Below are 56489 nucleotides of genomic sequence, written 5' to 3'. Positions count from 1 at the left end.
GCGGCGGCGTCGGTGGCGCCGAGCGTGGAGTCGGCCGTCATGGAGCCGTTGGTGACGAGGACGAGGTCGCCCTCGCCCACGGGGACCTCCTCGTTCGCGCCGCCGCGTGTCCACGTCAGGCTCTCCACGCGGAAGGAGTCCCCGGATTCGGTGATGCCCAAGTCCGTTACCTGGGTGCCGAGTTGGACGGTGACGCCCTGGTCGGTGAGCCACTTCATGAGCGGTCGCACGATCGAGTCGTACTGGTTGAAGCGGGTCCGGTAGATGCCCGACATGGAGTCGAAGGTCTTGAACAGGTGGATGAACCGGTTCAGGTAGCGCCGGAACTCGATCGCGCTGTGCCACGGCTCGAAGGCGAAGGTGGTGCACCACATCCACCAGAAGTTGGTGTGGAAGAACTCCTGGCTGAAGCAGTCCACGATGCGCTTGCCGTCCAGCATCCGCTCCGGGGTGCCCACGCACTTGACCAGCTCCAGGCGGTCCCGCTCGGAGAAGCCCATCGAGTGGGCGTCGACGACGTGCCCGTCGGCGTCGACGAGGCGGGCGTGGTCGTCCCAGGCGAAGTCCTCGTGGAAGGCGAAGGTGTCCTCGGTGACCGACTTGGCGGGGTCGTCCAGGGAGGGGATCGAGCCGAGCAGGTCGTAGGTGCACTCGAAGTGGATCTCGAACATGCGGCCGCCGCGCATGGTGTAGCCCGTCTCCGGTGAGCCCGCGGCGTCCAGGCTGCCGCCCTCGCGGTCCTGCTCCTCCAGGACGACGATGTCCGAGCCCGCGAACTTGCCCTCGCGGATCAGGAACGCCGCCGCCGACAGGGACGCGATGCCGCTGCCCACCAGATACGCCTTCGCCATGCCTGTGCTCCCTCGGTCATTTCCTGCTGGGGCTGCTGTGGTTCCTTGTGGTCGCTGTGTCTCCGATCGTTCCCCAGCCGTGCCCGTATCGCAGGGGTACGTAGCTGAATGGGTGGCTATGGCGCGCCATGGCGCTCCGCGCCGGAGGGCTCAGTCCTCCCGCGTCCAGGAGCCGAGCACCATCAGCGTGCGGGTGCCGATGACCTTGCCCGATCCGCGGAGGCGGTCGATGACCTCCTGCAGGTGCTCGATGTCGCGCACCCGCACGCGCACCAGGGCGTCCAGGTCGCCGGCGATGGTGAACACGGCCTGCACCTCGGGGGTGCCGGTGGTGCTGTGCAGGATGTCCTGGATGCTGGTGGTGCCCGCGTAACGCAGTTCGGTGAACGCCTCGACGCCCCAGCCGAGTTTGGCGTGGTCGACCTGGACCGTGAAGCCGGTGATGACACCGGACTCCCGCATGCGGTCGACCCGGCGCTTGACCGCGGCCACGGAGAGCCCGACTTCGGGGGCCATGTCCGAGAACGTGCGGCGGCCGTCCGCCTGGAGCAGGCGCAGCAGTTGGTGATCTATCTCGTCCAGTTCGGCACTCGCCATGGCCGCTCCTTCGCCTTGACACATACGTGACACAACTACGCAATGAAATCACGCCAGTTGGGCCTTCGGCTTGCATTCTTTGCGTCTTGGAGGCAATCAGTCAGACAGGTCTTGCGTGGCGGAGTGGCCGGTTGTGTGCTGTGTCCCTTGCCTCTGTCCGCTCTCCCGCCGTGTGGAGGACCTCGTGAGTGCCCCCGTCCGCATCCCGTCGCTCGACGACAAGTACACGGCCGCCAAGGGGCCTGCCCTGATGTCGGGGGTGCAGGCGCTGGTGCGGCTGGCTCTGGAGCAGGGGCGTCTTGACCGGGCGCGGGGGCTGGACACCCGGGTCTTCGTCTCCGGCTACCAGGGCTCGCCGCTGGGCGGCCTGGATCTGGAGATGGGCCGTGCCGCCGGGTTCCTGGACGAGGCCGGTGTGGTGTTCAAGGCCGGGCTCAACGAGGAGCTGGCCGCGACCGCGGTCGGTGGCACGCAGTTGCTGGGCCGGCTGCCGGGGCGCCGCCACGAGGGGGTCACCGGGTTCTGGTACGGCAAGAATCCGGGCCTGGACCGGGCGGCGGACGCGATCCGGCACGCGACGATGGCCGGCACGGCGCCGCTGGGCGGGGCGGTGGCCTGGATCGGGGACGACCCGGACTGCAAGTCGTCCACGGTGCCCAGTTCGTGCGAGGTGATGTGCCAGAGCCTGTGCCTGCCGCTGTTCGCGCCGGGTTCGGTGCGCGAGCTCATCGAGTACGGGCTGCACGCGGTCGCGCTCTCCCGGGCCGCGGGGCTGTGGACGGCACTGAAGGTCGTCTCCGATGTCGCGGACTCCTCGGCCACCGTGGATCTCACCGGCGTCGGCGAGGACGTTCCCGCGCCGGAGCGCCGGGCGGAGCAAGCGGCGCCGGTGCTGGTCGGGCCGAGCGCGCTGGACGCCGAGCAGGACCTGGTGACCCGCCGCCTGGACATCGCCCGCGCCTACGCACGCCGGCACGGCCTCAACCGTGTGGTCGCCTCGGCGCGGCAGGCGCGGCTGGGGGTGGTGGCCTCGGGGACATCCTTCGCGGTGGTGCGCCGGGCGTTGAGCGACCTGGGCATCGACGAGGAGGAGGTGGAGCGGCTCGGTATCCGGCTCATCGCGCTGGGCATGCCCTTCCCGCTGGACGGCGCGCACATGGCCGAGCTGACCGAGGGCCTGGACCGTGTGCTTGTGGTGGAGGACAAGGGCGACTTCCTCGAAGGCCACCTGAAGCAGGCCCTGTACCGGCGGCCGGACGCACCGGTGCTGCTGGGCCGCCGGGACGAGTCGGGCCGCCCGCTGCTGCCGGTGCGCGGCGCCCTCAAGGCCGAGGACGTCGCGCGGGCGCTGGCCGGGCTCGTCGGCGCGGAGCGGCTGCCCGCTCAGGCGTCGGCCCTCACCGGGAAGCCGCGGCCGTCGGGGCCGCGCCTGCTGCCGCTGGTCGCCGCCCGCACCCCGTTCTTCTGCTCGGGCTGCCCGCACAACCTCTCCACGCGCACCGCCCCGGACACCCTCGTCGGTGTGGGCATCGGGTGTCACGCGATGGTCGCTCTCGACGACAGCGACCTGCGCGGCAACCAGATCGGCATCACGCAGATGGGCGGCGAGGGCGCGCAGTGGTTCGGTCTGGCTCCCTTCACCGACGACCGGCACTTCGTGCAGAACCTCGGCGACGGCACCTTCCACCACTCCGGCTCGCTCGCCGTCCGCGCCGCCGTCGCGGCCGGGGTGACCATGACGTACAAGCTCCTCTACAACGAGGCCGTCGCCATGACCGGCGGGCAGCGTGTGGAGGGCGGCCTGGACGTCGCCGCGCTGACGCGGCTGCTGGCCCTTGAAGGCGTGCGCCGCATCGTCGTCACCACGGCCGAGCCACGCTCGTACCGGCGCGTCCGCCTGGACGCGCGGGCCAGTGTGCGCCACCGCGACGATCTCGCCGACGTGGAACGCGAGTTGGCGGCGGTCGAGGGCGTCACCGTACTGATCCACGACGACCGCTGCGCGGCCGAGGAGCGCCGGATGCGCAAGCGCGGTCTGCTGCCCGCTCCTGCCGCGAAGGTCGTCGTCAACGAACGGGTCTGCGAGGGCTGCGGTGACTGCGCGGTGCAGTCCACGTGTCTGTCGGTGCAGCCCGTCGAGACCGAGTTCGGCAGCAAGACCCGCATCCACCAGCCGTCCTGCAACTCCGATCTCAGCTGCCTCAAGGGCGACTGCCCCTCCTTCCTCCTGGTCGAGCCGGGCCCCTCCCCCGCGCCCTCCCCCGCCACCGTCCCCAGCCGCCTGCCCGAACCGCCGGGCCCCCTGCCCGAACCGGAGGCCCGCTTCACCGGCCGCGAAGTCGTGCTGCGCATGCCCGGCATCGGCGGCACCGGCGTCGTCACCGTCTCGCAGATCCTGCAGATGGCCGCTCACCTGGACGGGCTGCACGCCGCGGGCCTTGACCAGACCGGTCTGGCCCAGAAGGGCGGACCCGTCGTCAGCGACGTCCGTATCGGCAAGGACCCCGTCAGCGGAGCGGTGCGCGCCTCCGCGGCCGGCGTCGACGCGCTCATCGGCTTCGATGTGCTCGGCGCCGCCGCCGACTCCACGCTGGCCGCCTGCGCCCCCGGACGGACCGTCGCGGTCGTCAACACCGCCGTCGTGCCCACCGCCGCGATGATCACCCGTCAGGTCGCGGTGCCCGGCGGCCCCGAGGACGCCCTGGCGAAAATCGCCTCCGCCACCCGCGACACGGCTCTGCTCCCGCTGGACGCCCAGGGGTTGGCCGAGCAGCTCTTCGGCGACCACATGCCGGCCAACATGCTGCTGCTCGGGGCCGCCTACCAGCACGGCTGTCTGCCGGTCAGCGCCCAGGCGGTGGAGAGCGCCGTCGAACTCAACGGCGCGGCCGTGGCCAAGAACCTGGCCGCGTTCCGCTGGGGGCGGGCCGCGGCGCATGACGCCGAGGCGGTACGGAGGGCTGTGGCCCCGCCGCGGCAGACGGCCCCCAGCAGCTCCGGCATCCCCCGCAGCTCCGACGAGGCCCCCAACACCGCCGGCACTCCCAGCACGCCCGGCACTCCCAGCACGCCCGGCACTCCCAGCGCGACGCTGAAGGAAGCGGTCGACCTCCGCGTCGCCGACCTGACCGAGTACCAGAGCAGCGACTATGCCGCGCGTTATCAGCGGGCGGTGCAGGCGGTCGCCGCGATCGCCGGCGAGCGCGCGGGAGAGGCGGACGGACGGCGCGTCACCCGTGCCTTCGCCACGTCCCTGCACCAGCTGATGGCGTACAAGGACGAGTACGAGGTGGCCCGACTGCACCTGGACCCGGCCGAACAGGCGCGGATCCGCGCGGAGTTCGGCGCGGACGCCACCGTGTCGGTCCTGCTGCACCCGCCGGTCCTGCGGGCCCTCGGCATGAACCGCAAGCTGCGCCTGCAGCGCACCAGCGGGCCCGCCTTCCGTGCCCTTCGGGCCGCGCGCCGCCTGCGCGGCACCCCGCTGGACCCCTTCGCCCACTCGGCCGTGCGCCGCACGGAGCGCGCCCTGGTGCAGGAGTACCAGCAGCTGATGCGGCAGGCCCTGGACCGCCTCACCCCGGACAACGCCGAGGCGGTGGTGCGGATCGCTGAGCTGCCGCAGACGATCCGCGGCTACGAGCACATCAAGATGGCGCGCGTCGAGGAGTACCGCGTGCGGGCTCAAACGGCGTTGGACGCCTTGGCACGGTGATCCGGGCGGCCGAGGAACGTCAGGAGCCGCACATGAGCCGGTGCGTCGGCCGGGGCCGGGAGCCGCGGACCGAACAGGCCGGGGCCGCGGTAGGCGTCCATGTCGACCGTCGCCAGGTGCGCGAGCAGGAGCTCGCACAGGTGCTGGTCGACGAGGTCCGCGCGCCCTGCGGCGAGGGCCAGGTCCACGCCGTGGACGAGCACCTCGGTGAGGTGGATCAGCGCTGCCCGCGGCCCCGGGAGCGGGCCGAAGGAGAGGCGTACCGTCACCTCGTCCAGGGCGGCGTCGGTGGGGGCGGCGTGGTGCCAGGCCGCCCGGTCGGCGTCGGCGGCGGCCGTACAGGCGCCGTGCGGATCGGTGCCGAGCCAGTCGTCGTGGTGCTCGCCGCCGGGATCCGTGCCGGTCAGCTCGGCGGCGTAGATCCGCATGCCGCCGACGACGTGGTTGAGGGTCGTGCGCGCGTCCCACTCCTCGCAGGGGGTGGGGGCCGACCACCCGTCGTCGGGTATCGCCTGCACCACGGTGCCCGTCATGGCCAGCGCCCGGCCGATGGCGCCCACGAGCGCGGGGCGGCGGGCCAGCACCCGGTCCAGCCAGTCGAAGATCCGCCCGCACGCCAGCCGCTGCGCCCCGGACTGGCAGTGCGCGTCGGCGCCCTCGCCCTCGGTGAACGTCATGAGGGTCTTCTCGCACGTCAGGTGGTCGTACAGCTTCTCCGGCTGGCCCTTGAAGAAGCCGTCGTCCTCGCCTGAGCAGACCAGGACCGGGCAGGCGATCCGCTCGGCGATGCCGTCGCGCAGGTGATAGTCGAGGTAGGCGGCGCAGAACGCGCGCGGGGTGTCGACGCCCATCGCGAACATGCCGTGCTCGACCGCCCACTTGAGGGTGGGCAGGGCGGCCATCCCGGCCGCAAGGTCCGCGTCCAGCTCCGGGTCGTGGGCGGCCCGCAGCCGGCGCTCGGCCTCGTCGCGGGGCAGCCCGAGCGAGGCGGTGCTGATGTCGCCGAGGTCGTAGACGCCGTCGAGCGCGACGACGGCGGCCACCCGGCGGTCGAAGGCGGCCGCGCGGGGCGCCAGGACGCCGCCCATGCTCAGACCGAGCAGGGCGATGCGCTCCGGGTCGACTCCCGGGAGCGTGACGGCGTGGTCGAGCACCGGCGTGACGACGTTCTCCCAGTCCGGCCGGAAGGTCAGCCCTTGGCGGTGGCGGGTGCCCGGCTGGCCGGGGCCGTCGAAGACCAGGACGGTGTAGCCGCGCTCGACGGCGGCGGCCGCGCCGAAGAAGTGCATCTCCTCGGCGGTGCCGTCGAAGCCGTTGAACATCACCACGGTCGGGCGGGGCGCGCCGGAGTCGTCGGGGCGGTAGAGGTAGCCGGGCAGCGTCGTGTCCTCGTAGGGGATCTCGACCGGTTCCACGGCGGGGGTGAACAGCGCGGCGGCCTGACGGAAGCAGCGCACGGAGGCGTCGTAGGCGTGGCGGATCCGCGGGTCGGCGGCGTTGCCGTGCAGGAAGAACTCCGCGGAGCGGTAGTAGTTCGAGGCGCGCAGGAAGCCGTCGCGGGCGCTGACGCGGTGACCGCCGTCCAGCGCCGCCCGGGCCTCGCCGGAGATCCGGTCGGCCGTGGCCAGCCACTGGTCGTGCCAGCTGTCGTAGTCGCCGACGGTGATGCGCTGGGCGGTCATGGCGACCTCACCGAAGTCGGCGCCGCCGTAAGGGATGTGACCGAGCGTCCGCAGGGTCTCGTACCAGAAGGAGGGGTGGTCGGGGAAGAAGATCGGCTTCATCACGGGACTCCTAACGCAGTTTCTAACTGCTTTAGTGCGACCCTAGGGCGAGCGCGCCACAAACGCAAGCCGCCACTGCGTTAATGTGGCCACGTGAATGAGCACCCGCCGTCAACGCCCTCGCCGACCGCCCGGCCGACACCGCCCCCCACCCAGCCCGCCAAGGCCCCCAAAGCCCCCAAGCCGGCCAAGTCGGCCAAGCCGACCAAGCCCGTCGAGCGCCGCCCGGGCGGCCGCAGCGCCCGGGTCCGCAGCGCCGTCCACCAGGCCGTCACCGACCTGATCGCCGAACGCGGTTACGGCACCTTCGCGGTGGGCGAGGTCGCGGCGCGCGCGGGCGTGGCCGACAGCAGCATCTACCGCCGCTGGGGAACCCTGGAGGCGCTGCTGATGGACGTGGTCGTCAGCCGCCTCACCGAGCACTCCCCCATGCCCGACACCGGCAGCCTCTCCGGGGACCTGCGCGCCTTCGCCGCCAAGGCCGCCGAGGACGTCTCCGGACCGGACGGCCTGGCCCTGCTGCGCACCGTCGTCACGGCGCTGGCCGCCGGCCCCGACGGCGAGGCGGCTCGCGACCACTACCTCACCGCCCGGTCCGAACAGCTCCAGGCCATGCTCGACCGGGCCCGCACCCGCGGCGAGGCGGCCCCCGACGTCCTGGACGTCCTGGACGCCGTCCTGGCGCCGATCTACATCCGGGTGCTGTTCGGCGTCGTACCGCTGACCCCCGATTACGTCGACGACCTGGTCAGCCATCTCCTCGCACGCCGCCCGGGATAGCCCGCCCGCCGCCTCCCCCGAAACCACCACCTCCGCCCCCGGCCCCGCACAGGGCCGGGGGCGGAGGCGTTGCCGGACTCCTGGGCCTGCGGCCCCCGTGTGGCCCCACTGTCGAGCGCGCCCCCGCCGACACCACACCCCCTCGGAGAACGACATGGCCGCGGCGATCCTGCTGCGCCTCGGCCAGGACGACGCCTTCGGCAAGGACGGCCTGCACTGGGGCAAGGTCGCCGAGGTCTTCGCGACCGCGGGCAACGGCGTCTTCGCGAACCTGCCTCTGCTGTTCTGCGTGGGCGTGGCGATCGGATACGCGAAGAAGGCCGACAGCTCCACCGCGCTGGCCGCCCTGGTCGGATTCCTGGTCTACAAGAACGTGCTGACCGCGTTCCCCGTCGACGGCTCGGTCACCGAGGCGCCGCCCAAGGGCACCCCGCAGGACCCGGGCGTGCTCGGCGGCATCATCATCGGCCTGGTCAGCGCGATCGTGTGGCAGCGCTTCCATCGGACCAAGCTGGTGGACTGGCTCGGCTTCTTCAACGGCCGCCGTCTCGTCCCGATCCTGATGGCCTTCATCGGCACCGCCTTCGGCGTCTTCTCCGGACTGGCCCGGGGGCCGGTCGGCGCAGCGCTCGGCTCGTTCAGCGAGTGGCTGATCGGCCTGGGTTCCGTGGGCTCCGGCGTCTACGGCGTGTTCAACCGCGGGCTGATCCCCGTCGGCATGCACCAGTTCCTCAATACGTTCTTCCAGCAGCAGGTCGGCTCGTTCGGCAAGCTCGACGGCTCGGTCGTGCACCGGGAGATCCCCCGCTTCTTCGCCGGCGACCCGACGGCCGATCAGTTCATGTCCGGGTTCTTCCCCATCATGATGTTCGGCCTGCCCGCCGCCGCGCTCGCCATCGCGCACTGCGCCAACCCACACCGCCGCAAGGCCGTCCTCGGCATGATGATCTCGCTCGCCCTGACCTCGTTCATCACCGGCGTCACGGAGCCCATCGAGTTCACCTTCATGTTCCTGGCCCCCGCCCTGTACGCGGTGCACACGGTGCTCACGGGTCTGTCCATGGCCGTCACCCGGGGCCTGGGCGTGCACGACGGATTCGGCTTCACCGCGGGCCTGATCGACTACTTGCTGAACTGGAAGCTCGCCACCAAGCCATGGCTGATCATCCCGATCGGCCTGCGCTTCGCCGCCGTCTACTACGTGGTCTTCCGCTTCGTCATCGTCAAGTTCGACCTGCCCACGCCGGGCCGCGAGCCGGAGGACGACGAGGAGTCGGCGGAGAAAGTCACCGCCGACTGAGGAGTCGGCTCCCGACCGGGCACGAAGGGCCTTTGGTCCCCCGAGGGCGGAACCAACGGCTCCATAACGCAGCAGTTGATGAGGTTAGCCTCACCTCATGATTACGCGTTCCTTCTCGTCCCCCCGCTTCCTTGCGACCCCGGCCCGCCGCCGTATCGCCACCGGCGCTTCCGCCGCGGCCGTGATGCTGGTGGCCGCGGGCTGCTCGTCCGGAGGGAGCGACGGCACCGGTGACGCTCCGGGCGGGGCGGTGACCAAGGGAAGCTTCCCCGCGAAGGTCTCCACCAAGTTCGGTGACATCACCGTCAAGAAGCAGCCCCGGCGCGTGGTCGCGCTGGGCTGGGGTGACGCGGAGACGGCGCTGGCGCTGGGTGTGCAGCCCGTGGGGGCCAGTGACTGGCTGGACTTCGGCGGCAACGGCGTGGGCCCGTGGGCCAAGGGCCTGTACGACAAGAGCCCGAAGAAGATCGGCACGCTGGAGCCCGAGTACGAGAAGATCGCGGCGCTGCAGCCGGACCTCATCCTCGACACCAAGTCGAGCGGCGACCAGAAGCGCTACGACACCCTGAGCAAGATCGCCCCGACCGTCGGTGTGCCCAAGGGCGGCGACCAGTACCTGACCGACTGGCAGGACCAGACCGCGATGGTGGCGGACGCCCTGGGGCTGCGCGGCAAGGGCCAGGAGCTCATCAAGAAGACCCGGGCGAAGTTCGCGGACGTGGCCGAGAAGCACCCCGAGTTCAAGGGCAGGTCGGTCACGTCGGGCTCGCGGACCTCCACGGGTTACGGGGCCTACGTGCGCGGCAGCGGCCGGGTGGACTTCCTGGAGCGGCTCGGCTTCAAGAACAACCCCTGGGTGGAGAAGCAGGGCGGCACGAGCTTCTTCGTCAACGTGTCCCGCGAGAACGTGGGCGAGATGAACGCCGACCTGCTGGTCGTCGAGCCCATCGGGATGTCCGCCGCCGACATCACGGGCGACCCGCTGTTCAAGAAGATCCCCGCCGCGCAGGCCGGGCACGACGTGGTCTTCGCGCCCAAGTCACCCTCCGCCAACGCCTTCGCCACCGACTCCGTCCTGTCGGTGAACTACGCCCTGGACGAGGTTGTGCCCCAGTTCGCCGAGGCCCTCAAGAAGTGAGGGAACCTCGGCACTGAACCGCCGCGCGACGCGGCGCGACGCCACGTCGCGTCGCGGCGCGGCGCGTCGCGGCACATCACGTGGCGGCGCCGAAGGCGGCCGCCCCTTCCCTTCCCGTCTGCTGGTTGGCCGCGATGTAGGGCCGCAGTTCGGCCTCATAGGCGGTGAATGCCGCGGCGTGGTCGCCGCCCGAGGCGGCCAGGTGGCGGGCGAGGGAGCGGGCTCCGATCAGCGCCTGGGAGGTACCCATGCCCGCGGTCGGCGCGGCACAGTACCCGGCGTCGCCGACCAGCACCACGCGCCCGTCGGACCAGGAGTCCAGATGGACCTGGGCGCAGGAGGAGAAGTAGAGGTCGTCCGCGGCCGCCATGGCGTCCAGCAGCTGCGGCACCACCCAGCCGCGGCCCGCGAACGCCTCGCGCACCGCCTTCTCCTGCTCCTCGCGCGGGCGCCGGTCCAGGGTCGGGGCGTCGGTGGCGAAGGACAGGCTCACCGCCATCCGTTCGGCGTCGGCGGCGCTGAAGGCGTAGACGGCCGTGTTGCCGCCCTGCTGGAGCACTCCGCTGTGGGTGAGGCCCAGGATGTTGTCCGCGGTGAAGCCCACGCCTGACATGCCCAGGTGGCGCAGGCACGCTTCGTGCGGGCCGAAGGCGAGCCGCCGCACCTTGGAGAACAGCCCGTCCGCCCCGACCACCAGGTCGACGTCGCGCGGAGCGCCGCGCTCGAACTCGACGGACACGCGGTCCGGGTGCTGGATGAGCGCGGTGATCGAGTCGTCGAAGACGTAGGTGATGTCCGGCTCGGTGAGGCGGTGCAGGATCCGCGTCAACTCCGGCTTGGGGACCTCCAGTTCACCGGCGAACACCTCGGCCGGGAGCTGCCCCGCCTCGGCTCCGTCGGCGTCGAGAAGAGCGGTGCCGGTCATCTTCGTGTCGTACGCGCGTATCTCGTCGAGGATGCCCATCTCGGCCAGGACGTCGAAGGCGGCGCCGCGGAAATCCACCGCGTAGCCGCTGTCGCGCAGGCCGGGGGCGCGTTCGACCACCGTCACGTCGAAGCCCTCGCGGTGCAGGAAGTGGGCCAGGGCCGCACCGGCGACGCCGGCGCCCGAGATCAGAACCTTGGTCTGGGTCATGGGCAGGACCGTAGCCAGCTTTTGCCCATATGGTCAATCCATTTGGATGAACCACTCGGTCAAGAAAGGGTTATGCTGCCCGCATGGGAAACAAGGAGGACCTCCTCGCCGGCGCCAAGCAGTGCCTGATCGAACGCGGTTGGGCCCATACGACGGTGCGCGACATCGCCGCCGCCGCCCGCGTCAGCCACGCCGCCATCGGCTACCACTTCGGCTCACGCGAGGCGCTGCTGACCCAGGCGCTGGTGGAGGCGGTCGACGAACTCGACGACGCGCTGGCCGCGGACGGGCCGCTGGACGGGCCGGGCCGCTGGCAGGCCCTGATCGACAGTTTCACCACCCACCGCGCGCTGTGGGTGGCCCAACTCGAGGCCGTCGTCCAGGCCCAGCGCTCGGACGTCGTACGCGAACACCTGGCCAAGGGTCAGCAGCAGGCCCGCGAGGGGCTGGGCGGCTCCGTCCCGCTCGCCCTGCTCGGCGGACTGATGCTCCAGTGGCTCGTGGACCCCGAACACGCGCCCGCGGCGGCCGAGGTGACCGAGGGCCTGCGCACCCTCACCGACACGCCCTGACACATCCAGCGGCCCGTCAACTCGCCTTCTAGCAGGGGCCTTTGCGTACCGAGCTGACGAAGCTGTGCAGTTCGCCGAGGCTGTCGGCGGTACGGGGTTCCTGCGCGGCGTGCAGTTGCGCCTTGCTGTAGTCGTAGTCGCCGTAGGTGCACCACAGGCTGTCGGTGTGGTTGGCGTACGACATGGCGCGGTCGTCGAATCCCTGGGCGGCGAGGTTCGGGCTGCCGAATCGGAACGTGGCGATGTCGCCGTTGCCGTCGTACTCGCTGAAGAGGCAGAAGTGCCCTTCGGGGCAGCGCTCGTAACCCGGCGGGGACGCGCTCGCGGGCCCGGGGGCGAGGAGCAGCGCGGCGAGAGCACCGGCGGCCAGGAGGCCGTGCGTGAGAGTTCGCTTCATGAGGACAGGCATGCCCCTCGGCATGCTCGGCATGGCCACTCATCCGGGCGAGTTCGGGTCCCGACCAGCGGAAACGAGGGGCGCCCTGCGACGGCGCCGATGCGCCGTCGGCTCAGCCGAGGGGGGGCGGCTACGCCCTCGCGCGCAGTGCCGCCGCCGACCAGGCGAGCGCGGGCGCCGGACTCTCCGGCGCTTTCCAGCCGTTGATGACGGCCAGCAGCGACAGGTACTGGTCCCTGCGTGGGTCGTTCATGCGATCCAGCCGGGCGGCGAGAGCCAGGTAGTGGTCACGGGGGCCGGGTGGGGGCGGGCAGCCGGGCGTGGGCGCGGTGTGGGTCACGAGCGCGGTGACGATGGGCTCCGCGTGCGGTGAGTCCGGTTCGATTCCGGCCTCGACTGCCGGTGCCGCGTGGGCGCGGACGACGGCAGCGAGCACCGGCGGCACGGCCACGGCGCCGCCCTCCGCCCGATACCGGTCCCGTTCGGTCGCCAGCTCCCGGGCCATGCCGTGCAGGGCGGCCCGGAAGTCGTCGTCCTGGCACAGCACCGCCAACTCCACCCACGCCTCGATCTGTTCGGGCGCGGGGTCCTCGGGCAGCTCGGGGGTCAGCGTGCGGATGACCGCCGCGAGCGCGGGGTGGTCGTGCAGGCCGTCGAAGACAGCGCCGAGGAACTCGGCCGTCAGGTGCTGCCGTTCGGCCTCGGACAGTCGCGCCAGCTTGTGCATGAGATCCATCTCCTGAGGGGTCGAGCCGCGCCGGGACACCGCCGCGAGCACGGCGCGACGCTGCCGCAGTACCCGGATCTGGACGTCCAGGGCGTCGGCCTGTGCCGTCACGACCTGTGCCAGCGAGACCTCGTGCGCCATGACCCGGCGGATCGTGTCCAGGTCGATTCCCAGCTCGCGCAGGGTGCGTACGAGGTCGATGCGGGCGGCGGCGTCGGAGTCGTAGCGGCGGTAGCCGGCCGGGGTGCGGTCGGTGGGCGGCACGATGCCGGTGTCCGCGTAGAACCGGATGGTCTTCACCGTGAGCCCCGTCCGCCGGGACAGTTCGCCGATCGAGTAGAGCGTCTCGCCGTTCATGCCCCTACTCTCGCGTCTCCCCCGGCGGGAGACTCAAGCGCCGGCTCACGCCTCTCCCCGTACGGCCGCGGCCGGCGCCGTTCCGACGGCCCGGGAACCCTCGGCGTCGGGGTGCAGCGGGAACGCGTCGCGGGTGGAGACGGCGCCCTCGATGTAGCGGTCCTCGGGGGGCGGCGCAGGAGTCATGGCCGGTGCCGAGGGAGTACGTGTCCAGGAATGCGGCGCCGTGCCGGGCCGCGGTGCGCCGCAGGACGTCGCCGAGGCGGTTGACCTTGCTCTGGATGTAGTCGGCGTCCCGGGGCCAGAACGGCTGGGTGGGGTGGCAGCCGCCCGGGCGCGGGTAGTTGCCGTAGCCGACGACGAACACCCGGGCGTGGGGCGCGTGTTGGTGGATCTGCTGCAGCACGGTGTCGAAGGCGGGGGCCCAGGCGTAGACGGCCGACGCGCAGGTGTCGGTGCCGCCTTGGGTGTGCCTCTTCGCGCAGCCGGCGCCGAGGGGTTCGGGCAGCGGGTTCACGCAGCCGGTGGCCGTTCCGCACAGGGCAGTTGTCGTCAGAAGCGCGCGCAGGCGGGTCTTCATGCGGTGTGGTCCCTTTCGCGTGGGTGGGGGTCACTCGGCTTCGTCAGCGTGAGCGGGCGCGCCGGGAAAGTCCGCGTCACCTGTGGCGACGTCCCGGACGTTGCCGCGAAGGTCTGCACCTTCCGCCCTCAGCCGCCAACAGCCGCCCCACACGGCCCTCTTGACGTGAACACCACCGCCAGTATGGTCTAGTCCAACGAAGCGGAACCGACGGACACCCCTCCGTCCGCGCGCACCCCCCTGCGCGCTTCCGCCGCACCACGAGTGGGCGCTCCACCCGTGAGCGCTCCGGCGGTCAGCGGCCCCGTGCACAGGGCCGCTCCCCGCCACCCGCATGCCTTCCGCCACCACCCCCACCATCACGCCGCCGGTCTCCGGCCTCCCCCCAGGAGTGAGCCATGCGTTCCCGCATACTCGGATTGGCCACCGCCACCGTCTCCGCAGCCGCGCTGCTGACGTTCGTCTCGCCCGCGTCGGCCGACCCCACGACCCCCGCCGCGGCCACCTCGACCCGGAGCGCCTCCGTGGCGGCGGACTTCGTCGTCAGCGAGGCCCAGTTCAACCAGATGTTCCCGAACCGGAATCCCTTCTACACGTACAGCGGCCTGACGGCGGCGCTCAGCGCGTACCCCGGTTTCGCGCAGACGGGCAGCGACACCGTGCGCAAGCAGGAGGCCGCCGCCTTCCTCGCCAACGTGAGCCACGAGACGGGCGGATTGGTCTACATCGTCGAGCAGAACACGTCGAACTATCCGCACTACTGCGACGACACCCAGCCCTACGGCTGTCCGGCGGGCCGCGACAAGTACTACGGGCGCGGGCCGATCCAGCTCAGCTGGAACTTCAACTACAAGGCGGCGGGGGACGCGTTGGGCATCGATCTGCTCAACAACCCCGACCTGGTGCAGAACGACGCGGCCGTCGCCTGGAAGACCGGGCTCTGGTACTGGAACACCCAGTCCGGGCCGGGCACCATGACCCCGCACGACGCCATGGTCAACGGCGCCGGATTCGGCGAGACCATCCGCGCCATCAACGGCAGCCTGGAGTGCAACGGCGGCAACCCCGGCCAGGTGCAGAGCCGCATCGACAGCTACAAGCGCTTCACGCAGATCCTCGGCGTGGACCCCGGCGGCAACCTGAGCTGCTGAACGCCGGCCGAATCCCATCGAAATGGGCCCCGCCGCGACGGGGGAACGCGGCGGGGCCCGTTGCACAGGTACCCGCGTTCGGGCCGCCTACGCATCCGTTCCGGCCGCCTTCGGCCCCGGCGGCGATTAATGCGCTCCGATCGCGGCCTGAAGGCAGCCTTAAGCATCAGGCCCACCACCCTGATCAGGCTTTTTGTCCGTTTCTTGATCGCTAGCGTTCCTGTCGTCCTCAAGTCCCCCCAACCCAAGGACGCGAACGTGAGCATCTCCCGCAGCACCCACCGACGCAGCAAGCACCGCCCGCTGAAGATCGCCCTGGCCGGCACCGCCGCCACCGCGATGGTCGGCGGCGGCTTCCTCTTCGTGTCCGGCGCGATGGCGAACGGAACCGGCTCCGGCTCGTCCGACGCCACCGGCACCAAGGCGGCCTCGGGCTTCGCCCCCTACGTGGACACCTCGCTCTCCCCCTCGTACGACGTCGTGGGCGCCGCCAAGAAGCTCGGGGTGAAGGAGTTCAACCTGGCCTTCGTCACCGGAGGCGACGGCTGCACCCCGAAGTGGGGCGGCGTCACCGACCTCGGCAAGGACGCGGTGGCCGCGAAGATAGGCGACGTACGTGCCGCGGGCGGCGACGTACGGATCTCCTTCGGCGGCGCCAACGGCAGCGAGCTCGGGGTGGCGTGCACGTCCGCCGACCAGCTCGCCGACGCCTACGGCAAGGTCATCGACCAGTTCAAGCTGACCAAGGTCGACTTCGACATCGAAGGCGGCGCACTCCCCGACACCGCGGCGAACGACCGCCGCGCCGAGGCGATCGCGAAGCTGCAGAAGAAGCACAAGGGCCTCGACGTCTCCTTCACGCTGCCGACGATGCCCGAGGGGCTGACGCAGGACGGCGTCGGCCTGCTCAAGTCGGCCAAGGCGAAGGGCGTGAAGGTCGACGAGGTCAACATCATGGCGATGGACTACGGCCCCTCGTACTCCGGTGACATGGGCACGTACGCGACCCAGGCGGCCACCGCCACGCAGAAGCAGGTCAAGGGCGCGCTCGGCCTGTCGGACGCGGCGGCGTGGCAGGCGGTCGCCGTGACGCCGATGATCGGCGTGAACGACGTGGCGGTGGAGAAGTTCACCCTCGCCGACGCGAAGGAGCTGGTGGCCTTCGCCAAGGAGAAGAAGCTCGGCGGACTCCACATGTGGTCGGCCAACCGCGACAAGGCGTGCGCGGGCGGCGGCGCCGACGCGGCCCAGCCGACGTGCAGCTCGATCGAGCAGGGCGCGGACGACTTCACCAAGGCGTTCGCGGCGTTCGGCGGCTGACCGGCTGCGCCGGCTGACCGACGAGGTGTGGGGCGGCGCGTTCATGGGCGCGCCGCCCCCGCCTGTCCGTGCTGGTGGTTGCTGGAGCAGCCCTGCTCCTTCCGCAGGTTCCGTGATCATCTTTCACGGGCCTCGGGCGCCGCGCCTTCCACGGCGCCCCAAAGGCGGCAACCTCTGGTTGAGGACCGCCGCCTCTGTTGAGGCCCCGTCCGGCTACTTCGCCCCGGCGGCGCGATCGACCTCCCGCGTGAAGTCCTCCGGGCTCATGACCCGGCCGTCCGCGCCGATGACGTTGAGCTGCTTGTCCTTGACCTTCACGGTGGGGGTGCCACTGACGTCGCTCTTGTAGAAGGCGTCGGCCACCTTCGTGGCCCAGGGCAGGTACGTGCCCTCCTTGACTGCCTTGTTGAAGGCGGGGGTGCGCAACCCCGGGACCTTGGCGGCGAGTTCGAGGAGCGTGGCGGTGCTGCCGAAGGCGTCGTCGGTCTCCTTCTTGGGGTGGTTGGCGTACAGCACGTCGTGGAACGCCTTGAACTTGTCGGGGCTCTCGTTGAGCGCGGCGCCCAGGGCCGCGAGCGACGTCTTGGAGCCCTTGCCGCCGAGGCTCTTGTCGAGGAACGCGGCCATGTGGAACTCGACCTTGGCCTTGCCCGAGTCAGCCATCTTCTTCAGCGTCGGGCCGAGCTGCTGCTCGAAATCGGCGCAGTACGGGCACCGCATGTCCTCGTAGATCTTCACGGTCGCCTTGGCGTCGCGCTTGCCGTACGTGATGACGGTCCCGTCGGTCCCGGTGGCGCCCGCCGGGATCACCAGGGGCTTGTCCGAATCGTCGGCGGCGCTCGTGCCATGGGTGACGCCGATGCCGATCCCGGCCGCGAACGCCAGGACCGTCGCGGCGCAGCCCGCGATGACGAACCGCTTCCGGATCGTCGCGCGCCGGGCCGTGGCGGCGCGCTCGGCCTGCAGCCGTTCACGGGCCGTCCGCTTCTTCTCCAGGTTCCTGTCCAGGTTCCTGCTCTTCTTGGTGCTCATCTTCCCGATGTCCCGATTCCGTCGTGGTGGTGGCATGGCGTGGCTGGGGCGACCGGCCCCTCCGCCCGCCTCCGGTCGGGAGGCGTTCAGAGTGCCGGGCACGTCCCGGGCGGTCCGCGCCGCACCACCTGGTGGCGGGGGATGAACGATCTGGGGCGGTCACGGTCCGCCGCGACCGGGCGTACGGGGGCGGGGCGCGGTCCGTCGTACGGGCCGGTGGCCGGCAGGAGACGGAGCAGGGCGCGCAGGGTCCGCAGGCCGGGCGGGGCGAGGTCATGGGCGACGCGCACGAGGGCCTGTTCGCCCCGGTGCAGCCACCAGGCCGCGAGGACACCGATCAGCAGGTGCACGGTGAGGAGCAGGCACGGGCCGCCGAGGGACTCGGGGCCGTGCACGGCCAACACCCCGCCCACGGACTCCCCGCCGCACGGCATGCCCCCCGGACTGCCGCCGGACGGCGCGGTGGCACACCTCGCCTGGCCCGCCGTGAAGACCGCCCCCAGCCCGAGCTGCGCGGGCACGAGCACCGCGGCGACCTGCCGGAAGGGGCGCGGGCGGCGGGCCAGGACAAGCGCCGCGGCGAACACACCGAGCGCCGCGACGGCGAGCGTCGACGGGGGCAGCGGAGCGTGCGACATCCACACCTGGGACGTCGTGGACAGCGTCACGCACAAGACGGTGAACACCGCTGCGCGTACGACGCTGAACCACCCCGGACCGGACATGCCCTCAACGTAGGCGGCGGGCCGGGCGGACCACCGCGCCGCCGCCCTGGTTTGCCGTGATTTCGGACCCTTGCCCCCCATAGAAGGGGCCGAGGGTCCCTTGCCTTCAGGGCCTTTGCCACGGGCCCGGCGGGCCGACGGACTGGCACCTTCCTAGAGCGCCCTTGATCCAAAGGCGCCGTCGACGCCGTCGACGCCGGACCTCTGTGGGGCCCGGACGCGAGTCCCGAGCGAGAGAGTCAGAGCCACCGTGAGCGCCCCCGAAGCCCCTGTCGAACAGGAAGAGCAGCCAGCGCCGTCACCCGAGGCCGTGGCACGGCACCGGGTGCTGTTCCGTGCGATCAAGCGCCGGAGGAACCCGCGCCTTCGCCAGTCGGACATCACCGTCACCGAGGAAGCTCAGGTCAGGCGCGCCGTGAAGGCGACCGCCCTGGGCAACGCGATGGAGTGGTACGACTTCGGCGTCTACGCCTACCTCGCGGTCATCATCGGCAAGGAGTTCTTCCCGTCGGGGAACCCCACCGCGCAGACGCTGTCCTCCCTGGCGACGTTCGCCGCCGCCTTCCTGGTGCGGCCCATCGGCGGCATGGTCTTCGGTCCGCTCGGCGACCGCGTGGGCCGCAAGAAGGTCCTCGCCCTCACCATGATCATGATGTCGAGTGCGACCCTCGCCATCGGTCTGGTCCCGAACTACCACACGATCGGCGTGTGGGCGCCGATCCTGCTGGTGCTGCTCCGCATGGTGCAGGGCTTCTCCACGGGCGGCGAGTACGGGGGCGCGGCGACGTTCATCGCCGAGTACGCGCCGGACAAGCGCCGCGGCTTCTGGGGCTCGTTCCTGGAGTTCGGCACCCTCATCGGCTACACGGTCGCGGCGGTCCTGGTGACCTCGCTCACCGCGCTGCTCAGCACCGACGCGATGCAGTCGTGGGGCTGGCGCATCCCGTTCCTAGTGGCGGCGCCGCTCGGCCTGATCGGGCTGTACCTGCGGGTGAGGCTCGACGAGTCGCCCGCGTTCCAGAAGCTGGAGGAGGGCGGCGGCCCGGCCGAGGTGCGGGAGAAGAAGTCCTTCAAGGACGCCTTCGTCGGACAGTGGCGCGCGATGCTGCTGTGCATCGCGCTGGTCGCCGCGTTCAACATCACCGACTACATGCTGCTCTCCTACATGCCGACGTATCTGACGCAGCTCGGCTTCGGCGAGGCCGGCGGTCTGATGTCCATCGTCGTCGTGATGCTCATCCTGATGGCGCTGATCAACTCGGTGGGCCGTCTCTCCGACCGCGTCGGCCGCAAGCCGGTCCTGATGGCGGGCTCGGTCGGCTTCTTCGTCCTCGCGGTGCCCGCGTTCCTGCTGATCAAGCAGGGCGGCCAGGTGGCGGTCTTCACCGGCCTGTTGATCCTGGGCCTCGCCCTGGTCTGCTACCTGGGTGCGATGTCGGCGTCGCTGCCCGCCCTGTTCCCCACCGACGTCCGCTACAGCTCGCTGTCCATCGGCTTCAACGTGTCGGTGTCGCTCTTCGGCGGTACGACGCCGCTGGTGGTCGCCGCGCTGATCGGGGCCACCGGCAACGACCTGATGCCCGCGTTCTACACGATGCTCGCCGGACTGGTCGGCATCATCGCGGTCGCGTTCATGAAGGAGACCGCGCGCCGGCCCCTGGAGGGCTCGGGGCCCTCGGTGGCCACGAAGGAAGAAGCACGCGAGCTGGTGGAATCGCAGCGCGGCAGCTGAGGCCCGGGGCTCCCCAAGGCCCTGACCGGACAGCCGACCGGACCGCCGGACGCCACCCCCTGGGACAAGCGGGGTGGCGTCCGGCGGTCAGCCGGTTCACGGGACGGCTCTGCGACGCCTACGGCGCCATCTCGTACGTCCCTGCCAGCGCCTCGACGCGCTCCCACACGCGGGCCGAGCGCGCCTCGTCGACGACCGGCCGGCGGACCGCGCCCAGCGCCCAGCTCTGCTGCTGTGCGGTGGCGGAGTCCTTGCCGTGCAGCTCGACGGCGTGCGCGGAGAAGTCGCGCACCAGGACGGCGAAGAGCTCGTCGATGACGTCCTCGTCCAGGTCCGTCAGGCGCGCCTGTTCCAGGATCAGCTGGCCGTGCACGACCAGCGCGAACAGCTGGCCGACGGCGAGCAGAAGGTCCAGGTCGCGGCTCTGCTCCTCGTCAGGGGCGGCGGTGGTGACGAACTCGCACAGGGCGTCGGCCTGTTCGCGGAAGCGGGCGACGTTGGCCACCTCGGCGTAGGCGTCGAAGGCAGTGCGCCAGTCGTGGAAGCGGATGGCCCCGAGGCCCCGGGCGGGGCCCTGGCGGAAGAGGAAGTCGTCGTCGGCCGCGTCCAGGCGGGTCGGCACGGGCGGGTACTCGGCCGGGTTGAGCAGGTGGTTGCCCATGAACTTCAGGATGAGGGCCAGGTTGACGTGGACCGTGCCCTCCAGCTTGGGCAGGCCCCGGATCTCCACGGCCGCCTGCGCGAAGTAGTTGTCCTTCTCGAAGCCCTTGGCGGCGATGACGTCCCACATCAGGTCGATGACCTTCTCGCCCTCCGTGGTCACCTTCATCTTCGTCATGGGGTTGAAGAGGAGGTAGCGGCGGTCGTCGGGTCCGGCGGAGCGGAAGTAGTCGACGGCGCGGTCGCTGAACAGCTTCATGCCGACGAGCCGTACGTACGCGTCGGTCAGCTCGCGGCGCACGTGCGGGAAGGCGGTGACGGGACGCCCGTACAGGACGCGGTGGTGGGCATGGGTCACGGCCTCGTACATCGCGTGCTCGCAGATGCCGATCGAGGCGGTGCACAGGTTGAACTTGCCGACGTTGACGGTGTTGAGGGCGGCGTCGAAGGCGGCACGGCCGGTGTGCAGGACGTCCTCGGCGGCCACCGGGTAGTTCTCCAGGCGGAACTCACTCACGTACTTCGAGGAGTCCACGACGTTCTTCACCAGGTGGTAGGCGTCGTGGCGGCTGTCGGCGGCGAAGAAGACGTAGCCGTCGGGGCCCTCGACGTCGGTGCGGCGGCCGAAGACGGAGACGAGCCCGGCGGCGTTGCCGTTGCCGATGTAGTACTTGGAGCCGGTGGCGCGGAAGCCGCCCTGGCCGTCGGGCTCCAGGAGCATGTCGGTGGAGTAGATGTCGGCGCCGTGGGTCTTCTCCGACAGGCCGAAGGCGAACACCTCGCCCTGGGCGAGGAGTTCGGCGGCGCGGGCGCGGGCCGCGGCGTTGTCGCTCTGCCAGACCGGGCCGAGGCCCAGGATGGTGACCTGCCACGCGTACCAGTAGTCGAGCCCGTAGAAGCCGAAGATCTCGTTGAGGGCGGCGATCCGCGCGGTGTCCCAGCGCTTGTCGTCCTCGTCCGGCCCGGCAGCGGCGGCCGGGGTGAGGAAGGTCGCGAACAGCCCTTCCTTCGCCGAGAACTCGAGGAAGTCGGCGAGCCAGGCCCGCGAGCGGTAGTCCTCGATCAGCTTGCGCTTGCCGCGCGCCTCGAACCAGTCGACGGTCGCGCGCAGCAGCCTGCGCGTCTCCGGGTCGAAGTGCGCCGGGTCGTAGGTGTGCGGGTGGAACAGCAGCGGGTCGGTCACGGATGTTCGCCTTTCGGGGCTGGGGAGGTGAGGGGGTCAGCGCTCGGGAGCGAGGCGGTGCAGCGTGGCGATCACGTCGTCGAGCCAGTCGATCGTCATGCGTTCGTACGCGATGCCGCCGCGCAGCACGACGTGCTGGAGCTCCTGGCCGGCGTCGGGAGCGCGGGGCGCGTCCGGGCCGGTGAAGTCGCGGTGCTCTCCCGCGAGGTAGTGGGCGAGCCGGTCGGCGTGCGCCTGGCGGTGCCGCTCCACTTCACGGATGAGCGCGGCCGGGTCGTCGAAGGCCGCGCCGCGGATCTTGACGGCGAGCTCGTGCCGGACGCTCTCGGGTTCGATGGGCTCGTGCAGCCACGCGGCGAGCGCGGCGCGGCCGGGATCCGCGACGGAGTACTCCTTCTTGTCCGGCCGGTCCTGCTGCACCACGGCGCGGGCGTCGACCCACCCGTCGCCCTCCATGCGCTTGAGGACGCGGTAGATCTGCTGGTGCGTGGCGGCCCAGAAGTACCCGATGGACCGGTCGAAGCGCCGGGCCAGCTCGTAGCCGGAGCCCGGCCGCTCCAGCAGGGAGACGAGGATCGCGTGCTCAAGCGCCATGCCCGAATCCTTCTATGCAACGAGTTGCATAAACAAGGGGCGCCGCCCCGGTGAGACACGGCTCACCTGCGGAACGCGACCGTGACACCGCCCGGGACACCGACCGGGCCAGGGAAGCCCGCCCGGAGTCAGGGCTTTCGGCACTCGAGCGAGAGACCGATGCCAGCGAGCCATACGTCGCTCTTACACCAGGCTGGCCATGGCCGAACTCGCCCTTTCCGCAGCCTCATTGGGCTCCTTCATGCACTCCCCCACCCCGATGCAGCCGCACCCCGGGACGCCCCCGTTCCCCGAGCCCGAGATGCCGATGCCCGGCACCGTCAAGACGGCCCGCGCGCTCCTCTTCACCATCGGCGGACTCAACGCCGTCGCCGGGCTCTTGCTCCTCATCGCCGGAGCCGCAGCCGCCATCGCCCTCGGCGGCATCCTCGTCGCCAACTGCCTGCGCAGGGACGCCGCCGCGTACTTCAACCGGCCCCGCATCCGACCGCGACGGGCATGGCTGACTCATTCATCACGGAAACGGCACCAGTAGTGCCGGATGCGCGCCAGCCGGACAAGTCATGACCCCGCATGATGTTTCACGTAAAACAAGGGGCACCCGCCTCTCGCCCACGTCAGCCTTCCGACGACGGGTCGCTACGATCACCTGACAGCGTCGCGAAGATCACGGGGAGCAGCACCACCATGCCGGAAGCCATATCCGTCCAACAGCAGTCCGCCCTCAGCCAGTTGGCGCCCGGAGAGCAGCTTCTCTCCTACGGCATCGTCGTCCCGGTCAAGAGCGCCCAAGGCGTCAAACTCAAACACGGCAAGCTCGGCGGGCAGCTCGGTGACCACCTGATGCACCGGTACGGCGCCCAGTCCGGCGACGCCCAGAGCATCGCGGCGGCCATGCCGCCCACCTCCGGCGCACTGCTGCTGCGCGTGACGGACCAGCGGGTCGGCCTCGTCAAGCACCTGGACGGCACCCCGGTCTGGGAGGTCCCCCGCGCCTGGGTGGCGCACGTGGAGCGCCGTCCGCGGCTGCAGCTCATGGCCCGCTTCCGGGTCCACTACGCGGACGGCTCCTGGCTCGCCTTCCTCACCGCGCGCCGCCGCACGATCGAGGCGTTCGCGACCGCCCTGACGCCCGCTCACCAGTAGGCGCGCTCGTCCCACGCCTCGAACACCGCACACTCCACCGGGTCGTCGTCCTCGTCCAGGCCGGGCAGGCCCTCGGTGTCGAAGGTGCCGCGCTGCCAGGCGAGCAGCGTGTCGACGAGGCCCTGCTCCAGGGGCGGGCCCTGGTCGGCGTGGCGGGGCCACACGATCAGGGGCCAGTCGTCGGGGGTGTCGCCCCGCGTGAGCCAGCCGATCTCGTCGCCGTCGACGGAGTTGGCGAAGGGCAGGAAGCCGCCGGGCTCGGGCCACACCGCGAGCGGAAACGACTCCGGGAAGCCGGACTTGAGCTGCCCGTACGCGTCCCGGGTCGTCGCGATGTGGTCGGCGTAGCGCTTTCCGCCCGCCGTGCGCAGCGGGGTGAGGAAGCGCAGCCAGTGGCTCCAGCAGCCCGCGCCGTAGCGCTCCATGAGCGTGACGTACTCGCGCGGCAGGCGCGTGCCCAACTCCTCGTAGAGCTCCTGCCAACTGCCGCCGCCCAGGTAGGGCGTGGCGGGTGGCGCGGTCAGGAGGGTCAGCGCGTCCAGGCCGGTGCCGGTGTCCAGGGCGGTGCGGCGCTGCGCCTCGCTCAGCCGTGCACCGGTGGGGGCGGGCGGGGTCCAGGGCGCGGCGGTCGGCAGGAACGCGGTGCGGGCCGCGCTCCCGGGCAGCGGGCCGAGCAACGGGCCCGGCGGGCAAGGGAGTTCCCAGCCGTCGCGCACGGTGTGGCGCAGATAGCCGGTGAGGGTGAGTTCGTAGGGGTGCCAGGGTTCGAGGCCGCTGCCCGGGACAGCGCCCTGGTGGCGCACCACCACCGTCCACGCGTTCGGGTCGGCGGACGCGGAGGTGTCCCAGTACAGCGTGTCTCCGCCCCGGCTCGTGCCCCAGGCGAGCAGCCCGCCCGGCTCGGGGTGGACGGCGGGCCGCTCCGCGTCCGGGAGTCGGCGCGCGGCGATACGGGTTTCGCGGTGCGTCTCGCGCAGCCACTCCCCATAGTCGAAGCGGCTCTCTTCGGCGCACGGCACGTGGATCCACAGGTACTCGCCGAAGTCCAGCGGCCCGTGCGCGTCCGCCAGACGCTTGTAGTCATCGGGCAGGGTGAGCCCGAGCCACCGCTCGACCGCCGCCCAGTCGACGGCGACCGGGGCGGGCGGACGCTCCGGGTGCGCGGTGGTGAAGGCGGCGATGTCGACGGGGTCCATGGGATCGGCACTCACGGGGTGCACCGTACGTGACCTGCTTCAGCGGAACTCGTGCACCACCTGGATCCGGCCGACGATGTGGGCGTTGAACTCGTCCAGTTCCTCGGCCGGCACCCACAGTTCGAGGATCGTCCGTCCGCCTGCCTGTTGGACCGGGTACCTGCGCAGGAATTCCGACTCGACCTCGAACCGGGTGACGAAACCGGCGCCGTCGTGCTTGACGTTCCAGTCCCGCGCGATCTTGACGGCGTAGTCCTCGTTGAGGACCGGGTAGAAGATCGGCTGCTCGGAGAGCCGGGGCGGCAGGTCGCCTGGTCACGGCCGCATCTGGCCGAGTGCGGCGCGATCCGCCACACCACACGGCCCCCTGACAACCCGTCCCATACCCTCGTGCACGAAGACGCGAGGTGATGCTACGTGCATCCACTGTGAGGAGGCGATGGTGGTCGGACGGGGCACACGGTTGTTCGCGGGCGTGCTGGCCGGGCTCTGCTTGGTGCTCATCGGCCCCAGCGCGCCCAGTGGTGCCCTCGTCGCCCAACAGTTGCCGCCCGACGCCGAGAAGGCCGTCGTGCCGAATCGGGTCATGACGTGGAACATCTGCAACCCCTGCGGCAGCGACAACAACGCGGGCCGGGCTGCGGAGATCGCCACGTACGCGCCGCAGGTCATCGGCCTGCAAGAGGCGTGCGTGCGTGACGTGGAGAGGATCCGCGACTATCTGAAGCGGTTCTACGGGCTGACCTACCACGTCGCATACGGGTCGGTGCTGCGCAAGGGGAGCCGCTGCGGGGGCTGGTTCTGGAACCCGGGGGCCTACGGTCAGGCGATCCTCTCGGCGGCGCCGATGAAGGACCGCGTGAGCACGGAGTACCCCGACGGCGGCTCCGAGGACCGCGGGTACATGGCCGTCACCACCGAGGTGGACGGCCGGTCCGTGCGGATCTTCAACACCCACCTCGCCCAGCGACGCCAGGAGGAGGTCCGGGCGCGCCAGGTCGGCGTGTTCGCCAAGGAAGTCGCCCGGCACGACCGCACCATCGTGCTCGGCGACTTCAACGCCGTGCCGGACTCCTCCGAGATCACCAGGATGTGGGGGATCGCCACGGACACGGACCCCGGGTGCCGTCCCCCGTCGACGGGCGATTGCGAGCCGACCACGGACTGGCAGCTCAAGTTCGACTACGTCTTCCTGCGCGGCGGCGTCACCTCGCTCTCGCACCAGGTGCATCCCAGCCCGTACTCGGACCACCACCTGCTGCGCGCCGACCTGGACCTGGCGTAGACGCCTGCACCCGCGGGCACGGACCCGAGGGCACGGGGCGAACCCTGGTCGTGGGCGGTTTCGCTGTCGCACGGGCGCTTTCGGGACGGTCGCTTTAGTGTCGGGGGCATGACTGACAACTCCCTGCGTTCCGTCACGGTCGAGCGCACCGGCCCCGGCCAGTTCACCGCCACCAACGTCCGCGGTGGCACGGTGACCTTCAGCACCGGCTCCGACGACGGCTTCACCCCGGTCGAGCTCTTCCTCGCCGCGATCGGCGGCTGCTCCGCGGCCGACGTCGACGTCGCCACGACCCGCCATGCCGAGGCCACCGCATTCTCCCTGACCGTGACCGGCCACAAGATCGAGGACGAGCAGGGCAACCGCATGACGGACCTGGACGTCACCTTCACCGTGGCGTTCCCGGACGGGGAGTCCGGCGACCGCGCCCGGACCATCCTGCCCCGGGCCGTCAAGACCTCTCACGACCGCCTCTGCACGGTCAGCCGCACGGTCGAGGCGGGCACACCGGTCACCACCACCGTCGCGACGCCCGACCGGTGACGGGGACTCATCAGGCGCCCGTGCGCCGCCCGGCGGGCAGGCCCTTGCGTTCGGCCGCCGTGTGCAGGGCGCGCAGGGCGAGCAGCAGGACGCCGATGTCGTCCAGGTAGACGGGGTCCGGCAGCAGGTCGACCGGGGAGATCACGTAGATCAGCGCGCCCCAGAAGGCGAGCTTGTTCTCCACCGGGACACCCGCATCGCGCAGGACCCGCCGGGCGCGCAGGAGCCGCAGGAGCAGGACGAGTGCGAAACCCGCCGCCACCACGAGCAGCACCCCCGCGATCACGAGCAGCACCACCGGTCCGTCGAGATCACCCATGGGTCGCCTCCGGCTGTCCGGCCCGGACGCCTCGTGGCGCAGGGCCCTCTTCGTCCCGAATACCCCTCCTACGGTCCACCACCCACGCAGGGCGCGGTCAGGTGCGGACCACCGATCGGGTCAGCTGGGCGGGCCGATCGGGGTCGCGGCCCGCGTCCTCGGCCAGGCGCACCGCGAGGCGCTGGGCGAGGACGAGCTCGGCGAGCGGCTGCAGGCGGGGTGGGCGCAGGTGGGCGCCCGTGGCCCTGATCCGGTCGGCGAGGGCGGGCGGAAGCGGGGACAGGCTCCCTACCGCCCGCCCGGGTGCCGCCACGGCGATGGGGCCGTGGCGGTACTCCATGGCGGCGTACGACTCGGTCCAATGGACGGCGGCCTCCCGCACCTTGAGCGCGGCCTCGTGGGCGAGTCCGGTGTGCCAGCCCTCACCGAGGAAGGTGATCTGCCGGGCCGTCGTCAGTTCGGGTTCCAGAGGTGCGGTGAGGGCGTGCGTCACGTCGGAGAGCGCGCGGTCGATGTCCTGCCCCAAGTGGGCCAGCAGCAGCACCAGTTGGGTGGTGGGGTAGCGGGTCTGGACGACCGATCGCTCGTCGGCCCAGTCGAGGGCGATCACTTCGTGGGCCGCGCGGGCGGCGGGTGTGGCGGGCACGGCGGTAAAGTCACCGCACTCGTCGTAAGGGCCGCACTCCTCGACGACGGCGAAGTCCAGGCCGGTCTCCTTGCCCGCGCCGGCCAGTTCCCCTGTGTTCTTCTGGGCGATGGCCAGGCCCCGGCCGTGCGCGCGGTCGGCCAGCAGGGAGATGTACGCCTTGGCCTGGTCGGCCGTCAGGTACGGGGAGAAGCGGGTGAAGGTGTCGCAGTTGTCCGGCTCGACGGCCTGGAACCCCTTGTCCGCGCAGCCGTCGATCCAGCCGCCCACCTTGGCGGCGATGCGCTGCCGCTTGTCCGCGGTGCGGATGTCGAGGACCGCCTCGCCCCAGTCCCCGTCGTAGACGACGTCCCCGTTTCCGTCGCGCAGGAGCAGGTCGTCGTCCCACTCCCCCTCCGCGCCGATCTGGGCCCGGAAGGCGTTGACGTAGCAGATGTTGTAGAGGCCGGGCGCGGGCGAGGCGCCGTGGTCCCGGCTGACGACCTTCACTCCGGACGGCGGGGTGTAGGCGCCGCCGATCTGGTGGTCGAAACCGGCGTGGGCGGGCGGCAGGCTGACCGCGTTGGCCGCGCTGCCCGCGCTGCCCGCGCTGCCCGCGCTGCCCGCGCTGCCCGCGGTGCCCGCGTTCGCTCCGGCCGACGCCGACGAGGGGACGAGCAGGCAGGCCGCCGCTCCGGCCGCGAGGGCGGCGGTCGCGGTCATGGTCCTGCGCAACACACGATTGAGGCTCATGGGAGAGCTCCAGATGTGGAGGGCACGTCCCCGCCTCGGACCCAGAACGGTCCTGGCGACTCAGTCCGGGCTCACGGCGAAGGCCAACTACCGGCTAGGCGTACCTCTGCGCCGAGTGCTCGGCATCGGCGTGCCAGGGAGCAAATCGAGCACCCTCGACCATGTCAAGAGATCGAACACGAGCAGAAGGGACCCAACTCACGCAGTAGCAAGCACACTTCATGCGCATTCGCTGATCGCGACGGCGGTACGGGGCTATGCTCGCCGCTTACTGAGAAGCGACCGCCACAGAGCGACCGCCACAGCCTGAGAAGCGACCGCCACAGCCGGATACTCGAGCATGTCACCGCGCACGGCAGCGCGGACGTGAACCGGCTCTCCGAACTCCTTGGCGTCTCGCGGGCCACCGTGCGCCGGGACCTGCAACAGCTCAGCGAGCGGCGCCTGCTCGAGCGCACGCACGGCGGCGCGGTGCTCGGCGGCCTCGGCATCGACCTGCCCCTGCGGCACAGGCTGGACCAGCTCTCCCCGCACAAGCAGGCCATCGCGCGCGCCGCCGCCGAGCTGGTGCCCGCCGGTGCCGTGGTCGGCCTGACCGGCGGGAGCACCACCAGCGAGGTGGCCCAGCTGCTCGCCGACCGCGGGCCCGTCACCGTCGTCACCAACGCCGTGAACATCGCGGCCGCTCTCGTGCTGCGCCCCGACGTCGCGCTGACCGTGACCGGCGGGACCGCGCGCAAGGAGAGCTACGAACTGGTCGGCCCCAGCGCGGAGAAGACCCTCGCCGACCACCACACCGACATCGCCTTCCTCGGCGTGGACGGCATCAGCGCGGCCCACGGCTGCACCACGCACGACCAGGTGGAGGCGGCCACCGACCGCGCTTTCGCGCAGCACAGCACAGCAGCAGGACTGTCGTGGTCACCGACCACACCAAGCTCGGCCGCGCGACCTTCGCGAAGATCTGCCCCACGGCAGCCGTGCACACGCTCATCACGCATGCCCGCGCTTCCGGGGACGAGCTGAAGGCGATCGCCGAGACGGGGGGACGGATCACGCTGGTCTGAGGCGCCCTGATGCGTTTGACGTGGTGTTTTCCATCGATTACGTTCGCTTTCGGCTGGCGTGACCACCAGCCCAGAGGCACGCCCAGCCGGTGAACCAGGCCCTGAGCCGTAAGCCCGGACCGAGTCGCCAGGACCGCTGTCCGCGTCCGAGGCGGGGACGTGTCCCTCTCCTCTTCGGAGCCCACCACTCATGCGCACCAAGCGAGTTCGCCCGCACCGGCCTCTGCTCGCCCTCGCAGGCGCGACGGCCGTCCTCTCGCTCCTGGCCACGGCGTGCACGGGCGGCGGAGGCACGCCCGAGACGTCCGACGGCTCACCCGCCGCCTCCACCGCCGCCGTGACTCCGCCTCCCGCGCACGCCGACTTCGACTACCAGCTCGGCGGCCCCTACACCCCGCCCGACGGTGTGTCCGTCGTGATCCGCGACCACACCGCCTCGCCCGCACACGGCCGTTACGGCATCTGCTACGTCAACGCCTTCCAGGCCCAGCCCGGCGCGGAGGACGACTGGGACGACGACCTGCTCCTGCGCGACGACGCGGGCAAGGTCGTCATGGACAAGGACTGGGACGAGGCGATCCTGGACATCGGCACCCCGGCCAAGCGCGAGCGGGTGGCCCTCAAGGTCGACACATGGATCGACTCCTGCGCGGCCAAGGGATTCAAGGCCGTGGAGCCCGACAACTACGACAGCTACACCCGCGCCCCCAAGGGCCTGCTGACCGCCGCCGACGCCAAGGCGTTCCTGCATCTCCTCGCCGAGCACGCCCACAGGAAGGGCCTGGCCATCGGCCAGAAGAACACCTCGGCCCTGGCCCGGGACCGCAAGCAGGTCGGCCTCGACTTCGCCGTGGTGGAGGAGTGCGGCCAGTACGACGAGTGCGGCGCCTACACGAAGGCGTTCGGCGCCCACGTGCTCGTCATCGAGTACACCGAGCGGGGCCTGGACAAGGCATGCGCGGGCTGGGGCGAGAAGCTCAGCATCGTCCGCCGGGACCTGGATGTCGTGCCGGCGGGCGAGCAGGGGTATGTGCGCGAGACGTGCGCTGACCGCTGACGGCGCCTGGGCCGTGGCGTCAGGCGCGGCGCGCTTCGTAGTGCCGGGCGGCTTCCTGCACGAAGGCGCAGAAGCGGGTCATGGTCTCCTGCCAGCCGACAGGCTCCACCTCGCGCCTGGCGGGCTGTACTTGCACCCATTGCTGCCAAGGGCCTCCCGGAGCGAGGAAGCGGGCCGCGCGGTCGGACCCGTGGGCGTCGTCGAGGTGGAGCAGGGCACCGATGGCTGACACCTGGTCGTAGTCCAGATCGGGTCGCGCCAAGTAGCGATCGAGGTAGGCACTCAGCAGGTCGGCGTCTTCTTCGGTGCCGAAGGTGGCCAAGGTGATGCAGTACGCGTGCCCGGCGAAGGGCATCTCGTCGGCCAGGAGCATCTTTCCAAGGCGTGGCCGGAACTCCGTGCGGCCGGCTATGGCGATGAGCCAGGCCGCGGTCTTGCGTTCCCGCCATCCGCTGTCCAGGAGGATTCCGAGTTCGCGAGGTGTGAGGGCGTGCGCGGTGCGGGCCAGCTCCCGCGCGAATCGGTCCAGCCGACGCTCGGTCAGGCGGAAGATCCCGTGGTTCAGGCGCAGGTAGCGCCGTCGAGCGGCGACATACCGGCGTCGCAGCCGCCTCAACTCCGCCTCGTCGCGGTCGGTACTCATCCCCGCATCGTGCCCCATCGCGCGACCGTGGCGACCGTGCGCCCCCGCCGCCCGCTCACGAAGCCGTCGCGAGCAGCTCGCGGCGGGCCGGAGTCGTCGGCGCGGTCGGCAGGGCGACGGCGACCACGCCGTTCGTCTTGCGGCCCGCGGCGAAGACGTACAGGCGCAGGGCCAGGAAGCGGCCGATGCCTGCCAGGGCCGAGGCCGAGAGGTAGACGGTCTGCTCGAGGGCCATCCCCGGCGCGCCGGCGATCGCGTGCAGGGCGAGCACCGCGATCGTCGTCACGACGTACGCGGCCGCCGCGGTCCCCGCGGACTGCAGGTGGTGGCGCAGTCCGCAGCGCAGGCCCCACCGGGTGGTGCGGACCTGCGAGGGTCCCGTCCCGAACGTGAAGCGCGCGTGCAGCTCCGTCGCGAGCACCGTGGAGACGACCGTGATCAGCGCGTTGGCCAGGGCGAAAGGCATCACGTCGGCGAGCAGTGCGACCACCGCGCTGGAGGCGAGGCCGACCCCGCCGCCGCAGACGACGAAGCGCACGAAGGAGGAGCAGGCACTCGGGGCGGCGGCACGCGACGTGTCGGCGTTCGAGGCGCCGTCCTGCGTGGTGCTGTCGTGCGCGGTGCGGTTCATCGGGCCCTCCCTCTGGGTGCTCGCTCCGTCGAAGCGAGTTCCCTGACGATCGCCGACCGCCCTGACGCAGGGCTGTCACCGCACTGACCAAGCGCTGTCAGGTCTTGTCAGGCGTTGTCAGAGGAGAGGGCGAGGGGAGATGAGGGAGGGATGGAGGGGCAGGGACGCGGAGCAGGTGGCGCCCAGGGGCGGCGCGTCAGCCCCCTGTGCTCTCCCGCACGATGACCTCGTGGCCGACCACATGGTCCTGGAGCGGCCCGGCGCCGGGTTCGTCGATGCGTTCCAGGAGCAGCGTCACCGCGGCGCGGGCGATCTCCCTCTTGTCGGGGGCCACCGTGGTCAGGCTGGGCACGCTGAAGCGGGATGCCTCGATGTCGTCGAAGCCGACCACGTCCAGGTCGCCGGGGACGCTGCACCCTCCTTCGTGCAGGGCCCGCAGCGCGCCGAGCGCGAGGTGGTCGTTGAGGCAGAGCAGGGCGTCGGGGCGGTGCGGGACGTCCATCAGCTCTGCCGCGGCGCGTGCGCCGTCCTGCCAGTGGTACGCGTCCACCGGCACCACGAGGTCGCTGTCGAAGGGCACGCCCGCCGCCCGGAGCGCCTCGCGGTAGCCGTCGGTGCGCAGCCGGTCGGTGCCCTGGCGGCCGCGTACCGTGCCGCCGACCACGGCGATGCGGCGGCGGCCCCGGGACAGGAGGTGTTCGGTGGCCTCGCGCGCGGCCCGTACGTTGTCGATGGCCACGTGATCGGTGCTGCCCTCGGCGGGGCGTTCGCCGAGCAGCACCACGGGCAGCCCGCGGTCGCGGGTGACGAGGTCGCTGGGGCGCAGGGAGAGCGGGCTGAGGATGACGCCGTCGGAGAACTGGGCGTCGAAGCCGTGCAGCGCGGCCAGTTCGCGCTCGCGCACGCCGTCGGTCTGGTGCAGCAGCATGGTCCGGCCCCGCCGGTCGGCCTCGAGCATCACGTGCTTGGCCAGTTCGGCGAAGTAGGCGACGTCGAGTTCGGGGACGGCCAGGGTGATCATGCCGGTGCGGCCCTGGCGCAGTTGGCGCCCGGCGATGTTCACCCGGTAGCCGAGGGCTTCGATCGCCTCGCGCACGGCTTCGCGCGTGTGGTCCGAGACGTGCTCGAAGTTGTTGATCACGTTGGAGACGGTCTTGGGCGAGACCCCCGCGTACTCCGCAACGTCCTTGATCCTGGGTCTGGCCGCCACGCTGTGCACTCCTTTCCGTCCGCCGCCCGCGATCGTACCGAGCCTCACGAATCCGCTCCGGCCCTCTTCCGTGGCCACGGAGATGTTTACATCGATGTAATCCGCATGATGCCATGACTCTCGCACCGCCTGGCATCTCCCCCACGAGCAAGGAGCACCATGCCCGCCCCGCACCCCCCTGCCCCGCCGCGCCCCGAGTACCCGCGCCCCCAGTTCGCCCGCGAGGACTGGCTCAACCTCAACGGCGAGTGGCAGTTCGAACTCGACCGCGCCGACACGGGGCTCGAACGCGGGCTGCGGGAGCGTGAGTTGACCGGCCGCATCACCGTGCCGTTCTGCCCCGAGTCGAAGCTGTCCGGGGTCGGCGAGACGGACTTCCTGGAGGCCGTCTGGTACCGGCGCACGGTGACCGTGCCCGCCGCCTGGGGCGACGCCCGGGTCCTGTTGCACTTCGGCGCGGTCGACCACGACACGACCGTCTGGGTGGACGGCGTCGAGGTCGCCCGGCACCGCGGCGGCTTCACCCCGTTCACCGCCGACCTGGGCGATGTGGCCCGCCCCGGCGAGGAGTTGACCGTCGTCGTGCGGGCCCGCGACAGCCGCCACGGCGTCCAGGCCCGCGGCAAGCAGGCCACCTGGTACGCCAACACGCACTGCCACTACACCCGGACGACCGGCATCTGGCAGACCGTGTGGCTGGAGCCCGTGCCCCGCGGCGTCGCGCTGCAGCGGCCGCGCATCACGCCCGACCTGGCCTCGGGGACGTTCTTCCTCGCACTCCCGCTCAGCGGCACCGCGTCCGGGCACCGGGTGCGCGCCGCCCTCGCCGACGAGCACGGCACCGTCGTCACCGCCGAGGCCCGCGCCGATCTCGACCTGTGCCCCCGCCTGACGCTCGCCGTGCCTGCCGAGCGGCTGCGCGTCTGGTCGCCGCAGGACCCGCATCTGTACGACCTCACCCTCGAAGTCGTCGACGGGGACGGCCGGTCGGTGGACCGGGCGCGGTCTTACGCGGGGCTGCGCTCGGTCTCGATCGACGGCAAGCGGCTCCTGCTGAACGGGGAGCCCCTCTTCCAGCGCCTCGTGCTGGACCAGGGCTACTACCCGGACGGCCTGATGACCGCGCCGAGCGACGCCGACCTCGTCCGCGACATCGAACTCGGCCTCGCGGCGGGCTTCAACGGCGCCCGGCTGCACCAGAAGGTCTTCGAGGAGCGGTACCTGTACCACGCGGACCGGCTCGGCTACCTGGTGTGGGGCGAGTTCGGCGACTGGGGCTGCGAGGTCGGCGTGCGCGGCGACAACCAGCGCCCCGACGCCTCGTACGTGACGCAGTGGCTCGAGGCCGTCGAGCGGGACTACTCGCACCCCTCGATCGTCGGCTGGTGCCCGCTCAACGAGACGTACCAGCCGCTGCACGACCGCATCACCCAGCTCGACGACGTGACGCGGGCGATGTTCCTGGCCACGAAGCAGGCCGACGCCACGCGTCCGGTGATCGACGCGTCCGGGTACGCTCACCGCGTGCCGGAGACCGACGTGTACGACTCGCACTGCTACGAGCAGGACCCGGCGGCCTTCGCCAAGATCATGTCCGGTCTCGCCGAGGGCACCCCGTACATCAACTCCGGCCCCGAAGGGCGCCCTTGGTCCGTGCCCTACCGGGGGCAGCCGTACTTCTGCAGCGAGTTCGGCGGCATCTGGTGGGACCCGCAGGCCGCGGCCGACGCGGCGGGCGACGAGCGCGACGCGTCGTGGGGGTACGGCGAACGGCCGCGCACCGCCGCCGAGTTCGTCGACCGGTTCACCGGCCTGACGGGGGTGCTGCTGGAGGACCCGGACATGTTCGGCTACTGCTACACCCAGCTCACCGACGTCTTCCAGGAGCGCAACGGCGTCTACCGCTTCGACCGCAGCGAGAAGGTCGACACCGCGCTGCTGCGGGACGCACAGCTGCGCGCCCCGGCCTTCGAGGGCCGCCGCCGGCCGTGACCGCCCAGCCCCGCCCGGTCCTCCTGGACCGCCGACCACCTGAGGGAGCCTCATGACCGGCATACCTGCCGCCGTCGGTCGCCCCGCGCCCACCAGGCGACGCGTGCTGACGGCCGCGCTCGGCGCCGGAGCCGCGGCCCTCGGCGCCGGGGCGCTCAGCGGCTGCGGCAGTGCACTGGCGGCCGACGAGTCCGCCGTCCGGCTGTGGGACCCGTTCAGCGGGGCCGACGGCGCCCTGTTCGACGACATGGCCCGGGCCGCGCGGCCCGGCATGGCGGGCGCCCACATCGACCGCACGGTCCTGGAGTGGGGCACCCCGTACTACACGAAGCTCGCGATGGCCTCGGCCGGCGGGCGCGGCCCGGACGTGGCGATCGCGCACATGTCGCGGCTCGCGGGGTACGCGCCCACCGGCCTCGTGGATCCCTGGGACCTCGACCTGCTGGCCCGGTACGGCGTCCGCCGAGGCGACTTCAGCGAGGTCGTGTGGTCCCGGACGCGGTACGGGGGACAGACGTACGCGATCCCGCTGGACACCCACCCGTTCATCGTGTTCTTCCACCCGGAGCACGCGAAGAAGGCCGGTCTGCTCACCAAGGAGGACGCACTCGACCTGGACGCGTTCTCCTCGCCCGACCGTTTCCTCGCGGCAGGCAAAGAGTTGGCGAAGGCGTCCGGCAAGCAGGGCATCGCGTTCGGGTACGCCAACGACCCCGCGCAGGGCTGGCGGCTGTTCTACGGGCTGTACCGGCAGACGGGCGGCGCGTTCCAGCTGCCCGAGGGCGGCCCGGCCGCGGTGGACGTCGACCGCATGGCCGAAGTGATCGCCTTCATGGCGAAGTTGGTGGACGGGCGGGTCAACCCCCGGCGCCTGGACTACGCGTCGGGCATCGCCGCGTTCTCCAACCGGCAGACCGCGATGATCCTCTCGGGCGAGTGGGAGCTCGGCACCTTCCGCGCCGCGGACAAGAAGGTGGGCGCGGCCCCGTTCCCCACCGTCTTCGGCACGCCTGCCGTCTACGCCGACTCGCACTCCTTCGTGCTCCCCCGCCGCGACCGCCCCGACGAGCGGCACCGGCGCCGCACGCACCGTGCGGTGGCCGCCCTCCTGAAGGCCGGTCAGATCTGGGCGGGTGCCGGTCACATCCCCGCGTACGGGCCGGTCACCCGGACCGAGGAGTACGCGGAGCTGCTGCCGCAGGCGCACTACAAGGCGGCCCAGGAGCATGTCGTCCTCGACCCCTCGGTCTGGTTCGCGGGCGCGGGCTCCGACTTCCAGAACGCGATGTCGCAGGTCCTCCAGCAGGCCCTGCTGGACGGCCTGTCCCCAGGCCGTGCGGCGCGTGCGATGGTGCGGCGCCTCAACACCTTCCTCGCCAAGCCCAGCCCGGCCTGACCGGCCGCCACCCCTCTCGCAGGAGGCACCACGATGCCCTCTCCGCACGCCTCGCCCCCGGTCGGGGGCCGGCCGGTGCGACGGCTGCTGTCACCGGGCCTGCTCTTCGCGCTGCCCTTCCTCACCCTGTTCGCGGTGTTCATGGTCTGGCCGCTGGGCCAGGGGCTGTGGATGAGCCTGACGGACGCGTCCCTGTCGGCGCACACGCCCTCGTTCATCGGCGTCGACAACTTCACCGAGGCGTTCCAGGACGCCGAGATGTGGCGGGCTCTGGGGCACACCGTCTTCTTCACCGCCATCTCCACGGTCCCGCTCGTCGCCGTGGCGCTGGGCATGGCGCTGCTCGTGCACACGGGTCTGCCCGGCCAGTGGGTGTGGCGGCTCGCGTTCTTCGCGCCGTATCTGCTGCCCGTCGGCGTGGTCAGCCTGCTGTGGCTCTGGCTGTACCAGCCCGACCTCGGGCTCTACAACCATCTCCTCGACGTGCTCGGGCTCGGCCGGGTCGGCTGGCTCACCGACGAGTCGGTGGCCATGTGGGCGATCGCCCTCACGACGCTGTGGTGGACGGTCGGCTTCAACTTCCTGCTGTACCTGGCCGCGCTGCAGTCGGTCCCGGACCACCTCTACGAGGCGGCGGCCATCGACGGGGCCGGGGCGTGGCGGCGCCTGTGGGCGATCACGCTGCCCCAGCTCGGCCGCATCACGGTCGTCATCACCGTGCTGCAGGTCCTCGCGTCCCTGAAGGTCTTCGACCAGGTCTATCTGCTCACCAAGGGCGGCCCGAACAACTCCACGCGACCCGTCGTCGAGTACGTCTACGACATGGGCTTCACCGGCTACCGGCTCGGCTACGCCTCGGCGATCAGCTACATCTTCTTCGCCCTCGTGATCCTCGCCTCCGCGCTCCAGCTCACCGCACTCCGCCGCCGGGAGAAGTGACCATGGCCTCCACCGACGCCCCCGTCCGCGCCGCGTCCGCGCCCCGAAAGGTCACCCCGATACGCCCGCCGAGGTCACCACGGCGGCCGTCGCGCGCCCGCGGCAACCTCACCCTCGGGGAGAGCCGCACCGCCCGCGTCCTGGCGATCACCGCGCTCACGGTCGCCGCGCTGGTGTGGCTGCTGCCGATGTCCTGGGCGCTGCTGACCGCCTTCAAGTCCGAGCAGGACGCCAGCGATCCGCTGCACTGGCTGTGGCCGGAGCACGGCTTCACCCTCAAGGGCTTCACCACCGTCTGGGAGCGCGGCGACCTGCCGCTGTGGATGCTCAACAGCCTGCTGATCTCGGCCGCCGTGACCGTGATCACGGTGCTCGTCTCCGCGATGGCCGGATACGCCTTCTCCCGTACGGCGTTCGCCGGGCGCCGCTCCCTGTTCGCGCTCACGGTCGCGGCCGTGCTGGTCCCGCCGCAGATCCTGATCGTGCCGTGGTTCCGGCAGATGCTGACGCTGCACCTGCTGGACACGTACGCGGCGGTGATCCTGCCGCAGACGGTGGCGCCGGTGATGGTGTTCATCCTGAAGAAGCACTTCGACTCGCTGCCGCGGGAGTTGGAGGAGGCGGCGCGGATCGACGGCGCCGGACACTGGCGGATCTTCTGGTCGGTGCTGCTTCCGCTGTCGCGTCCGATGCTCGCCGCCGTGGCGATCTTCGTGTTCATCGGGGCGTGGAACAACTTCCTGTGGCCGTTCGTGTCCACCTCCGACCCGTCCCTGATGACGCTGCCGGTCGGCATCACGTCGGTGAAGGACGTCTACGGCATCCAGTACGCGCAGTCGATGGCCTCGGCGGTGCTCGCCGCGCTGCCGCTCGTGGTGGTGTTCGTCTTCTTCCAGCGGCACATCGTCAAGTCGGTGGCGACGACCGGCCTCGGCGGTCAGTGAGCCCGGGCGGGCCACCGAATCCACGCGGGCTCACCGTCAACGCGCGCGGGCAGGCGCCGCGTTGACATGCCCTTCGCCTCTTCCCTACGGTCCTGGGGCTATGGAATTTACATCGATGTAAGGAACCGCCCATGCGCACCCGGCACCGCTCAGCCCTGCTCACCGCCTTACTGGCCCTGCTCGTCGGCCTGGTCGCCTCGCCGCAGGCCGTCGCGGACAAGCCCGCCCCCGCCGCGGCGTCGGGCACCTTCCGCAACCCCCTCAACACCGGCCCCGATCCTTTCATGGCGTACGCCAACGGGGCCTACCACCTGACGACCACCCAGGGCGACAGCATCAAGATGTGGCGCTCGAAGTCGATGTCCACGCTGCTCGACGCCGACCCCATCACGGTGTGGAAGGACACCGACGCCTCGCGCAACAAGAACATCTGGGCACCGGAGTTCTACCGCTTCGGCGACCGCTGGTACCTCTACTACACGGCCGACGACGGCACCGACGAGCACCACCGTCTGTACGTCCTGGAGTCACAGGGCGACGACCCGGCCGGCCCGTACCACTTCAAGGCCAAGCTCGCCCCGCCCAACCACGCGAACGACTTCGCCATCGACCCGGGCGTCTTCCAGCTGGGCGGCCGTCTCTACCTGGCCTACAGCGGCCTCAACCCGTACCAGCACAACGGGCTCAACATCGCACCGATGTCGAACCCGTACACGGTCTCGGGCGACGCCGTCGCGCTCGACGGCGCCGGGGGCTGCCCCGAGGTCCGCGAGGGCCCTGAGTTCCTCCACCGCAACGGCCGTACGTGGATGACGTATTCGACCTGTGACACCGGCAAGCCGGACTACCAGCTGTGGATGATGTCCCTGCCGGACGGCGCCGACCCGCTGGTGCCCGGCAACTGGAAGCAGCACTCCGGGCCCGTCTTCTCGCGCGCCGACGACCGCGGCGTGTACGGCCCCGGCCACCACGCCTTCTTCAAGTCCCCCGACGGCAAGGAGGACTGGCTGATCTACCACGCCAAGACCACGGCGGTGAACACGTACTCGAACCGCACCACCCGCGCCCAGAAGATCAGTTGGAACGCGGACGGCAGCCCGAGCCTCGGCAGGCCGCTCGCGCTGGGGGCGACCCAGGACCTGCCGTCCGGCGATCCCGGATCGGGCAACCACTGGATCAACGACGACGGCCGGTCCAGCGGCGACGGCACCGTCTCCTACACCGGCACCTGGAACTCGGGCACGGGCTGTGCCACCCAGTGCTTCTGGAGCGACGACCACTGGAGCGACAAGGCGGGCAACACCGCCACGTATCGCTTCACCGGCACCCGGATCGCCCTGCTCTCCGTGAAGGACACCGGCAACGGCATCGCCGCGATCAGCGTCGACGGCGGCCCCGAGCAGCGCGTCGACTTCCACGGCGCGATCCGCACCGGCGAGACCCTCCAGTACCTCAGCCCCCGCCTCGCGAGCGGGCGCCACACGCTGCGCGTGCGGGTCACCGGTGAGCACAACTCCTCGTCCAGCGGCTCGTTCGTGAGCGTGGACCGGGCCGAGGTCTACACCGACTGATCCTCCCCGGCGGACACGTGCCCTGTGTGCGGGGCGAGTCGCGGACGGCCGAGCGGGGCCGTCCGGCTCGTCCCGCGCACCCCTTCCACAAGATCCGCCCGTGCACGTCCATTGACCCACGCCATTCACGATTCTAACTTCAGTTCTCATACATGGACGCCTCGTGGGCGCTGTCCGCCGCGGTCGAAGGAGAACTGACGTTGCCCCCGCTCGTCGTCGCAGCGCATCGCCGTCCGGCCGCTCGCCGCCTTCGGTCCGCGGCGGGTCCAGGCGGCGATGGCCGTGAGGGTGCCGATGCCCATCGCGCCGTCCACCATGCACAGCTTCCTGCCGCCGCACCCGGGCCCCACCACCGTGACCGCCGCCTTGCACGCGTCCGCCGGACTGACGCCGTTCTACGGGCTGTTCGTCGCCGTGCCCGTCGGCGCCCTCATCACACTGGTGCGGCCGCGCCTGCCCTTCGTCCGCCGCATGCGCCCCGCCCTGCCCGGGAGCCTGGTCGGCGAGCGCATGTTCGGCGACACCGAGATGCCCCGCTCGGCCTGGACGTTGACGGTGGCGCTGATTCCCGTGGCCCTCGTCGCCGGGGCCGCCGTGACCGGCATGGCCGGCATGGCCGGCATGGCCGGCATGGCCGGCATGGCCGGCATGGCCGGCATGGCCGTGTCCGGCGACGCGCCGCTCCTGCGCGTCATCGCCTTCGTCCGAACCGCGACCGTCGCCGTCGTCACCGCGTCCTGGGTGGCCCTGCCGCTGCTCGCGGGCGGCGGGGCCCACCCACAGACGTCTCGGCGGCGTGCTCGCCGTCGAGTCGGCCCTGGACGCACTCAGCCTGTGACCCGATGACCGGACGACCGCAATCCCCCGGCCCCCGAGGAGCCTTGATGAACACCCCCGCCCGCACCGCCGCCCAGCCGACCGTGACCGGCTTCGCCGTCTATCCCGTGGCCGGGCGCGACTGCATGGAGCTCAACCTGTCGGGCGCCCACGGCCCCTACTTCACCCGCAACGTCGTAGTCCTCACCGACTCCGAGGGCCGCACCGGCCTCGGCGAGGTTCCCGGCGGCGAGGCCATCACGGCGACCCTGCGGGACGCCGCGTCCCTGGTCGTCGGCGCGACGGTGGGCGATCACAAGCGCGTCCTGCGCGAGATCGGCCTCCGCTTCGGCGACCGCGACGCCACCGGGCGCGGGCAGCAGACCTTCGACCTGCGCACCACGGTGCACGCCGTCACCGCCGTCGAGTCGGCGCTCCTCGACCTGCTGGGACAGCACCTCGACGTCCCCGTCGCGGCGCTCCTGGGCGACGGCCAACAGCGCAATTCCGTACGCATGTTGGGCTATCTCTTCTATGTCGGCGACCCCGACCGCACCGACCTGGAGTACGCGCGCGAACCCGACGCCGCGGTCGCGTGGCACCGGATCCGGCACGAGGAGGCCCTCTCCCCCGAGGCCATCGTCCGCCAGGCCGAGGCCGCGCATGACCGCTACGGCTTCCAGGACTTCAAGCTCAAGGGCGGGGTCCTGCCGGGCAGCGAGGAGGTCCGGGCGATACGCGCCCTCAAGGACCGCTTCCCCGAGGCCCGCGTCACCCTCGACCCGAACGGCGCCTGGTCGCTGCGCGAGGCCGTCGAGCTGTGCGCGCCCCTGGTCGGCACGCTCGCCTACGCCGAGGACCCCTGCGGCGCCGAGGACGGCTACTCGGGGCGCGAGGTCCTCGCCGAGTTCCACCGGGCGACGGGGCTGCCGACGGCGACCAACATGATCGCCACCGACTGGCGGCAGTTGACGCACGCGCTGGCCCTGCAGTCGGTCTCCATCCCGTTGGCCGATCCGCACTTCTGGACCCTGCAGGGCTCGGTCCGCGTGGCCCAGCTGTGCCACGCCATGGGACTGACCTGGGGCTGCCACTCCAACAACCACTTCGACATCTCGCTGGCCATGGTGGTCCACTGCGGCGCCGCGGCGCCCGGCGCGTACAACGCCCTGGACACCCACTGGATCTGGCAGGAAGGACAGGAGCGGCTCACCACCGCCCCGCCGCGCATCGTCGGCGGGGAGATCGCCGTCCCCGACGCCCCCGGCCTGGGCGTCACCCTCGACCTGGACCGGCTGCACGCCGCGCACGAGCTCTACCTGAAGAAGGCGCTCGGCGCCCGGGACGACAGCGCTGCCATGCAATTCCTCGTCCCCGACTGGCAGTTCGACGCCAAGCGGCCCTGCCTGGTGCGCTGAGCGGGGCGGTACGGGACGGGGCGGGACGAGACGGGGCGGAAGGGGACGGGGCGAGGCGTCATCTGGCATGGCTGGAAAGCGACCCTTAAATGATCATGAGTGACGGCATCGGATGTATACATAAGCGGTGAATTTACGCACCTCCCTCCCTTCTGCATGCGCCCTGGCGGTCTTGGTCACGGCTCTCGTCACCGGACCCGCCGCCGCGGCGGAGCCGTCGGCCGCCGCCGACCGGACCGGCGCACCACCGAACAACACCCTGTGCATCTACAGCACCGAGACCACGGAGAAGACCACCGGCGGCTACGTCTGGGACGTGGGCAGCCGCGCCTACGGCGTGTGGAACTCCCAGGACTTCAAGGACAAGTACGGGCAGCTCTCCTACAAGGAGCAGATGAACAAGCTCCTGTACGAACTGAACGTGAGCCAGCACGTCTTCGGCCACAGCTGGCTGGTGCACTTCAACTCCGACGGCGCGTTCCAGCGCAAGCTGGCCGGGGGCGAGGCCGCGCGCTACGACACGTACTCCTTCCAGCCGCAGGACCCCGACGGCCGCAACGGCGACGGCAGCCCGGTGGACGGCATGTCCGTCAACTACACCGGCTACGACATCAACGCGCCCGGCAAGCCCCTGGTGGAGTGGGACCGGCCGAGCCGCAAGCAGGACCGCGACGGGGCCTACTCTCCACGTGCCGCCCGCTGCAAGACCCTCAACTCCACCCAGGAATCGGCGTTCGAGCGCGAGATCGAGCGGCGCAAGAAGGCCGACGAGAAGTACACACTGCTGCCCACCTGGAACTATCTGCTGACCGGCGGCTGGGCCGGGTCCCCCGCCAGGAACTGCACGACATTCGCCCTGCAGGTGTGGGACACCACGATGGCGGACTCCCCCGCCGAGCGCATCGACCCGAGCCTGCGGCTGCCCGCCGCGGACCTCAACCAGCGCGGCGCCAAGGTCCCGCAGGACCTCACCCAGAGCGAGTTCTCGGCGTGGATCCCGGCGCTGGCCGGCAAGTGGATCCGCCAGAAGAACGGCATGCGGGAGGAGAACAGCGAGGTTCCGCGCTTCGCTGAGGACGGCCTCACGCCGACGCCGGTGACGCCGATGAAGTCGTGAAGTCGTGAAGTCGGTGACGCCGTAAAGAATGGGGTCCGAGGGCGAGTTCGCCTTCGGACCCCATTTTCTTGTCTCTTTCGCCTCCCCTTACCTCTGCAATGTCAGAGCATGATGAGCAGACGCGTCTTCGGCTTGAGCTTCCTGTTCACCGAACGGCTCTGCACATACACCTCCAGCTTGGGGTTGTTTCCCGCCTTCACGGAAACGGTTCCCTGGATTCCCGTACCGAAGAGAAGGCTGCGCGCCGCGTCGCCCGTATAGGCGCGGTCGGTGTCCTTGTCGACCACGATGACTTCTTTGTTCTGCTGGACCTGGGCGCGGGCGCCCAACTGGTAATAGCAGGCGCCGCGTTCATACGTGACCCCCGGATGCGAGTTCACGAAGGGGCGGATCTCGACTTCCTTGTCGACCTTCAGGAGCCGGTATTTGTCCGCCGGAATCGGTTCGAGGTTCGCCCGCACCTCGTCGAGCGATATGTCCTGGCCGACGGCGAAGAGGTTCTTCGTGCCGCGCACGCCCTGTTCCCGACCGCGCAGGAAGCTGGTGGCGGCGGCGCGCACGGTGCCGATGGCCTCCTCGACGCCCTTCTGGGAGTCCGCGTCCCAGATGGCGATGTTGCCGGCCGGGAAGCCGTAGTTCTGCGCGGTGCGCTTGGCCAGGGAGTTGGGCACCAGGATCGCGGACGTCCAGTGGCCCGGGAGCCCACCCATCTTCGCCGTGATCTTGTCGAGCCAGGGGCCGAGGATCGTCATGTCGCCGTCGTGGCGCATGTCGCCCCCGGACGCGTTCTCCTCACCGTCCGTCACGACGATCTGGAGGAAGCTGTGCTCGCCGTACTCCTCCCAGATATGGCCCAGGTCGTCCAGGGACTTGAGAGAAGCCTCAATGAGTGCCGTCGCCCCATTGTTCACCTTGTACAGGCCGCGCATGGACGGAAGGTGCTTCACGTCCATGTCCCACACCAGGTTCTCCACCCTGTGGTCGAAGGAATAGAGGCTGATCCGGGTCTCGTGACCGAGGCTGTCCGATTCGGCCTTCAGACCCGCCACGAACTCATCGACGACGCGGATGAGTTGGCTCTGGTGCGGATACATGGAACCCGAACTGTCCACGACCAGAGCGACGTGGTTCACCTTGTGCTGAATCCTGTTTGCGGACACGTGTGTGCTCCCCCTCCGAGGTTCCCCGAGTGATGTATTCACTCTATGGGGAGGCACTGACAACGGCCCTGGATCATGGTCTCTTGTGGATGCTCAGGAGCCGTAGGAGAGTTGGCGCCGTTGACGCCATTGACGCCGTTGACGCCCTTGGCGCCGACGCGGGCGAACTCACTTATCGGTGACGGAGGAACCAGATGGGGACCAAGCAGCAGCTGAAGGGCCTGCCCGAGGACGCGGATCTGCGGCGCGCGGACAGCCTGGCGCGGGAGATCTTCTCGGACGTCGCCAACAAGTGGGCGCTGCTGATCATCGAGGCGCTCGGCGAACGCACGCTGCGCTTCAGCGAGTTGCGCGACCAGGTCGAGGGCGTCAGCCACAAGATGCTCACCCAGAATCTGCGCATGCTGGAGCGCAACGGCCTGGTCGACCGGAAGGTGCACCCCACCGTGCCGCCGCGGGTCGAGTACACCCTCACCGAGCCGGGCCGCGGTCTCCTCGCCACGGTCGACGCGATGTGCGGCTGGACGCACCAGAACCTCGGCCACATCGAGGACGCGCGCCGCCGCTTCGACGCCTGACGTGCGACTCGGCCACGCCGTCCGGACTGGTCTCGGGGCCGTACGGAACGGGTCGGCCGCCCAGGCGAAGTCCCGAACGCGACGAGCGGTGGAGACCGTGACCGAACGGCCCGCGGCGCCCGGCCGGGTCGTGATCGCTCGGCGGCGGTTTGCCGAAACCGCAAGCTCCCGTGCCAAGCCGTGCCGACTCTGCCGAGACTGAAGGCATTCCGAGGCACTGAGTGCATTCCTACGCAGGGAGTCTTCATGAGCGCCACTGATGCTGCCGTGTTCTGGGACGGCGTCTACGCGGCCCGGCCCGAGGCCGACGGGACGTCCCCCGACGGGCCGTCTCCCCACGCTCGGCTCACCGAGACGGTGACGGGCCTGGAGCCCGGGGACGCCTTGGACCTCGGCTGCGGTGAGGGCGGCGACGCGCTGTGGCTCGCCGGTCGGGGGTGGCGCGTCACCGCCGTCGACATCTCGGCCGTGGCGGTCGGGCGGGTCGCCGAGCGCGCCCGTGCACGGGGCCTCGGCGACCGCGTGGTCGGCCTGCGGCACGACGTGCACCAGTCCTTTCCCCCTGGCAGCTTCGACTTGGTCTGCGCCCACTACCTGCACACCCCCTGCGACCTGGACCGGGTGTCCGTCCTGCGCTCGGCCGCGGCCGCGCTGCGTCCGGGCGGGCGGCTGCTGGTCGTCGACCATGGCTCGACCGCGCCGTGGTCGTGGAACCAGGACCCCGAGGCCCGGTACCCGAGCCCTCAGGAAGTCGCCGCCGGCATGGACCTGGACCGGCGGACCTGGACGGTCGAGCGGGCCGACGCGCCCCGCCGGATCGCGACCGGGCCGGACGGGCGCACCGCCGAGGTCACCGATCACGTCCTGCTCGTCCGCCGCACCGGATGACACCGCGGCCCGCCCCGCCGCCGGCAACGAAGGAGCTCACCGTGCCCAGCGCCACCCGCCCCCGCCGCAACCGCCGCCGCGACACCCCTCCGCCCCGGACCGCGAACAGCGAGCTCGACGTCCTGCGCGGATTCCTCGACTACCTCCGGACCTCGATGGCCGCGAAGGTCGACGGCGCCCCCGAACCGCAGGTGCGCACAGCCGCCGTGCCGTCGGGCACGAACCTGCTCGGCCTGCTCAACCACCTGACGTGCGTGGAGCGTTCGCTGTTCCTCGGGGACGACGTCGCCGACTGGCAGGCGACGTTCGAGGCCGCCGCGACGGACGGCGTGGCCGAGGTCGTGGCCCGCTACCGGGAAGCGGTCGAGCGCGCGAACGACGTGCTCGACACGTGCGGTGATCCCGGTGCCCCCGTCCCCCGGCCGGAGTCGGACCGCCCCGCCCCCAGCGTCCGGTGGGCTCTCACCCACATGATCGAGGAGACCGGGCGGCACGCGGGCCACGCCGACATCCTGCGCGAACTGATCGACGGCGCGACCGGCCGCTGACCCGGCGAGGGCCCCCACACCCGGTATCGACGTGGGGGCCCTGCTCACAGCCACACATGGACTCATGGACTCATGCACTCATGCGTTGTCGCTCAACTGCCTTTAGTGGTCGTGCTCAACAGGGTTCAGTCGTCCCCCTTCACCGAGGCGAGCACGCGCTCCGGGGCAGCCCGCACGGTGTTCTTCTTCCGGGGGCGGCTGAACCGGCGGACCATGGGCATCTCCACCCAGGCGTACAGCGCGTGGGAGAGCGCGAGGCAGAAGACGAAGAGGGCGAGGACCATCCCGGCCCCGACGACCGGCGCCATCTCGTAGTGCACCGCGATCCAGCGGTAGCAGTACAGGAGGACGACGGAGTGCACCATGTAGAACGCGAAGGAGCGTTCACCGAGCCAGACCAGGGCCCGATGGCGGAACGGTGAGGCGTCGCCCCGCGTATCGGCGAGCGCCCCGGCGGCCACCAGCGGGACGAGCCAGACGACGGACCCGCCGCCCAGGCCGAACAGGTACGGCAGCTGCAGCGAGACGACGTAGCCGCCGACGGCGATCAGACCGGCGGGCACCAGTCCGAGCCGGGGCCACGCTCCGGCCATCACGAGCCGGGCGATCACCATGCCGAGGACGAACTCCAGGGCCCGCACCGGCGGGAAGAGGTAGACGAACCAGATCTGCTCGTAGGAGAGCGAGCCGTAGGGCGGGACGCCGAGCGCCGGGCCGTTGATCATGAAGTGGCCCACGAGGGGCGCTGCCCACGTCAGGGCGACGATGCCGGCGGCGAGGGCCCACAGGCGGCGGAACGGCACCCGGTTCACGAGCCGGAGCAGCGCCGGGAAGCTCAGGTAGAAGAAGAGCTCGCACGAGAGCGACCAGCTGACCGTGTTCATCGTCCTCGACGTCTCCATGTCGCTGAACCACGACTGGACGAGGAACACGTTGGCCAGCGTCGCCTTGAGGGTGAAGACGTCCGAGGCGATCAGCATCAGTACCGCGGTGAGCCCGAGGGTGACCAGGTGGTTGGGGAAGACCTTCACCACCCTGCGGCGCCAGATGCTCGTGGCCCGGTCGCCGGGCCTGGCCACCCAGGTCAGCACGAAGCCGCTCAGCAGGAAGAAGAACGTCACGCCGTAGTAGCCGGAGTTGGCGAACACGTCGCCCAGGAAATCGCCGGTCTGTCCCCTGATGTAGGGGAACTGGGTGGCGTGGAGGGCGAAGACGAGGAACGCCCCGATGAACCGCATTCCGGTCAACGAGGGAAGCATGCCGGGTCTCGACTTCACTGGTTGGACTGACATCACAACTGCCTCTCTACGACGGGATGTTCACGTGCGTCGACGCTAGGTTCCGCAGATCGTTCAAAGTCAGACAATGAAACAACAAAGAAGTACATTTGTTTTGGCAAAACGGCACGCCAAATTGCGCGAGGTCATGTATTGGGGGCGTGTTGCAGGGTGGCCGCTCCTCGTACAGCGGCCGCCCTGCTCTGCGGGTTGCTCGGCGGGGTGCTCTGCCGGCTGCCCTTCTAGCCGGCCCGCCGGGCCCGTAGGGACGGCCGCCTGGGCCTGCGCGCGTGGGCGAGTTGGCCGGTGAGCCCCGCCACCGTGGGGTGCTTGAAGACGGCTCGCACGTTCAGCTCCGCGTCGAGGCGGGCCCGCACGCGTGCGATCAGCCGGGTGGCGAGGAGCGAGTGGCCGCCGAGTTCGAAGAAGCTGTCGTCCAGGCCCACTTCATCGACGCCGAGGACCTCGGCGAACAGGGCGCACAGCTCCCTCTCCTGCTCCGTGGTGGGCTTGCGGCCGCCCGCCGCCGCGCTGAAGTCGGGCGCCGGCAGGGCGCGCCGGTCCAGCTTGCCGTGCGGGGTCAGCGGCAGGGTGTCCAGGGAGACGATCGCGGCCGGGACCATGTGGTCGGGCAGTGCGGCCGCGAGATGGGCGCGCAGCTCCGTACCCGCGACCGGCCGCGCGGTGACCACGTACGCGGCGAGGCGCTTGTCTCCGGGGCGGTCCTCGCGGACGACGACGGTCGCCTGCTCGACCTGCGGGTGCCGGGCCAACACAGCCTCGATCTCTCCGAGTTCGATGCGGAAGCCGCGGATCTTCACCTGGTCGTCGGCCCGCCCCAGGTACTCCAGGGCGCCCTCGGACGTCCAGCGCACCACGTCCCCGGTCCGGTACATCCGCTCGCCCGGCGCTCCGAACGGGCAGGGCACGAACCGCTCGGCGGTCAGGGGCGCGCGCCGCAGGTAGCCACGGGCGAGCTGGGCCCCGGCCACGTACAACTCCCCCGCCACGCCCGGCGGTACGGGTCGCAGGCCGCCGTCCAGGACGTAGGCGCGCGTGCCCGGGACGGGCCTGCCGATCGGGGGTGTGCCGTCGCCCGGATCGAGGGGGTCGCTCATGGTGACGGCGACGGTCGCCTCGGTCGGCCCGTACGCGTTGACCATGCGACGCCCGGCCGCCCAGCGCCCGACCAGGTCCGCCGAGGTGGCGTCGCCGCCCACGATCAGGGAGGCGAGGCCCGGCAGTCGGGCGTCGGGGAGTCCGGCGAGGACGGTCGGCGGGATCAGGGCATGGGTCACCCGTCGGGCCTGGATCACTTCTGCGAGCGCCTCGTCGGCGAGCGGGCCGTCGTCCGGGGCGATCAGCGCCGCGCCCGAGGTCAGCGCCATGCACAGCTCCAGGACCGATGCGTCGAAGCTGGGCGAGGAGAACTGCAGGACGCGGCTCCGTGGCGTCACCGCGAACCGCTCGCGCTCGGCGGCCGCGAAGGCGGCGATGCCCCGGTGGGTGACCACGACTCCCTTGGGCCTGCCGGTCGATCCGGAGGTGTAGATGAGATACGCGGGTGCGTCGACGGATGTGGGACCGGTCCCCTTCGCCTGCGCCCTGTCCGCCCCCTGCGCAGCGTCCGCCCCCTGTGCACCGTCTGTCCCCTGTGCACCGCCCTCTGCGGCCGGTGGCGTCTCGTCGAGCAGCAGTGTCGTCATGGCTCCGGCGTCGGCGTCGGGCAGGTCCGCCCGGTGGCGGCGCGTCGTGAGCACGGCGGCGGGGCGGGCGTCGGCGAGGACGAACGCGATGCGCTCGGCGGGGTAGTTGGGGTCGATCGGCAGATAGGCGGCGCCCGCCTTCATGACCGCGAGCGAGCCGATCACCGACTCGACGGACCGGCCGAGCAGGAGCGCCACGGTCTGCTCGGCGCCGATCCCACGGCGGTTGAGCCGGGCCGCCAACCGGTCGGTGACCGCATCGAGTTGGGCGTAGGTGAGCCGGGACTGCGGCCCCTCCACCGCCACGGCGTCGGGCGTGCGTGCCGCCTGGGCGGTGAACAGGGCGGGCAGGGTGGCCGGGGGCACGGGGTCGCCCTGGGCGTTCCAGTCGACGAGGATGCGTCGGCGTTCCTCGGCGTCGAGCAGGTCGAGCGCGGCCAGGGGCAGTTCGGGATGGTCCGCGATGGCGTTCAGGACGCGCAGGTAGCGCCGGGCGACGGCGTCGATGGCGGCGCGGTCGATCAGGTCCGGGGCGTGGTCGAAGCGCAGGTGCAGGGTGTCGGGGGCGGGCGTGGCCACGAGGGTCACCGGGTAGTGGGTGACGTTCGGCGAGTCGACTCCGGTGATCGCGCACCCGGCCGCTGCCGCGGGCCGGTCCTCGGCTCCGGAGGGGTAGGACTGGAAGGCGACCAGCGTGTCGAACAGGGCGTCCACCCCGACGGCTTGGTGGATGGCGCCCAGGCCCGCGTGGTGGTGGTCGAGCAGGGCGGCCTGTCGGCGCTGCAGGTCCTTCAGGACGTCGGCGAGGGTGTCGCCGGGCGCCGAACGGACCCGTACCGGAAGGGTGTTGATGAAGAGGCCGACCATCGACTCGACGCCGGGAAGTCCGGCCGGACGCCCGGAGACGGTGGTCCCGAACACGACGTCGTGCCGGCCGGTCAGCCCGCCGAGCAGGACCGCCCAGGCGCCCTGGACCAGGGTGTTCTGCGTGACGCCGAGGTCGGCCGCGCGCTCGGCGAGGCGTCGGGTCTCGTCGGCGGTCAGCTCGATCTCGATCGATCGGGCGGCGGCGCGGTCCCCGCGGGCCGGGGCGGCGGGGGCGAGGGTGGTGGGCTCGCTCACGCCGTCGAGTTCCCCGGCCCAGACGCGCAGCGTCGCGTCGTGGTCCTGGTGGTGCAGCCAGGCGAGGAAGTCCCGGTAGCCGTGTGCGGGCGGGGCGGGTACGGAGTCGCTGCCGCCCGCCGCCTCGTACAGCCGTGCCAGGTCGCGCGCGAGGATCTGCTCGGACCAGCCGTCGATGAGGACGTGGTGGATGGTCAGGACGAGTTCGGCGCGCTCGGGCCCGGTCCTGACGAGGATCATGCGCAGCAGCGGCGCCCGGCCCGGGTCGAGGCGGTCCGCCTGGTCCTCGGCGAGGAAGCGTGCGTACGCCGCCGTGCGCGCGGCTTCGTCGAGGTGGCTCAGGTCCCTTTCCTGCCAGGGGAGTTCGACGTCGGCGAGGATCAGCTGGGCGAGGTTGCCCGCCGTGTCGGGGACGAAGGCGGCCCGCAGGTTGGCGTGCCGTTCGAGCAGTGCCTGTGCGGCGGCACGCATCCGTGCCGGATCCACCGGGCCTGCCAGGTGGAACACGGTCTGCATCTGGTAGGCGTCGTGGCCGGTGTCCTGGAGCATCGACTCGAAGAGCATCCCGGACTGCAGCGGTGTCAGCGGCCAGACCTCTTGGAGGTTCGGGTACTGGCGGCGGAAGGCGGCGAGCTCCTGCTCGGCCGGCTCGGGCAGCGTCAGGGGCGCCGTCGCGTCGGCCTCGGCGGCGAGCGGGGCGAGGGCAGCGATGGTGCGGCTGTGCAGCAGCTGCCCGGGGGTGACGCGCAGGCCGTGGGTGCGGGCGCGCGTGACGACCTGGATGGCGCGGATGCTGTCACCGCCGACGGCCAGGAAGTCGTCGTCCACGCCGACCCGTTGGAGGCCGAGCACGTCCGCCCAGACGTCGGCGAGGACGCGCTCGACGGCGGTGGCCGGCGCGCGGTGGGCCGTGGCGGCGGTGAAGACGGGGGCGGGCAGGTTCTTGCGGTCCAGCTTGCCGTTGGGGGTCAACGGCAGTTCCGGCAGCGGTACCAGGGCGGCCGGGACCATGAAGTCGGGCAGGCGCTCGGCGGCCAGGGCGCGGGCGGCGTCGAGGTCGAGGCCCGCGTCGGGGTCGCTCGGCACGAGGTAGGCGACCAGGGCGCGGGCCTCGTGGGCGGCGACGGCCACCTGCCGGACGTCGGGCCGGGAGCGCAACACGGCCTCGATCTCGCCCAGTTCGACCCGCAGGCCGTTGATCTTCACCTGGAAGTCGGCGCGGCCCAGGAGCTCGATCAGCCCGTCCGGGCCGTACCGGGCCAGGTCTCCGGTGCGGTACACGCGCTCGCCGCTGACGAGGCCGCCGTGCGACCAGGTGCGAAAGCGCTCGTCGGTCCGCTCGGGCTGGTCCAGGTAGCCGCGGGCGAGACCGGTGCCCGCGAGGTACAGCTCCCCCGCCACACCGGGCGGTACGGGCTGCAGCGCCGCGTCCAGGATGTAGGTGCGCTGGTTGGCCATGGGCCTGCCGTACGGGATGCTCGGCGCGTCCGGGTCCGTGTCGCGCACCTCGTACAGCGTGGAGTGGATGGACGCCTCGGTGGCGCCGCCCATGACGATGCAGCGCAGGTCGGGCGCGAAGGCGCGCAGCCGGTCCGGCAGTGTGACGGGCACCCAGTCGCCGCCGAGCAGCGCGAGCCGCAGGCACGCCAGGGGCTCGGCGCCGCTCTGCTCCAGCTGGTCGACGAGCAGTCCGAGCAGCGCGGGCGCGGAGTTCCACACGGTGACGGCGTGGTCGGCGAGCAGCTCGGCCCAGTGCGCCGGGTCCTTGGCGCGCTCGGGGTCGGGCAGGACGACGGTGCCGCCGGCCGTGGTCATCCCCAGGAACTCGTACACCGACATGTCGAAGCTGGGTGAGGACAGGGCGAGCGCGGCATCGCACAGCCCCACGCCGAAGCGGGAGTTGAGGTCGGCGATGTTGTTCATCACGCCGCGGTGGCGCAGCGCGATCGGCTTGGGGGCGCCGGTGGAGCCCGAGGTGTGGATGATGTAGCAGAGGTTCTCGGGACCGGCGGTGGGCGTCGGGTCGTGGGCGGGCTGTGCGGCCAGGGCGTCGGCGTCGCCGTCGAGCAGGACGAGGGGCCGGTCGCCGTCGGCTCCGGCATGGGGCAGGTGATCGAGCAGGTCCGTGCGGCTCACCATGACCGCGCAGGAGGTGCCCTCGACCATGGTGGCGATGCGCCGGGCAGGGTAGGCCGGGTCCAGCGGCACATAGGCGCCGCCCGCCTTGAGGATGCCGAGGACCGCGACGAGCAGATCGGCGGAGCGGTCCAGACACAGGCCCACGCGCGTGTCCGGGCCGACTCCGAGGGAACGCAGCCGGTGGGCGAGCCGGTTGGCGCGGGTGTTGATGTCCGCGTACGTCCAGCGACGGGTGCCGCGCACCACGGCCACGGCGTCGGGTGTCTCGCGCACGCGGGCCTCGAACGCCGCGTGCAGGCACACGTCGTGGGGCAGTTCGGTGGCGGTGTCGTTCCAGTCGATCAGCTGTCGGCGCAGCTCGTCGTCGTCGAGGAGGCGCAGGTGTGCGACGGTCCGGCGGGGCGTGCTCAGGGCGTCGGCGATGAGGGTGCGGTGGTGGCCGAGGAGCCGGAGCAGCGTGGCGCGGTCGTACAGCTCGGGTGTGTAGTGCAGTTCGACGGCCGGGGTGGGGGTGTCGAGGTCGGCGAGGACGAGGTGCAGCTCGCAGCGGCCGGTCGTCTCGTCGCTTGCGGTGGGCTCGTCGGCCGGTTCCAGGTCGGTGAGCGTCGTCTCGCCGCGTACGAGGTAACGGGCGTGCGCCAGGGGCGGGTTGGAAGCCCCCAGGGGGTGCAGGCCGTCACTCGGCCGGGACGCCTTGTGGGCGAAGGAGATCCGTTCCTGCCCGGTGCAGCGGAACAGCAGGGCCGCGAATCCCGCGAGCAGCAGCCGCTCGCGCTCGGCGGCCGTCGCGGGGGACGGCACGTCGAGGGCGGCGCGCACCACGGCCGTGCGCGCGTAGGCGACGTCGGGGCGGCGGGGGCGGTCCGTGGGCAGCAGTACGTGTGGCCAGGTGGTCGTGGGGGTCACCGTATGGCTCCGTTCGGTAAGGCGGGTGTGCGGATGGTGCGCTGGTGGGGCAGCGGGTGGCGGGCGCAGAGACGGGCGACGTCCTCGCGGACCCTGGTCACGAGCGCAGGCGGAACGCGGTGTTCCGCGGTACGGACGCCCTTGGTGGCCTGCAGCACGGTGTGCAGGAGGCGGGCGCATTCCGCCATCTCGTCGGGCCCCATGCCGCGTTGCGCGAGCACGTTGGTGCCGAGCCGCAGTCCGTGGGCCACCGGCGGGGCCATGGCGTCGCCCGGGATTCCGCCCGGAACTCCGCCCGGAACGTCGCCGGGAAGGTCACCAGGAAGACGGTGGCGGTGCGCCAGAATCCCGCATTCCGAAAGGGCCCGTTCGGCCACGGCACCCGTCAGTCCGGAGCCCACGATGTCGACCAGCACCATGTGGTCGTCGGTGCCGCCGGCCACTACGCGGTAGCCGAGTCCGGCCAGTTCCCAGGCGAGCGCCCGGGCGTTCTCGACGATCAGACGCGCGGTGCGCCGGAATTCCGGCCGCGCGGCCAGGGCGAACGCCCGCTCCTTGGCGGTGATCGCCGCGAGGTTCGGCGCTCCGGGCGCCTGCGCGCGCACCGCGCGGTGCAGCAGCCGCTCCAGCGGGGTGTGCCCGTCGGGACCGGCGGCGCGGTGGTCGCGGCCGCTGAGGATCAGGCCGCCGCGGGGACCGCCCAGTTGCTGGTGCGTGTTCGTGGTCGTGATGTGGGCGGTGTCGACCGGACTCGGGTGCTCCCCCGCCGCCACGAGACCGGCGACGTGGGAGATGTCGGCGAGCAGATACGCGCCTGCGGCGTCCGCGATCGCGCGCAGCCGCGCGAAGTCGAGACGCCGCGGATAGACGCCCGCCTCGGCGACGATCACCCGGGGACGGTGGCGCTGCGCCACCTCCTCGACCTGCGCGTAGTCGACGCGTCCGGTCCGGTCGAGGCCGTAGTACAGGGTGCGGCGCTCGCGCCCGCTCTGCGCCGACGGCGCCGCATGCGCCGACGTCCCGTGCACCGGTCGGCCGCCCACCTCCGGGTGTGGTCCGAGGACCGTCTCCCCCTCCGACAGCAGCGCGGCCAGGACCGCGCGGTTGGCCGCCGCACAGGAATGGGGCCGCACATTCGCGTAGCGCGCGGCGAACAGCTTGGTGGCGCGGGCCACGGCGAGGCGTTCCACCTGCTCGACCCGGGCGGAGTCCGCGTGCCGGGACGGCGCGGCAGCGACCGGCGCGGGCGTCGGGTGGCTCGCCTCCGCGTCCAGCAGCTCGGCGAGTGCGGAGTCGGAGTGCCCGCCCCGTGCAGGCACGTCGTACGCGTCGGACTCTCTGCGTGAGGTGTCCGCCGGTTCGGGGTCCGCCCAAATGGTGATGCTGGACTGAGTAGTCATGCCGTGGCTCCCTTGTCGCTGAACTGACCGTCGGCCCGGAGGGGTTGATTCCGGTCATCTACGGATCACCTCAGGCGACCGTAACAAACCGCAAGGTCGGTTTTAACCGCAGCGACACATGACCGCCCTCTCCAGGCCGCACTTTCCGCCACCCCCGGGCGCGCGACGGATTTCACTGCGCTTTAGATGGGCCGGACACGCACTGCCAGCGAAGATCACTACCTGGACCCGGCGATTCCGGGCTCGCGCCAGGTGTCCCGCACCGCATCCGGGTTGGCTCAATCACCATGCCGAGTGCTCAACTGTTCGCCGCTCTCGGCACGAGGGACGAAAGGCCCGGGGCGTGCGGGACTTTCGCCCGGCAGGTCACGGCGGGGGTACTGCGTAGGGTGCCCGGATGACCTCGACCGCGCCCGCCACCCGCTCCCGGCCGACCCCCACGACGACCGGTGCTCCCGCCGAGCGGTCCGAGGCCCGCGACCCCTTCTTCGACAACGCCAAGTTCCTGCTCATCGTCCTCGTGGTGGCGGGGCACAGCTGGTCTCCGCTGCAGGCGCAGATCCCTGCCGTGAAGGCCGCCTACACGGTCGTGTATCTCTTCCACATGCCGGCGTTCATCGTCATCTGCGGCTATTTCGCACGGCACTTCCGCGGCACGGGCCCGCAGATGCGCGCGCTGCTGACGAAGGTCCTCCTGCCCTACCTGCTGTTCCAGACCGCCTACCAGGCGCTCGACCTGTGGATCTCGGGCGGCCCCTTCCAGATCCACCCCATCCAGCCGACGTACGTCCTGTGGTTCCTGCCCGCCCTGTGCCTGTGGCGGGTCAGCGTGCCGCTGTGGACGGCGGTGCGCCGTCCCCTCCTCCTCGCCGTCGCCGTGTCCCTCGCGGCGGGCACCACCCAGATGTCGTACGACCTGGCGCTACCCCGCGTCCTGATGTTCCTGCCGTGGTTCGTGCTCGGCCTGCGGCTGCGCCCGGAGCACCTCGCCCGGCTGCGCACCCCGGCTCTGCGCGGCGTCGCGGGCGGGGTGCTGCTCGCCGCGCTCGCGGGCGCGTACTGGCTGGCCCCCGGGGTCAACCCGGACTGGTTCAACATGCAGTACAACTACGAGGAGCTCGGTAGCAGCATGCCCGCCTATCTCGGGCTGCGGGTCCTCCTCTTCGCGCTGTCCGGCCTGCTCGTCGCGGCGTTCTTCGCGCTCGTGCCCGACCGTCGCACGCGGTACACGGCGCTCGGAGCGGTCACCATGTTCCCGTTCCTCGCCCACGGGCTCGTGATCCAGACCGCCGAACGCCTCGACCTCGACGGCCTGGCGGGCCATCTGGGCGCCTCGGCCGCCCCCGTCCTCGCACTCTTCGCGCTCGGCCTGGCGCTGCTGCTGTCGAGCCGGCCGATGCGCCTTCTCCTCCGCCCCTTCGTGGAGCCCGGAACTCGTCACCCGTAGCCCCGGCTCGGCGACGTTCACTTCCCGATACGGGACGGATCGATCACGCCACGTCCATGGCACACCGACTGCCCTTTGGTGATCGTCCGGGCCGTCGAACTGTGCCCTCCGCGGCCCTTGACACCGTCCCGGCGCTTGCCTGAGTTGCCCGGAGCGTCCCACCCTCGCGTTCCAGGCAACCTACGTTTCCCCTGGTCAAAGGCCATTTTTGCGTTCCAGCGTCCCCAACTGCCGGACTTTCCTGGCAATCGGAACCCCTCACCCCGCAAGCTCGGATCCGTGCCGATGCGGAGATTCCGATTGCGGAGCTCAGCACGGCA

The 56489-nt window shown here is 71.3% G+C and carries 46 protein-coding genes and 4 pseudogenes (1 of these 50 running past the window's edge); 26 read left to right on the top strand and 24 right to left on the bottom strand.

Features of this window, described 5'->3' with window-relative positions; genetic code table 11:
* Positions 1 to 851 carry the 5' portion of an oleate hydratase gene (locus tag ACQB60_RS31720; RefSeq protein ID WP_496929547.1) on the bottom strand. It extends 718 nt beyond the left edge of the window, so the window shows 851 of its 1569 coding nt (coding positions 1-851); its start codon is at positions 849 to 851; its stop codon lies beyond the left edge, outside the window.
* A gap of 150 nt (positions 852 to 1001) precedes the next feature.
* A complete protein-coding gene (locus ACQB60_RS31715; protein WP_496929546.1) occupies positions 1002 to 1448 on the bottom strand; it encodes an Lrp/AsnC family transcriptional regulator in 447 nt (148 codons plus the stop codon).
* 250 nt (positions 1449 to 1698) lie between these two features.
* On the opposite strand from ACQB60_RS31715, the gene ACQB60_RS31710 reads away from it, so the two are divergent.
* Positions 1699 to 5163 carry an indolepyruvate ferredoxin oxidoreductase family protein gene (locus ACQB60_RS31710; protein WP_496929677.1) on the top strand — a complete coding sequence of 1155 codons (3465 nt, stop codon included), beginning with the start codon at positions 1699 to 1701 and terminating at the stop codon, positions 5161 to 5163.
* Here ACQB60_RS31710 and ACQB60_RS31705 read toward each other — a convergent pair.
* Complete coding sequence (locus tag ACQB60_RS31705) at positions 5133 to 6947, bottom strand: TIGR03086 family metal-binding protein (protein ID WP_496929545.1); 1815 nt, start codon at positions 6945 to 6947, stop codon at positions 5133 to 5135. The two genes, ACQB60_RS31710 and ACQB60_RS31705, sit on opposite strands and share 31 nt — an antisense overlap.
* Before the next feature lie 93 nt (positions 6948 to 7040).
* Here ACQB60_RS31705 and ACQB60_RS31700 point away from each other — a divergent pair, with 93 nt between their 5' ends.
* The 3 genes from ACQB60_RS31700 to ACQB60_RS31690 all read left to right on the top strand — a co-directional run bounded on the left by ACQB60_RS31700 (position 7041) and on the right by ACQB60_RS31690 (position 10165).
* Positions 7041 to 7727 carry a TetR/AcrR family transcriptional regulator gene (locus ACQB60_RS31700; RefSeq protein ID WP_496929544.1) on the top strand — a complete coding sequence of 229 codons (687 nt, stop codon included), beginning with the start codon at positions 7041 to 7043 and terminating at the stop codon, positions 7725 to 7727.
* A gap of 154 nt (positions 7728 to 7881) precedes the next feature.
* Positions 7882 to 9027, top strand: coding sequence for a PTS transporter subunit EIIC (locus ACQB60_RS31695; protein WP_496929543.1), 1146 nt, complete (start codon positions 7882 to 7884; stop codon positions 9025 to 9027).
* A 97-nt stretch (positions 9028 to 9124) separates the two neighbouring features.
* On the top strand, positions 9125 to 10165 hold the full coding sequence (locus ACQB60_RS31690) for an iron-siderophore ABC transporter substrate-binding protein (protein ID WP_496929542.1): 1041 nt from the start codon (positions 9125 to 9127) through the stop codon (positions 10163 to 10165).
* 76 nt (positions 10166 to 10241) lie between these two features.
* On the opposite strand, the gene ACQB60_RS31685 is transcribed toward ACQB60_RS31690, so the two are convergent.
* The gene (locus ACQB60_RS31685; protein ID WP_496929541.1) at positions 10242 to 11300 is read right to left on the bottom strand and encodes an FAD-dependent monooxygenase; all 1059 of its coding nucleotides are present in this window, start codon (positions 11298 to 11300) and stop codon (positions 10242 to 10244) included.
* A gap of 83 nt (positions 11301 to 11383) precedes the next feature.
* On the opposite strand from ACQB60_RS31685, the gene ACQB60_RS31680 reads away from it, so the two are divergent.
* Positions 11384 to 11872 (top strand): TetR family transcriptional regulator, encoded by a 489-nt coding sequence (locus tag ACQB60_RS31680; RefSeq protein ID WP_496929540.1) that lies wholly within the window; start codon positions 11384 to 11386, stop codon positions 11870 to 11872.
* Between the two features lie 28 nt (positions 11873 to 11900).
* Here ACQB60_RS31680 and ACQB60_RS31675 read toward each other — a convergent pair whose 3' ends face one another.
* The 3 genes from ACQB60_RS31675 to ACQB60_RS31665 form a co-directional block, all read right to left on the bottom strand.
* Complete coding sequence (locus ACQB60_RS31675; RefSeq protein WP_496929539.1) at positions 11901 to 12269, bottom strand: peptidase inhibitor family I36 protein; 369 nt, start codon at positions 12267 to 12269, stop codon at positions 11901 to 11903.
* A 130-nt stretch (positions 12270 to 12399) separates the two neighbouring features.
* Positions 12400 to 13353, bottom strand: a complete 954-nt coding sequence (locus ACQB60_RS31670; protein ID WP_496929538.1) for a MerR family transcriptional regulator — start codon at positions 13351 to 13353, stop codon at positions 12400 to 12402.
* Between the two features lie 4 nt (positions 13354 to 13357).
* Positions 13358 to 13933 carry a GDSL-type esterase/lipase family protein gene (locus ACQB60_RS31665; protein WP_496929537.1) on the bottom strand — a complete coding sequence of 192 codons (576 nt, stop codon included), beginning with the start codon at positions 13931 to 13933 and terminating at the stop codon, positions 13358 to 13360.
* 398 nt (positions 13934 to 14331) lie between these two features.
* Here ACQB60_RS31665 and ACQB60_RS31660 point away from each other — a divergent pair, with 398 nt between their 5' ends.
* Together ACQB60_RS31660 and ACQB60_RS31655 are read left to right on the top strand one after the other, a co-directional pair.
* Positions 14332 to 15084, top strand: coding sequence for a chitinase (locus ACQB60_RS31660; RefSeq protein WP_496929536.1), 753 nt, complete (start codon positions 14332 to 14334; stop codon positions 15082 to 15084).
* Between the two features lie 258 nt (positions 15085 to 15342).
* Positions 15343 to 16404, top strand: a complete 1062-nt coding sequence (locus ACQB60_RS31655) for a chitinase (RefSeq protein WP_496929535.1) — start codon at positions 15343 to 15345, stop codon at positions 16402 to 16404.
* Positions 16405 to 16617: 213 nt separating this feature from the next.
* On the opposite strand, the gene ACQB60_RS31650 is transcribed toward ACQB60_RS31655, so the two are convergent.
* Entirely contained in the window at positions 16618 to 17436 is an 819-nt protein-coding gene (locus ACQB60_RS31650) for a thioredoxin domain-containing protein (RefSeq protein WP_496929534.1), read from the bottom strand.
* An 86-nt stretch (positions 17437 to 17522) separates the two neighbouring features.
* The gene (locus ACQB60_RS31645; protein ID WP_496929533.1) at positions 17523 to 18161 is read right to left on the bottom strand and encodes a hypothetical protein; all 639 of its coding nucleotides are present in this window, start codon (positions 18159 to 18161) and stop codon (positions 17523 to 17525) included.
* Positions 18162 to 18411: 250 nt separating this feature from the next.
* Between ACQB60_RS31645 and ACQB60_RS31640 the strand changes: the two genes are divergently transcribed.
* Entirely contained in the window at positions 18412 to 19893 is a 1482-nt protein-coding gene (locus ACQB60_RS31640) for an MFS transporter (protein ID WP_496929532.1), read from the top strand.
* Between the two features lie 118 nt (positions 19894 to 20011).
* On the opposite strand, the gene ACQB60_RS31635 is transcribed toward ACQB60_RS31640, so the two are convergent.
* Together ACQB60_RS31635 and ACQB60_RS31630 are read right to left on the bottom strand one after the other, a co-directional pair.
* On the bottom strand, positions 20012 to 21736 hold the full coding sequence (locus ACQB60_RS31635; protein WP_496929531.1) for an acyl-CoA dehydrogenase family protein: 1725 nt from the start codon (positions 21734 to 21736) through the stop codon (positions 20012 to 20014).
* Between the two features lie 36 nt (positions 21737 to 21772).
* On the bottom strand, positions 21773 to 22330 hold the full coding sequence (locus ACQB60_RS31630) for a PadR family transcriptional regulator (protein ID WP_496929530.1): 558 nt from the start codon (positions 22328 to 22330) through the stop codon (positions 21773 to 21775).
* A 241-nt stretch (positions 22331 to 22571) separates the two neighbouring features.
* On the opposite strand from ACQB60_RS31630, the gene ACQB60_RS31625 reads away from it, so the two are divergent.
* Together ACQB60_RS31625 and ACQB60_RS31620 are read left to right on the top strand one after the other, a co-directional pair.
* Entirely contained in the window at positions 22572 to 22865 is a 294-nt protein-coding gene (locus tag ACQB60_RS31625; protein ID WP_496929529.1) for a hypothetical protein, read from the top strand.
* 152 nt (positions 22866 to 23017) lie between these two features.
* Entirely contained in the window at positions 23018 to 23476 is a 459-nt protein-coding gene (locus tag ACQB60_RS31620; protein ID WP_496929528.1) for a hypothetical protein, read from the top strand.
* Here the strand turns inward: ACQB60_RS31620 and ACQB60_RS31615 are convergent.
* The gene (locus ACQB60_RS31615) at positions 23467 to 24687 is read right to left on the bottom strand and encodes an SMI1/KNR4 family protein (RefSeq protein ID WP_496929527.1); all 1221 of its coding nucleotides are present in this window, start codon (positions 24685 to 24687) and stop codon (positions 23467 to 23469) included. The two genes, ACQB60_RS31620 and ACQB60_RS31615, sit on opposite strands and share 10 nt — an antisense overlap.
* A 24-nt stretch (positions 24688 to 24711) precedes the next feature.
* Positions 24712 to 24975 (bottom strand): annotated as a pseudogene (locus tag ACQB60_RS31610) (hypothetical protein); the annotation flags it as partial.
* A gap of 136 nt (positions 24976 to 25111) precedes the next feature.
* Between ACQB60_RS31610 and ACQB60_RS31605 the strand changes: the two are divergent.
* Together ACQB60_RS31605 and ACQB60_RS31600 are read left to right on the top strand one after the other, a co-directional pair.
* Entirely contained in the window at positions 25112 to 25957 is an 846-nt protein-coding gene (locus ACQB60_RS31605; RefSeq protein ID WP_496929526.1) for an endonuclease/exonuclease/phosphatase family protein, read from the top strand.
* A gap of 108 nt (positions 25958 to 26065) precedes the next feature.
* A complete protein-coding gene (locus ACQB60_RS31600) occupies positions 26066 to 26500 on the top strand; it encodes an OsmC family protein (RefSeq protein ID WP_496929525.1) in 435 nt (144 codons plus the stop codon).
* Positions 26501 to 26510: 10 nt separating this feature from the next.
* Here ACQB60_RS31600 and ACQB60_RS31595 read toward each other — a convergent pair whose 3' ends face one another.
* Together ACQB60_RS31595 and ACQB60_RS31590 are read right to left on the bottom strand one after the other, a co-directional pair.
* Positions 26511 to 26819, bottom strand: a complete 309-nt coding sequence (locus tag ACQB60_RS31595) for a YkvA family protein (protein ID WP_496929524.1) — start codon at positions 26817 to 26819, stop codon at positions 26511 to 26513.
* A 652-nt stretch (positions 26820 to 27471) separates the two neighbouring features.
* Positions 27472 to 28167, bottom strand: a pseudogene (locus tag ACQB60_RS31590) (endo alpha-1,4 polygalactosaminidase); the annotation flags it as partial.
* Positions 28168 to 28563: 396 nt separating this feature from the next.
* Between ACQB60_RS31590 and ACQB60_RS31585 the strand changes: the two are divergent.
* A complete protein-coding gene (locus ACQB60_RS31585; protein ID WP_496929523.1) occupies positions 28564 to 29223 on the top strand; it encodes a DeoR/GlpR family DNA-binding transcription regulator in 660 nt (219 codons plus the stop codon).
* Positions 29224 to 29454: 231 nt separating this feature from the next.
* Entirely contained in the window at positions 29455 to 30321 is an 867-nt protein-coding gene (locus ACQB60_RS31580) for an endo alpha-1,4 polygalactosaminidase (RefSeq protein ID WP_496929522.1), read from the top strand.
* A 19-nt stretch (positions 30322 to 30340) separates the two neighbouring features.
* Here the strand turns inward: ACQB60_RS31580 and ACQB60_RS31575 are convergent, their stop codons facing one another.
* From ACQB60_RS31575 to ACQB60_RS31565, 3 genes are all read right to left on the bottom strand, one after another.
* Positions 30341 to 30964, bottom strand: coding sequence for a DUF6000 family protein (locus tag ACQB60_RS31575; protein WP_496929521.1), 624 nt, complete (start codon positions 30962 to 30964; stop codon positions 30341 to 30343).
* Between the two features lie 55 nt (positions 30965 to 31019).
* Positions 31020 to 31595, bottom strand: coding sequence for a GtrA family protein (locus ACQB60_RS31570; RefSeq protein ID WP_496929520.1), 576 nt, complete (start codon positions 31593 to 31595; stop codon positions 31020 to 31022).
* A gap of 196 nt (positions 31596 to 31791) precedes the next feature.
* Complete coding sequence (locus ACQB60_RS31565; protein ID WP_496929519.1) at positions 31792 to 32805, bottom strand: LacI family DNA-binding transcriptional regulator; 1014 nt, start codon at positions 32803 to 32805, stop codon at positions 31792 to 31794.
* A gap of 159 nt (positions 32806 to 32964) precedes the next feature.
* Between ACQB60_RS31565 and ACQB60_RS31560 the strand changes: the two genes are divergently transcribed.
* The 5 genes from ACQB60_RS31560 (at position 32965) to ACQB60_RS31540 (ending at position 39647) form a co-directional block, all read left to right on the top strand.
* Entirely contained in the window at positions 32965 to 34797 is a 1833-nt protein-coding gene (locus ACQB60_RS31560) for a glycoside hydrolase family 2 protein (protein ID WP_496929518.1), read from the top strand.
* Between the two features lie 52 nt (positions 34798 to 34849).
* Positions 34850 to 36193 (top strand): extracellular solute-binding protein, encoded by a 1344-nt coding sequence (locus tag ACQB60_RS31555; protein WP_496929517.1) that lies wholly within the window; start codon positions 34850 to 34852, stop codon positions 36191 to 36193.
* Positions 36194 to 36226: 33 nt separating this feature from the next.
* On the top strand, positions 36227 to 37132 hold the full coding sequence (locus tag ACQB60_RS31550) for a carbohydrate ABC transporter permease (protein ID WP_496929516.1): 906 nt from the start codon (positions 36227 to 36229) through the stop codon (positions 37130 to 37132).
* Between the two features lie 2 nt (positions 37133 to 37134).
* Positions 37135 to 38076: a carbohydrate ABC transporter permease gene (locus ACQB60_RS31545; protein WP_496929515.1), complete on the top strand. Its 942-nt coding sequence runs from the start codon at positions 37135 to 37137 to the stop codon at positions 38074 to 38076.
* Between the two features lie 131 nt (positions 38077 to 38207).
* Entirely contained in the window at positions 38208 to 39647 is a 1440-nt protein-coding gene (locus tag ACQB60_RS31540) for a glycoside hydrolase family 43 protein (protein ID WP_496929514.1), read from the top strand.
* Positions 39648 to 39793: 146 nt separating this feature from the next.
* Here the strand turns inward: ACQB60_RS31540 and ACQB60_RS31535 are convergent, their stop codons facing one another.
* On the bottom strand, positions 39794 to 39964 hold the full coding sequence (locus tag ACQB60_RS31535; RefSeq protein ID WP_496929513.1) for a hypothetical protein: 171 nt from the start codon (positions 39962 to 39964) through the stop codon (positions 39794 to 39796).
* Here ACQB60_RS31535 and ACQB60_RS31530 point away from each other — a divergent pair.
* The 3 genes from ACQB60_RS31530 to ACQB60_RS31520 all read left to right on the top strand — a co-directional run bounded on the left by ACQB60_RS31530 (position 39942) and on the right by ACQB60_RS31520 (position 42998).
* On the top strand, positions 39942 to 40493 hold the full coding sequence (locus ACQB60_RS31530; protein ID WP_496929512.1) for a GntT/GntP/DsdX family permease: 552 nt from the start codon (positions 39942 to 39944) through the stop codon (positions 40491 to 40493). The two genes, ACQB60_RS31535 and ACQB60_RS31530, sit on opposite strands and share 23 nt — an antisense overlap.
* A 38-nt stretch (positions 40494 to 40531) precedes the next feature.
* Positions 40532 to 41881, top strand: a complete 1350-nt coding sequence (locus tag ACQB60_RS31525; RefSeq protein ID WP_496929511.1) for an enolase C-terminal domain-like protein — start codon at positions 40532 to 40534, stop codon at positions 41879 to 41881.
* Between the two features lie 172 nt (positions 41882 to 42053).
* On the top strand, positions 42054 to 42998 hold the full coding sequence (locus tag ACQB60_RS31520) for a hypothetical protein (RefSeq protein ID WP_496929510.1): 945 nt from the start codon (positions 42054 to 42056) through the stop codon (positions 42996 to 42998).
* Positions 42999 to 43099: 101 nt separating this feature from the next.
* Here ACQB60_RS31520 and ACQB60_RS31515 read toward each other — a convergent pair whose 3' ends face one another.
* Positions 43100 to 44158, bottom strand: coding sequence for a vWA domain-containing protein (locus tag ACQB60_RS31515; protein ID WP_496929509.1), 1059 nt, complete (start codon positions 44156 to 44158; stop codon positions 43100 to 43102).
* Positions 44159 to 44352: 194 nt separating this feature from the next.
* On the opposite strand from ACQB60_RS31515, the gene ACQB60_RS31510 reads away from it, so the two are divergent.
* The 3 genes from ACQB60_RS31510 to ACQB60_RS31500 all read left to right on the top strand — a co-directional run bounded on the left by ACQB60_RS31510 (position 44353) and on the right by ACQB60_RS31500 (position 46172).
* The gene (locus tag ACQB60_RS31510) at positions 44353 to 44736 is read left to right on the top strand and encodes a winged helix-turn-helix transcriptional regulator (protein ID WP_496929508.1); all 384 of its coding nucleotides are present in this window, start codon (positions 44353 to 44355) and stop codon (positions 44734 to 44736) included.
* A gap of 246 nt (positions 44737 to 44982) precedes the next feature.
* Entirely contained in the window at positions 44983 to 45624 is a 642-nt protein-coding gene (locus tag ACQB60_RS31505; RefSeq protein WP_496929507.1) for an SAM-dependent methyltransferase, read from the top strand.
* 41 nt (positions 45625 to 45665) lie between these two features.
* Positions 45666 to 46172 (top strand): DinB family protein, encoded by a 507-nt coding sequence (locus ACQB60_RS31500; protein ID WP_496929506.1) that lies wholly within the window; start codon positions 45666 to 45668, stop codon positions 46170 to 46172.
* A 125-nt stretch (positions 46173 to 46297) separates the two neighbouring features.
* On the opposite strand, the gene ACQB60_RS31495 is transcribed toward ACQB60_RS31500, so the two are convergent.
* The 4 genes and pseudogenes from ACQB60_RS31495 to glyA all read right to left on the bottom strand — a co-directional run bounded on the left by ACQB60_RS31495 (position 46298) and on the right by glyA (position 54722).
* A complete protein-coding gene (locus ACQB60_RS31495; RefSeq protein WP_496929676.1) occupies positions 46298 to 47410 on the bottom strand; it encodes an acyltransferase family protein in 1113 nt (370 codons plus the stop codon).
* 332 nt (positions 47411 to 47742) lie between these two features.
* Positions 47743 to 50865: pseudogene (locus tag ACQB60_RS31490) on the bottom strand (non-ribosomal peptide synthetase); the annotation flags it as partial.
* A gap of 120 nt (positions 50866 to 50985) precedes the next feature.
* Positions 50986 to 52689, bottom strand: a pseudogene (locus ACQB60_RS31485) (non-ribosomal peptide synthetase); the annotation flags it as partial.
* A 629-nt stretch (positions 52690 to 53318) separates the two neighbouring features.
* A complete protein-coding gene (gene glyA / locus ACQB60_RS31480; protein ID WP_496929505.1) occupies positions 53319 to 54722 on the bottom strand; it encodes a serine hydroxymethyltransferase in 1404 nt (467 codons plus the stop codon).
* A 397-nt stretch (positions 54723 to 55119) separates the two neighbouring features.
* On the opposite strand from glyA, the gene ACQB60_RS31475 reads away from it, so the two are divergent.
* The gene (locus ACQB60_RS31475; protein ID WP_496929504.1) at positions 55120 to 56169 is read left to right on the top strand and encodes an acyltransferase family protein; all 1050 of its coding nucleotides are present in this window, start codon (positions 55120 to 55122) and stop codon (positions 56167 to 56169) included.
* Positions 56170 to 56489 lie beyond the last annotated feature (320 nt).

It is taken from the genome of Streptomyces odontotermitis (assembly GCF_050510915.1).
GTDB lineage: Bacteria > Actinomycetota > Actinomycetes > Streptomycetales > Streptomycetaceae > Streptomyces.
This window is presented reverse-complemented; position numbering and strand designations above follow the sequence as displayed.

Coding starts and splice junctions, on each gene's coding strand:
- ACQB60_RS31715 (WP_496929546.1), bottom strand. CDS start 1,448: ATGGCGAGTGCCGAACTGGACGAGATAGATCACCAACTGCTGCGCCTG.
- ACQB60_RS31710 (WP_496929677.1), top strand. CDS start 1,699: ATGTCGGGGGTGCAGGCGCTGGTGCGGCTGGCTCTGGAGCAGGGGCGT.
- ACQB60_RS31705 (WP_496929545.1), bottom strand. CDS start 6,947: ATGAAGCCGATCTTCTTCCCCGACCACCCCTCCTTCTGGTACGAGACC.
- ACQB60_RS31695 (WP_496929543.1), top strand. CDS start 7,882: ATGGCCGCGGCGATCCTGCTGCGCCTCGGCCAGGACGACGCCTTCGGC.
- ACQB60_RS31690 (WP_496929542.1), top strand. CDS start 9,125: ATGATTACGCGTTCCTTCTCGTCCCCCCGCTTCCTTGCGACCCCGGCC.
- ACQB60_RS31685 (WP_496929541.1), bottom strand. CDS start 11,300: ATGACCCAGACCAAGGTTCTGATCTCGGGCGCCGGCGTCGCCGGTGCG.
- ACQB60_RS31680 (WP_496929540.1), top strand. CDS start 11,384: ATGGGAAACAAGGAGGACCTCCTCGCCGGCGCCAAGCAGTGCCTGATC.
- ACQB60_RS31675 (WP_496929539.1), bottom strand. CDS start 12,269: ATGAAGCGAACTCTCACGCACGGCCTCCTGGCCGCCGGTGCTCTCGCC.
- ACQB60_RS31670 (WP_496929538.1), bottom strand. CDS start 13,353: ATGAACGGCGAGACGCTCTACTCGATCGGCGAACTGTCCCGGCGGACG.
- ACQB60_RS31665 (WP_496929537.1), bottom strand. CDS start 13,933: ATGAAGACCCGCCTGCGCGCGCTTCTGACGACAACTGCCCTGTGCGGA.
- ACQB60_RS31660 (WP_496929536.1), top strand. CDS start 14,332: ATGCGTTCCCGCATACTCGGATTGGCCACCGCCACCGTCTCCGCAGCC.
- ACQB60_RS31650 (WP_496929534.1), bottom strand. CDS start 17,436: ATGAGCACCAAGAAGAGCAGGAACCTGGACAGGAACCTGGAGAAGAAG.
- ACQB60_RS31645 (WP_496929533.1), bottom strand. CDS start 18,161: ATGTCCGGTCCGGGGTGGTTCAGCGTCGTACGCGCAGCGGTGTTCACC.
- ACQB60_RS31630 (WP_496929530.1), bottom strand. CDS start 22,330: ATGGCGCTTGAGCACGCGATCCTCGTCTCCCTGCTGGAGCGGCCGGGC.
- ACQB60_RS31625 (WP_496929529.1), top strand. CDS start 22,572: ATGCACTCCCCCACCCCGATGCAGCCGCACCCCGGGACGCCCCCGTTC.
- ACQB60_RS31620 (WP_496929528.1), top strand. CDS start 23,018: ATGCCGGAAGCCATATCCGTCCAACAGCAGTCCGCCCTCAGCCAGTTG.
- ACQB60_RS31605 (WP_496929526.1), top strand. CDS start 25,112: ATGGTGGTCGGACGGGGCACACGGTTGTTCGCGGGCGTGCTGGCCGGG.
- ACQB60_RS31600 (WP_496929525.1), top strand. CDS start 26,066: ATGACTGACAACTCCCTGCGTTCCGTCACGGTCGAGCGCACCGGCCCC.
- ACQB60_RS31595 (WP_496929524.1), bottom strand. CDS start 26,819: ATGGGTGATCTCGACGGACCGGTGGTGCTGCTCGTGATCGCGGGGGTG.
- ACQB60_RS31580 (WP_496929522.1), top strand. CDS start 29,455: ATGCGCACCAAGCGAGTTCGCCCGCACCGGCCTCTGCTCGCCCTCGCA.
- ACQB60_RS31575 (WP_496929521.1), bottom strand. CDS start 30,964: ATGAGTACCGACCGCGACGAGGCGGAGTTGAGGCGGCTGCGACGCCGG.
- ACQB60_RS31570 (WP_496929520.1), bottom strand. CDS start 31,595: ATGAACCGCACCGCGCACGACAGCACCACGCAGGACGGCGCCTCGAAC.
- ACQB60_RS31560 (WP_496929518.1), top strand. CDS start 32,965: ATGCCCGCCCCGCACCCCCCTGCCCCGCCGCGCCCCGAGTACCCGCGC.
- ACQB60_RS31555 (WP_496929517.1), top strand. CDS start 34,850: ATGACCGGCATACCTGCCGCCGTCGGTCGCCCCGCGCCCACCAGGCGA.
- ACQB60_RS31550 (WP_496929516.1), top strand. CDS start 36,227: ATGCCCTCTCCGCACGCCTCGCCCCCGGTCGGGGGCCGGCCGGTGCGA.
- ACQB60_RS31545 (WP_496929515.1), top strand. CDS start 37,135: ATGGCCTCCACCGACGCCCCCGTCCGCGCCGCGTCCGCGCCCCGAAAG.
- ACQB60_RS31540 (WP_496929514.1), top strand. CDS start 38,208: ATGCGCACCCGGCACCGCTCAGCCCTGCTCACCGCCTTACTGGCCCTG.
- ACQB60_RS31530 (WP_496929512.1), top strand. CDS start 39,942: ATGCCCATCGCGCCGTCCACCATGCACAGCTTCCTGCCGCCGCACCCG.
- ACQB60_RS31535 (WP_496929513.1), bottom strand. CDS start 39,964: ATGGTGGACGGCGCGATGGGCATCGGCACCCTCACGGCCATCGCCGCC.
- ACQB60_RS31525 (WP_496929511.1), top strand. CDS start 40,532: ATGAACACCCCCGCCCGCACCGCCGCCCAGCCGACCGTGACCGGCTTC.
- ACQB60_RS31510 (WP_496929508.1), top strand. CDS start 44,353: ATGGGGACCAAGCAGCAGCTGAAGGGCCTGCCCGAGGACGCGGATCTG.
- ACQB60_RS31505 (WP_496929507.1), top strand. CDS start 44,983: ATGAGCGCCACTGATGCTGCCGTGTTCTGGGACGGCGTCTACGCGGCC.
- ACQB60_RS31495 (WP_496929676.1), bottom strand. CDS start 47,410: ATGCGGTTCATCGGGGCGTTCCTCGTCTTCGCCCTCCACGCCACCCAG.
- glyA (WP_496929505.1), bottom strand. CDS start 54,722: ATGACTACTCAGTCCAGCATCACCATTTGGGCGGACCCCGAACCGGCG.
- ACQB60_RS31475 (WP_496929504.1), top strand. CDS start 55,120: ATGACCTCGACCGCGCCCGCCACCCGCTCCCGGCCGACCCCCACGACG.